Source organism: Pseudomonas sp. 2 (assembly GCF_056627435.1).
The window spans coordinates 563,432-618,181 of the sequence record NZ_JBWXNG010000001.1 but is presented as its reverse complement, the minus strand read 5'-3'; the positions used below and the strand labels follow the sequence as shown (position 1 = coordinate 618,181).

Annotated in this window: 58 protein-coding genes (2 of these 58 only partly in view); 33 read left to right on the top strand and 25 right to left on the bottom strand. The window is 61.2% G+C overall.

Annotated elements, in window-relative coordinates; all coding sequences use genetic code 11:
- The 4 genes from AC1MEK_RS02910 to AC1MEK_RS02895 form a co-directional block, all read right to left on the bottom strand.
- A protein-coding gene (locus AC1MEK_RS02910; protein ID WP_480394749.1) for a tetratricopeptide repeat protein crosses the window boundary here: on the bottom strand, window positions 1-450 show its 5' portion. It extends 237 nt beyond the left edge of the window; only the first 450 of its 687 coding nucleotides appear in the window; the start codon lies at window positions 448-450; the stop codon falls past the left edge of the window.
- Between the two features lie 14 nt (window positions 451-464).
- Entirely contained in the window at window positions 465-1,130 is a 666-nt protein-coding gene (locus AC1MEK_RS02905; RefSeq protein WP_480394748.1) for a hypothetical protein, read from the bottom strand.
- A gap of 82 nt (window positions 1,131-1,212) precedes the next feature.
- Window positions 1,213-1,626: a hypothetical protein gene (locus AC1MEK_RS02900; RefSeq protein ID WP_480394747.1), complete on the bottom strand. Its 414-nt coding sequence runs from the start codon at window positions 1,624-1,626 to the stop codon at window positions 1,213-1,215.
- A gap of 1 nt (window position 1,627) precedes the next feature.
- Window positions 1,628-2,068 carry a Panacea domain-containing protein gene (locus AC1MEK_RS02895; RefSeq protein ID WP_480394746.1) on the bottom strand — a complete coding sequence of 147 codons (441 nt, stop codon included), beginning with the start codon at window positions 2,066-2,068 and terminating at the stop codon, window positions 1,628-1,630.
- Between the two features lie 319 nt (window positions 2,069-2,387).
- Between AC1MEK_RS02895 and AC1MEK_RS02890 the strand changes: the two genes are divergently transcribed.
- The 6 genes from AC1MEK_RS02890 (at window position 2,388) to xylB (ending at window position 9,254) form a co-directional block, all read left to right on the top strand.
- Window positions 2,388-2,759, top strand: a complete 372-nt coding sequence (locus AC1MEK_RS02890; protein WP_480394745.1) for a COG4315 family predicted lipoprotein — start codon at window positions 2,388-2,390, stop codon at window positions 2,757-2,759.
- A gap of 272 nt (window positions 2,760-3,031) precedes the next feature.
- Complete coding sequence (locus AC1MEK_RS02885) at window positions 3,032-4,609, top strand: sugar ABC transporter ATP-binding protein (RefSeq protein WP_480394744.1); 1,578 nt, start codon at window positions 3,032-3,034, stop codon at window positions 4,607-4,609.
- An 18-nt stretch (window positions 4,610-4,627) separates the two neighbouring features.
- On the top strand, window positions 4,628-5,620 hold the full coding sequence (locus AC1MEK_RS02880; protein WP_480394743.1) for an ABC transporter permease subunit: 993 nt from the start codon (window positions 4,628-4,630) through the stop codon (window positions 5,618-5,620).
- 164 nt (window positions 5,621-5,784) lie between these two features.
- Window positions 5,785-6,726 carry an ABC transporter substrate-binding protein gene (locus AC1MEK_RS02875; RefSeq protein WP_480394742.1) on the top strand — a complete coding sequence of 314 codons (942 nt, stop codon included), beginning with the start codon at window positions 5,785-5,787 and terminating at the stop codon, window positions 6,724-6,726.
- 18 nt (window positions 6,727-6,744) lie between these two features.
- The gene (locus tag AC1MEK_RS02870) at window positions 6,745-7,743 is read left to right on the top strand and encodes a LacI family DNA-binding transcriptional regulator (RefSeq protein WP_480394741.1); all 999 of its coding nucleotides are present in this window, start codon (window positions 6,745-6,747) and stop codon (window positions 7,741-7,743) included.
- 29 nt (window positions 7,744-7,772) lie between these two features.
- Entirely contained in the window at window positions 7,773-9,254 is a 1,482-nt protein-coding gene (gene xylB / locus AC1MEK_RS02865) for a xylulokinase (protein WP_480394740.1), read from the top strand.
- Between the two features lie 7 nt (window positions 9,255-9,261).
- On the opposite strand, the gene AC1MEK_RS02860 is transcribed toward xylB, so the two are convergent.
- From AC1MEK_RS02860 to AC1MEK_RS02850, 3 genes are all read right to left on the bottom strand, one after another.
- Window positions 9,262-10,143, bottom strand: a complete 882-nt coding sequence (locus AC1MEK_RS02860) for a helix-turn-helix domain-containing protein (RefSeq protein WP_480394739.1) — start codon at window positions 10,141-10,143, stop codon at window positions 9,262-9,264.
- Between the two features lie 254 nt (window positions 10,144-10,397).
- The gene (locus AC1MEK_RS02855) at window positions 10,398-10,919 is read right to left on the bottom strand and encodes a YkgB family protein (protein ID WP_480394738.1); all 522 of its coding nucleotides are present in this window, start codon (window positions 10,917-10,919) and stop codon (window positions 10,398-10,400) included.
- A gap of 346 nt (window positions 10,920-11,265) precedes the next feature.
- Window positions 11,266-12,675: an aminotransferase-like domain-containing protein gene (locus AC1MEK_RS02850; protein ID WP_480394737.1), complete on the bottom strand. Its 1,410-nt coding sequence runs from the start codon at window positions 12,673-12,675 to the stop codon at window positions 11,266-11,268.
- A gap of 285 nt (window positions 12,676-12,960) precedes the next feature.
- On the opposite strand from AC1MEK_RS02850, the gene AC1MEK_RS02845 reads away from it, so the two are divergent.
- The 6 genes from AC1MEK_RS02845 (at window position 12,961) to AC1MEK_RS02820 (ending at window position 16,807) form a co-directional block, all read left to right on the top strand.
- On the top strand, window positions 12,961-13,578 hold the full coding sequence (locus AC1MEK_RS02845; protein ID WP_480394781.1) for a nitroreductase family protein: 618 nt from the start codon (window positions 12,961-12,963) through the stop codon (window positions 13,576-13,578).
- A gap of 34 nt (window positions 13,579-13,612) precedes the next feature.
- The gene (locus AC1MEK_RS02840) at window positions 13,613-14,158 is read left to right on the top strand and encodes a carboxymuconolactone decarboxylase family protein (RefSeq protein ID WP_480394736.1); all 546 of its coding nucleotides are present in this window, start codon (window positions 13,613-13,615) and stop codon (window positions 14,156-14,158) included.
- Between the two features lie 191 nt (window positions 14,159-14,349).
- Window positions 14,350-15,051 carry a glutathione S-transferase N-terminal domain-containing protein gene (locus AC1MEK_RS02835; RefSeq protein ID WP_480394735.1) on the top strand — a complete coding sequence of 234 codons (702 nt, stop codon included), beginning with the start codon at window positions 14,350-14,352 and terminating at the stop codon, window positions 15,049-15,051.
- Complete coding sequence (locus AC1MEK_RS02830; RefSeq protein ID WP_480394734.1) at window positions 15,048-15,659, top strand: FMN-dependent NADH-azoreductase; 612 nt, start codon at window positions 15,048-15,050, stop codon at window positions 15,657-15,659. The genes AC1MEK_RS02835 and AC1MEK_RS02830 overlap by 4 nt, the downstream gene beginning before the upstream one ends.
- A 49-nt stretch (window positions 15,660-15,708) precedes the next feature.
- Window positions 15,709-16,242 (top strand): carboxymuconolactone decarboxylase family protein, encoded by a 534-nt coding sequence (locus tag AC1MEK_RS02825; protein WP_480394733.1) that lies wholly within the window; start codon window positions 15,709-15,711, stop codon window positions 16,240-16,242.
- Window positions 16,243-16,333: 91 nt separating this feature from the next.
- Window positions 16,334-16,807, top strand: a complete 474-nt coding sequence (locus AC1MEK_RS02820) for a DUF3788 domain-containing protein (protein ID WP_480394732.1) — start codon at window positions 16,334-16,336, stop codon at window positions 16,805-16,807.
- A 4-nt stretch (window positions 16,808-16,811) separates the two neighbouring features.
- Here the strand turns inward: AC1MEK_RS02820 and AC1MEK_RS02815 are convergent, their stop codons facing one another.
- Window positions 16,812-17,729: a LysR family transcriptional regulator gene (locus AC1MEK_RS02815; RefSeq protein WP_480394731.1), complete on the bottom strand. Its 918-nt coding sequence runs from the start codon at window positions 17,727-17,729 to the stop codon at window positions 16,812-16,814.
- 121 nt (window positions 17,730-17,850) lie between these two features.
- Between AC1MEK_RS02815 and AC1MEK_RS02810 the strand changes: the two genes are divergently transcribed.
- Window positions 17,851-18,243 (top strand): tautomerase family protein, encoded by a 393-nt coding sequence (locus AC1MEK_RS02810; RefSeq protein WP_480394730.1) that lies wholly within the window; start codon window positions 17,851-17,853, stop codon window positions 18,241-18,243.
- A gap of 9 nt (window positions 18,244-18,252) precedes the next feature.
- Here AC1MEK_RS02810 and AC1MEK_RS02805 read toward each other — a convergent pair whose 3' ends face one another.
- Entirely contained in the window at window positions 18,253-18,753 is a 501-nt protein-coding gene (locus AC1MEK_RS02805; protein ID WP_480394729.1) for an MEKHLA domain-containing protein, read from the bottom strand.
- Window positions 18,754-18,858: 105 nt separating this feature from the next.
- A complete protein-coding gene (locus AC1MEK_RS02800; protein ID WP_480394728.1) occupies window positions 18,859-20,109 on the bottom strand; it encodes an NAD(P)/FAD-dependent oxidoreductase in 1,251 nt (416 codons plus the stop codon).
- 153 nt (window positions 20,110-20,262) lie between these two features.
- Here AC1MEK_RS02800 and AC1MEK_RS02795 point away from each other — a divergent pair, with 153 nt between their 5' ends.
- Window positions 20,263-20,835: a TetR/AcrR family transcriptional regulator gene (locus AC1MEK_RS02795; RefSeq protein ID WP_480394727.1), complete on the top strand. Its 573-nt coding sequence runs from the start codon at window positions 20,263-20,265 to the stop codon at window positions 20,833-20,835.
- A 19-nt stretch (window positions 20,836-20,854) separates the two neighbouring features.
- On the opposite strand, the gene AC1MEK_RS02790 is transcribed toward AC1MEK_RS02795, so the two are convergent.
- From AC1MEK_RS02790 to AC1MEK_RS02775, 4 genes are all read right to left on the bottom strand, one after another.
- Entirely contained in the window at window positions 20,855-21,118 is a 264-nt protein-coding gene (locus AC1MEK_RS02790; protein ID WP_480394726.1) for a hypothetical protein, read from the bottom strand.
- Window positions 21,119-21,265: 147 nt separating this feature from the next.
- Window positions 21,266-21,676: a cupin domain-containing protein gene (locus AC1MEK_RS02785; RefSeq protein WP_480394780.1), complete on the bottom strand. Its 411-nt coding sequence runs from the start codon at window positions 21,674-21,676 to the stop codon at window positions 21,266-21,268.
- A 114-nt stretch (window positions 21,677-21,790) separates the two neighbouring features.
- On the bottom strand, window positions 21,791-23,122 hold the full coding sequence (locus AC1MEK_RS02780) for an OprD family porin (RefSeq protein ID WP_480394725.1): 1,332 nt from the start codon (window positions 23,120-23,122) through the stop codon (window positions 21,791-21,793).
- Window positions 23,123-23,345: 223 nt separating this feature from the next.
- Window positions 23,346-23,660, bottom strand: a complete 315-nt coding sequence (locus AC1MEK_RS02775; RefSeq protein WP_480394724.1) for a putative quinol monooxygenase — start codon at window positions 23,658-23,660, stop codon at window positions 23,346-23,348.
- Between the two features lie 1,039 nt (window positions 23,661-24,699).
- On the opposite strand from AC1MEK_RS02775, the gene AC1MEK_RS02770 reads away from it, so the two are divergent.
- On the top strand, window positions 24,700-24,846 hold the full coding sequence (locus AC1MEK_RS02770; RefSeq protein WP_480394723.1) for a hypothetical protein: 147 nt from the start codon (window positions 24,700-24,702) through the stop codon (window positions 24,844-24,846).
- Between the two features lie 76 nt (window positions 24,847-24,922).
- Here the strand turns inward: AC1MEK_RS02770 and AC1MEK_RS02765 are convergent, their stop codons facing one another.
- Complete coding sequence (locus AC1MEK_RS02765; protein ID WP_480394722.1) at window positions 24,923-25,834, bottom strand: LysR substrate-binding domain-containing protein; 912 nt, start codon at window positions 25,832-25,834, stop codon at window positions 24,923-24,925.
- 119 nt (window positions 25,835-25,953) lie between these two features.
- Here AC1MEK_RS02765 and AC1MEK_RS02760 point away from each other — a divergent pair, with 119 nt between their 5' ends.
- The 5 genes from AC1MEK_RS02760 to AC1MEK_RS02740 all read left to right on the top strand — a co-directional run bounded on the left by AC1MEK_RS02760 (window position 25,954) and on the right by AC1MEK_RS02740 (window position 30,080).
- Window positions 25,954-27,078 (top strand): NAD(P)/FAD-dependent oxidoreductase, encoded by a 1,125-nt coding sequence (locus tag AC1MEK_RS02760; RefSeq protein WP_480394721.1) that lies wholly within the window; start codon window positions 25,954-25,956, stop codon window positions 27,076-27,078.
- Window positions 27,068-27,409, top strand: a complete 342-nt coding sequence (locus tag AC1MEK_RS02755; protein WP_480394720.1) for a (2Fe-2S)-binding protein — start codon at window positions 27,068-27,070, stop codon at window positions 27,407-27,409. Before AC1MEK_RS02760 ends, AC1MEK_RS02755 begins: the two co-directional genes overlap by 11 nt.
- Window positions 27,402-28,826 (top strand): FAD-dependent oxidoreductase, encoded by a 1,425-nt coding sequence (locus tag AC1MEK_RS02750; protein WP_480394719.1) that lies wholly within the window; start codon window positions 27,402-27,404, stop codon window positions 28,824-28,826. Before AC1MEK_RS02755 ends, AC1MEK_RS02750 begins: the two co-directional genes overlap by 8 nt.
- Window positions 28,823-29,179 carry a RidA family protein gene (locus AC1MEK_RS02745; RefSeq protein ID WP_480394718.1) on the top strand — a complete coding sequence of 119 codons (357 nt, stop codon included), beginning with the start codon at window positions 28,823-28,825 and terminating at the stop codon, window positions 29,177-29,179. The genes AC1MEK_RS02750 and AC1MEK_RS02745 overlap by 4 nt, the downstream gene beginning before the upstream one ends.
- Before the next feature lie 124 nt (window positions 29,180-29,303).
- Complete coding sequence (locus AC1MEK_RS02740; protein WP_480394717.1) at window positions 29,304-30,080, top strand: ABC transporter substrate-binding protein; 777 nt, start codon at window positions 29,304-29,306, stop codon at window positions 30,078-30,080.
- A 204-nt stretch (window positions 30,081-30,284) separates the two neighbouring features.
- On the opposite strand, the gene AC1MEK_RS02735 is transcribed toward AC1MEK_RS02740, so the two are convergent.
- Window positions 30,285-30,986: a GntR family transcriptional regulator gene (locus AC1MEK_RS02735; protein WP_480394716.1), complete on the bottom strand. Its 702-nt coding sequence runs from the start codon at window positions 30,984-30,986 to the stop codon at window positions 30,285-30,287.
- A 251-nt stretch (window positions 30,987-31,237) separates the two neighbouring features.
- On the opposite strand from AC1MEK_RS02735, the gene AC1MEK_RS02730 reads away from it, so the two are divergent.
- The 7 genes from AC1MEK_RS02730 to pstB all read left to right on the top strand — a co-directional run bounded on the left by AC1MEK_RS02730 (window position 31,238) and on the right by pstB (window position 38,689).
- Window positions 31,238-32,068: an enoyl-CoA hydratase/isomerase family protein gene (locus AC1MEK_RS02730; protein ID WP_480394715.1), complete on the top strand. Its 831-nt coding sequence runs from the start codon at window positions 31,238-31,240 to the stop codon at window positions 32,066-32,068.
- Window position 32,069: 1 nt separating this feature from the next.
- Entirely contained in the window at window positions 32,070-33,263 is a 1,194-nt protein-coding gene (locus tag AC1MEK_RS02725; RefSeq protein WP_480394714.1) for a CaiB/BaiF CoA transferase family protein, read from the top strand.
- A gap of 54 nt (window positions 33,264-33,317) precedes the next feature.
- Window positions 33,318-34,625 (top strand): MFS transporter, encoded by a 1,308-nt coding sequence (locus AC1MEK_RS02720; protein ID WP_480394713.1) that lies wholly within the window; start codon window positions 33,318-33,320, stop codon window positions 34,623-34,625.
- Window positions 34,626-34,949: 324 nt separating this feature from the next.
- Window positions 34,950-35,966 carry a phosphate ABC transporter substrate-binding protein PstS gene (pstS, locus tag AC1MEK_RS02715; RefSeq protein ID WP_480394712.1) on the top strand — a complete coding sequence of 339 codons (1,017 nt, stop codon included), beginning with the start codon at window positions 34,950-34,952 and terminating at the stop codon, window positions 35,964-35,966.
- Between the two features lie 73 nt (window positions 35,967-36,039).
- The gene (pstC, locus tag AC1MEK_RS02710; RefSeq protein ID WP_480394711.1) at window positions 36,040-37,035 is read left to right on the top strand and encodes a phosphate ABC transporter permease subunit PstC; all 996 of its coding nucleotides are present in this window, start codon (window positions 36,040-36,042) and stop codon (window positions 37,033-37,035) included.
- Window positions 37,032-37,910 carry a phosphate ABC transporter permease PstA gene (gene pstA, locus AC1MEK_RS02705; protein ID WP_480394710.1) on the top strand — a complete coding sequence of 293 codons (879 nt, stop codon included), beginning with the start codon at window positions 37,032-37,034 and terminating at the stop codon, window positions 37,908-37,910. Before pstC ends, pstA begins: the two co-directional genes overlap by 4 nt.
- Complete coding sequence (gene pstB, locus AC1MEK_RS02700) at window positions 37,910-38,689, top strand: phosphate ABC transporter ATP-binding protein PstB (RefSeq protein ID WP_480394709.1); 780 nt, start codon at window positions 37,910-37,912, stop codon at window positions 38,687-38,689. Before pstA ends, pstB begins: the two co-directional genes overlap by 1 nt.
- Window positions 38,690-38,916: 227 nt before the next feature.
- On the opposite strand, the gene AC1MEK_RS02695 is transcribed toward pstB, so the two are convergent.
- A complete protein-coding gene (locus AC1MEK_RS02695) occupies window positions 38,917-39,849 on the bottom strand; it encodes a LysR family transcriptional regulator (RefSeq protein WP_480394708.1) in 933 nt (310 codons plus the stop codon).
- A gap of 327 nt (window positions 39,850-40,176) precedes the next feature.
- Here AC1MEK_RS02695 and AC1MEK_RS02690 point away from each other — a divergent pair, with 327 nt between their 5' ends.
- The 4 genes from AC1MEK_RS02690 to AC1MEK_RS02675 all read left to right on the top strand — a co-directional run bounded on the left by AC1MEK_RS02690 (window position 40,177) and on the right by AC1MEK_RS02675 (window position 42,411).
- On the top strand, window positions 40,177-40,977 hold the full coding sequence (locus AC1MEK_RS02690) for an SDR family oxidoreductase (RefSeq protein ID WP_480394779.1): 801 nt from the start codon (window positions 40,177-40,179) through the stop codon (window positions 40,975-40,977).
- Between the two features lie 12 nt (window positions 40,978-40,989).
- Window positions 40,990-41,199 carry a hypervirulence associated TUDOR domain-containing protein gene (locus tag AC1MEK_RS02685; RefSeq protein WP_480394707.1) on the top strand — a complete coding sequence of 70 codons (210 nt, stop codon included), beginning with the start codon at window positions 40,990-40,992 and terminating at the stop codon, window positions 41,197-41,199.
- 274 nt (window positions 41,200-41,473) lie between these two features.
- A complete protein-coding gene (locus tag AC1MEK_RS02680) occupies window positions 41,474-41,968 on the top strand; it encodes a type VI secretion system amidase effector protein Tae4 (RefSeq protein ID WP_480394706.1) in 495 nt (164 codons plus the stop codon).
- Entirely contained in the window at window positions 41,965-42,411 is a 447-nt protein-coding gene (locus AC1MEK_RS02675) for a type VI secretion system amidase immunity protein Tai4 (protein ID WP_480394705.1), read from the top strand. Before AC1MEK_RS02680 ends, AC1MEK_RS02675 begins: the two co-directional genes overlap by 4 nt.
- Window positions 42,412-42,527: 116 nt before the next feature.
- Here AC1MEK_RS02675 and AC1MEK_RS02670 read toward each other — a convergent pair whose 3' ends face one another.
- The 5 genes from AC1MEK_RS02670 to AC1MEK_RS02650 are packed head-to-tail and all read right to left on the bottom strand — an operon-like array spanning window position 42,528 to window position 48,503.
- Window positions 42,528-43,955, bottom strand: a complete 1,428-nt coding sequence (locus AC1MEK_RS02670; protein WP_480394704.1) for a DUF2723 domain-containing protein — start codon at window positions 43,953-43,955, stop codon at window positions 42,528-42,530.
- Between the two features lie 40 nt (window positions 43,956-43,995).
- Entirely contained in the window at window positions 43,996-44,967 is a 972-nt protein-coding gene (locus AC1MEK_RS02665; RefSeq protein ID WP_480394703.1) for a lysylphosphatidylglycerol synthase transmembrane domain-containing protein, read from the bottom strand.
- Window positions 44,964-45,704 carry an SDR family oxidoreductase gene (locus AC1MEK_RS02660; RefSeq protein WP_480394702.1) on the bottom strand — a complete coding sequence of 247 codons (741 nt, stop codon included), beginning with the start codon at window positions 45,702-45,704 and terminating at the stop codon, window positions 44,964-44,966. Before AC1MEK_RS02660 ends, AC1MEK_RS02665 begins: the two co-directional genes overlap by 4 nt.
- A 34-nt stretch (window positions 45,705-45,738) precedes the next feature.
- Entirely contained in the window at window positions 45,739-47,055 is a 1,317-nt protein-coding gene (locus AC1MEK_RS02655) for an FAD-binding oxidoreductase (protein WP_480394701.1), read from the bottom strand.
- Complete coding sequence (locus AC1MEK_RS02650) at window positions 47,052-48,503, bottom strand: UbiA family prenyltransferase (protein WP_480394700.1); 1,452 nt, start codon at window positions 48,501-48,503, stop codon at window positions 47,052-47,054. Before AC1MEK_RS02650 ends, AC1MEK_RS02655 begins: the two co-directional genes overlap by 4 nt.
- Window positions 48,504-48,815: 312 nt before the next feature.
- Here AC1MEK_RS02650 and norR point away from each other — a divergent pair, with 312 nt between their 5' ends.
- Window positions 48,816-50,375, top strand: coding sequence for a nitric oxide reductase transcriptional regulator NorR (gene norR / locus AC1MEK_RS02645; RefSeq protein ID WP_480394699.1), 1,560 nt, complete (start codon window positions 48,816-48,818; stop codon window positions 50,373-50,375).
- 118 nt (window positions 50,376-50,493) lie between these two features.
- On the opposite strand, the gene AC1MEK_RS02640 is transcribed toward norR, so the two are convergent.
- Entirely contained in the window at window positions 50,494-51,927 is a 1,434-nt protein-coding gene (locus tag AC1MEK_RS02640) for an MFS transporter (RefSeq protein ID WP_480394698.1), read from the bottom strand.
- Between the two features lie 126 nt (window positions 51,928-52,053).
- Here AC1MEK_RS02640 and AC1MEK_RS02635 point away from each other — a divergent pair, with 126 nt between their 5' ends.
- Window positions 52,054-53,373, top strand: a complete 1,320-nt coding sequence (locus tag AC1MEK_RS02635; protein WP_480394697.1) for an Nramp family divalent metal transporter — start codon at window positions 52,054-52,056, stop codon at window positions 53,371-53,373.
- 156 nt (window positions 53,374-53,529) lie between these two features.
- Here AC1MEK_RS02635 and AC1MEK_RS02630 read toward each other — a convergent pair whose 3' ends face one another.
- Together AC1MEK_RS02630 and pbpG are read right to left on the bottom strand one after the other, a co-directional pair.
- Window positions 53,530-53,988 (bottom strand): DUF2214 family protein, encoded by a 459-nt coding sequence (locus AC1MEK_RS02630; protein ID WP_480394696.1) that lies wholly within the window; start codon window positions 53,986-53,988, stop codon window positions 53,530-53,532.
- A gap of 250 nt (window positions 53,989-54,238) precedes the next feature.
- Window positions 54,239-54,750 carry the 3' portion of a D-alanyl-D-alanine endopeptidase gene (gene pbpG / locus AC1MEK_RS02625; protein ID WP_480394695.1) on the bottom strand. Its footprint extends 424 nt past the window's final position, so only the last 512 of its 936 coding nucleotides appear in the window; its start codon lies off the right edge, out of view; the stop codon is at window positions 54,239-54,241.

Below are 54,750 nucleotides of genomic sequence, written 5' to 3'. Positions count from 1 at the left end.
GCCCAGGTGGTAGTAGGTCGGCATGTTGAAACCATTGCCCTTGCCCGCTTCGCCCAGGTTGTTGTCCAGGTTGTACTGCACCAGCGACAGTGCCTTCTTCGGGTTGCCCGCCTTGCGGTACAGGTAGCTCAGGTCGAGGTTCTCTCGTGGGGTGGGTTTGATCGACAACTGCATCGACTTTTCCTTGGCCACGATGGCTTCCGGATAACGCTTGAGGTTGCCGTAGGCGTCGGCCTGCACCAGGTAGATCAGGCTTTGCATCGCCGGCGTCAGGGTGTTTTTCTCAAGGCACTGATCGCCTTCCTGCAACACCAGCGGGTAGTTGCTGGCCTTGGAGGCCTGAAGCTGTGCGCGGCAGTGAGCCAGGTTGGGGTCGACCGGTTTCTGCAGGCCGGCGCAACCGGTCAGAAGTGCCGAGCAGGCGAGCAGGGCAGTGAAGCGAGCGTTCATGAAAAACATCCTTGTCAGTCCAGCAGGTGAGCGTTGAGGTCAGGGCGATACACCTGCAGCAGCGGCGCCGTCACAGTGCCTTGCAGCGAGCAGAACACCGTGGTGTGGCCGGCCAGCTGTGGGGTGGTGTCGCGGTCATCGACGGTCAGCACCCGGTCGACGAAACCGAATGGCGTCGCGACCCCGGGGCCGGTCAGACCTTCGGTGCGCCACTGGCTGATCGGGTCGCCAATCCGACGCATCTCGGCGCGGCTGAAGGTCTTGCCCTCTTGCGCGAAGCGGCTGTTGTCGACGATCAGCGGTTTGAGTTTCGCCGCTACCTCAGTGGCAGTGCCATCGGCTACGAAGCCCCAGAACAGGAAATTGCCGGTGTCCCTGATGGTCTGCGCCTGATTGTAATAGCCCACCACGCGCACGCCGTTGATCATCAACGGGTTCTCGAACGCCTGGTAGTTGCCGCCTTCCTGCAGCGGGTTCATCACGGTCGGCGCCTTGACCTTGCCGTAATCGCCCAGGCGAACGGTCCCCGCAGGCAAGCGCGCATCGCGCAGGCTTTCGAAGAAGCTCGCGTCGCAGCGGGAAAACTCGCTGAACAGTTGTTCGGGGGTGGTGACGGGTTGAGCGTGGGCGGTACAGGCGACGGCCAGAAGACCTGCGCCGAAAAGCAGAGGGCGGAGCATGTGAATCATCCGTGACGGGGAAAAGAAGGGTATCGGCGGGTGGGGGGAAGGCTTTAGGTCGCGGGCTGCGATTAAGTCAGGATCAATGCTGATAAAGCTTGAACTCTCTGTCGATCCAGACCACATGAAAGATCCGGCCTTGCTTGTATCCCACCATGGCCACTTTTTCGAAAGCACGGAAGGCCAATAGTCGCACGTCGTCGGTAACGAAAGAGGGGACGCCGACTTTCAGGCTTCCAGGCGCAATGGTTTCGGTACCGTAGCCGTGTTTGTGTGCCTGGCGAAGGGTTCTCCAGGGGAGTTGCCCCAGGATGCGAAGGCGATCCAGCATCTTGGACCGTTCCGCGCTTTCACAATCCTGAATGCACCAGCCACTCTGCAGATATTCGAATGAAAAGACAGGAGGTCGTGCTTCCGATGTGTCCACTTCAGTGGGCGCTTGTCTGGCTTTTATCAGGCCATTGCCAGCAGCATCCCTGCGTTTGGGCTTTGCCATTTCAATTCACCAGATGGTCTCTGAAGTACTGCGCCATTTCGTCGTTGGGAATCGGCCGGCTGTACGAGCCTTCGAGGTAGTTGTTCTTCCATGGATCTTCGCCATGGGTGAGCTGGCGAAGTTTCCACGCCGAGAACTGGCCATAGACCTCGAAGACATCATCGAGCAGTTTGCGCTGTTCCCGGTCGAGCACCGACGGGTCGTAATCGGCCGGCGCGGGAATCGCCCCCGAGCCATACCGGCTGAAACGATGGTACAGGGTGGAGACCACCGGGCCGTGCATCCAGGCTTCGACGGGCTCGTCGAACAGGGGTTGGTCTCGCAGTGCCAGGCTGAAGCCCTGAGCGTAATACACCAGTTTTTGCAGCCGCAGGTTGGAGATTTCGCCCTCGTGCCCTTCGAGCGTCAAAAAGTAATTCGCGATATCAAGGCTATTTGGCATGCACGCAACTCCCTGGAATGATGGCGCGAGTCCATTCGCATCTTCTGCTGATCAATGAGGCGCAAGTCTGATCATGTCAGCCTCAGGCGTCAAAGGGGGTCAGGCCGCCGCGATAGCCGGGAATGTGTCGCATGGATTGTCAGATTTTTCGCAAACACACCTGTTTACGGCATCGAAAAATATTTTCGGCGCACTGGAATAAACCTCCCCCCCAAACGTTCTACCTTCACTGCCAGCGTCAATCGACGCCTCGCAGCGGGAGCCTGGGCGGTTTCCGGCATTTGCTCCCCCAATCAAGAACAACACCAAGGAGTTCACCATGCTGAAGAAAATCCTCCTCACCAGCGCCGTTGCCCTGACCTGCGTGTCGAGCCTGGCGTTCGCCGCTGCGCCTGCCATGACCGGCAGTAAAGGCGTGCTGACCGATCACAAGGGCATGACCCTGTACACCTTCGACAAGGACAGCGGCGGCAAGTCGATGTGCAACGGCGACTGCGCCACCAACTGGCCGCCGCTGATGGCAGGCGCCGATGCCAAGGATGAGGGCGGCTATACCGTCGTGACCCGAGACGACGGCAGCAAGCAATGGGCGTACAAGGGCAAGCCGCTGTACACCTGGGTCAAGGACAAGGCGCCTGGCGACACCACAGGTGATGGCGTCAAGGATGTCTGGCACGTCGTCAAACCGTAACGCAAGCCTTCTGCCGAGCGCCCTGACCGCAGGAATCATGCTGCGGATCAGGGCGTTTTTCGTTGGGGCGGAAAAGCAAGCGCTTGCGTGAATCGTTTCAGCTGGTCTAGAGTGTTACAAATCAAGTCCGCAGAGCCGCCCGAACATGAGGTGGTTCGCTAAAAACAAGAACAAGAAACCTCGGAGATTTGCATGAACAGCCTGTCTGCTCTGCCGCCGCGTTTTTTTTCTGCGCGTACCGACGCTCAATCGCCATTCCAGGGTGCTCGCCCATGAGCGCCGCTCTCGCCCCTGATACCCAATCCCCCCTGCCTGTGCTGGAAATGTCCGGTATTTCCAAGACCTTCAACGGCCTGCGCGTGCTCAAGAATGTCGCGCTGAAAGTCTTTGCCGGTGAAGTCCACGCCCTGATGGGCGAAAACGGCGCGGGCAAATCGACGCTGATGAAAATCCTGTCCGGCGCCTATCAGGCCGATCCCGGCGGCCGCATTCAGATCGACGGTCAGCCGCTGACGGCGTTCGACCCGCTGAGTGCCAAAGCGCACGGCATCGCGGTGATTTATCAGGAATTGAGCCTGTGCCCGAACCTGAGCGTGGCCGAGAACATCTATCTGGGCCGTGAGCTCAAGCACGGCTTTGGCATCGACCGAAGGGCCATGGAGCGGGGCTGCGTCGAGGTGTTGGCCCGGCTGGGCGCCGATTTCAAACCCTCGACCAAGGTCAGCGTGCTGTCGATCGCCGAGCGGCAACTGGTGGAAATCGCCCGGGCGCTGCATGCCAACGCGAAGATTCTGGTGATGGACGAGCCGACCACGCCGCTGTCGTCCCGCGAGACCGACCGGCTGTTTGCGCTGATCAAGCAGCTGCGCGATCAGGGCCTGGCGATCATCTACATCAGTCATCGCATGGCGGAAATCTACGAGTTGTCGGACCGCGTCTCGGTGCTGCGCGACGGCGAATACGTGGGCATGCTGCAGCGCGAGGGGCTGTCGGCCGAAACGCTGGTGAAAATGATGGTGGGGCGCGATCTGTCCGGTTTCTACAAGAAGGAACACGCGCCCTACAACCCCGGCGATGTGGTGATGCGGGTGCGCGACATGGCCGATGGCAAGCGGGTGAAGCCCTGCAGTTTTGATCTGCACGCAGGCGAAGTGCTGGGCATCGCCGGGCTGGTGGGCGCAGGGCGCACCGAGCTGGCGCGGCTGATTTTCGCCGCCGACCCGCGCACTTCGGGCACGCTGGAAGTGGCCGGCAAAGCGCTTCGCGATCTGCGCAACCCCACCGATGCGATCAACGCAGGCGTGGTGTATCTCACCGAAGACCGCAAGGCCCAGGGCCTGTTTCTGGACATGAGCGTGCGCGACAACATCAACGTCTGCGCCTGCGTGCCCGACGCCCATGCCGGTGGCGTGCTCGATCGCGGGCGTGGCGCGCAGCGGGCTGTCGAGGCGATCCGTTCGCTGTCGATTCGCGTGGCCTCGAGCAACGTCAACGTCGGTGCGCTGTCTGGCGGCAATCAGCAGAAGGTTCTGCTGGCACGGTTGCTGGAGGTCAAACCCCATGTGCTGATCCTCGACGAGCCGACGCGCGGCGTGGACATCGGCTCGAAATCCGAGATCTACCGGATCATCAACGAACTTGCCAAGGCGGGGGTGGGGATTGTAGTGATCTCAAGCGAGCTGCCGGAAATCATCGGCACCTGTGATCGCGTGCTGGTCATGCGCGAGGGGCAGTTGGTGGCCGAGGTGGGCGGGGCGTCGGGGCAGGACATCTCCCAAGAGCGGATCATCGATCTGGCCACCGGGGGAGAGCAGGTCACGCCGCCGGATATTCACCCTGAATTTCAATAACAACAAAGGAGGCCAGCCATGAGCCTGACCCTGGAAAACTCGCCCAGCGTGGCCGCCATCAGCAAGCGCGAACGCGCCCGCGAACTGATGCGCACCTTAGGGATGCTGCCCGTTCTGCTGTTGCTGCTGGTGGGCTTTGCCCTGATGACCGACAGCTTCATGACCTGGCAGAACCTGTCGATCATCACCCAGCAGGCGTCGGTGAACGTGGTGCTCGCTGCGGGCATGACCTTCGTGATTCTCACTGCCGGTATCGATTTGTCGGTGGGTGCGATTCTGGCGGCGTCGGCGGTGGTGGCGTTGCAGGTTTCACTGTCGCCGCAGTTCGGCATGCTGGGGATGGTGGCGGGGGTCGGTTTCGGCCTGTTGTTGGGGCTGGTCAACGGCGGGCTGATCGCCTTCATGCGTCTGCCGCCGTTCATCGTCACCTTGGGTGCGCTGACCGCCATGCGCGGGCTGGCCCGTTTGTTGGCCGATGACAAAACCGTGTTCAACCCCGATCTGCCATTCGCCTTTATCGGCAACGATTCGCTGCTGGGCGTGCCCTGGCTGGTGATCATTGCGGTGGCGGTGATTGCGATTTCCTGGTTCATCCTGCGCCGCACCGTGATGGGCGTGCAGATCTATTCGGTGGGCGGCAACCCTGAAGCCGCGCGGCTGTCCGGAATCAAGGTGTGGAAGGTGCTGCTGTTCGTCTATGCGCTGTCCGGCGCGCTGGCAGGCCTGGGCGCGGTGATGAGTGCGTCACGGCTGTTCGCCGCCAACGGCCTGCAGCTGGGGCAGTCCTACGAGCTGGACGCCATCGCCGCGGTGATCCTGGGCGGCACCAGTTTCACCGGCGGCGTGGGCACCATCGGCGGCACGCTGATCGGTGCGCTGATCATCGCGGTGCTGACCAACGGCCTGGTGTTGCTGGGCGTTTCCGATATCTGGCAATACATCATCAAGGGCATCGTCATCATCGGCGCGGTGGCACTGGATCGTTATCGCCAGTCGGGCGCGCGGACGTGAGGCGGTAGGGTGCAACCCTTGAGATCGCCGTACGCAATATTGAATTTGGCCTCTGACTCGTCACGGCTTGCCGGCGGGAGCGATCTCGAGGGAGTCCCGCCAGCAAGCTGTGCGGCTACGAGTTGGACCACATGCATTTCGACAACAATCACAAGAGAGAAAACATGAACTTCAAACGCAAATTTCCTGCTGTCGTTTCCCTGTGTCTGGCCGCGTTGCTGGCCCAGGGCGTGGAGGCCCGCGAGCTGAAATCGGTGGGTATCACCCTGGGTTCGCTGGGCAATCCGTACTTCGTCACCCTGGCCGATGGCGCCAAGGCCAAGGCCCAGGAGATCAACCCCAACGTCAAGGTCACCTCGGTGTCGGCCGACTACGACCTGAGCAAGCAGTTCTCGCAGATCGACAACTTCATCGCCGCCGGTGTCGACTTGATCCTGATCAACGCCGTGGACCCCAACGCCATCGCCTCGGCCGTGATGAAAGCGCAGAAGGCCGGGATCAAGGTGGTGGCGGTCGACGTCAACGCCGCCAAGGTCGATGCCACGGTGCAGACCGACAACGTCGAGGCCGGCAAGCTGGCCTGCCAGTTCATCGTCGACAAGCTCTCGGGCAAGGGCAATGTGATCATCGAGAACGGTCCGCAAGTCACCGCCGTGACCGATCGGGTCACCGGCTGCAAAGCGGCTTTCGCCGCCGCACCCGACATCAAGATCCTGTCCGACGACCAGGACGCCAAGGGCTCGCGCGATGGCGGCCTGAACGCCATGCAGGGTTACCTGACGCGTTTCCCGAAAATCGACGGCCTGTTCGCGATCAATGACCCCCAAGCCATCGGCAGCGACCTGGCGGCCAAACAGCTCAAGCGCAGCGGCATCATCATTACCTCGGTGGACGGTGCGCCTGACATCGAGCACGCGCTCAAGTCCGACACGCAGATTCAGGCATCCGCCAGCCAGGACCCGTGGGCCATGGCCCAGCAGGCGGTGGTGATCGGCAATGACCTGCTCAACGACAAGAAACCCGCCGAGGCAATCACCCAGCTCACGCCCAAGCTGATCACCCGCGACAACGTCGGCTCGTACAGCGGCTGGTCGAGCAAGCACTAAGGGTCAGGGAGAACGTTCGTGGTCAAGATGGAGGACGTGGCGCGGCGGGCGCGGGTGTCGACGTCGACGGTGTCCCATGTGCTCAACGGCACACGCAAGGTCAGCCCGCAGACGCTGGAAGCGGTGCAGCAGGCGGTCAGGGAACTGGGGTACATCCCCAACACCCTGGCCCGCTCGCTGGCCCGTTCGCGAACCAACACCATTGGCGTGGCGATTTCGGCGCTGTCCAACCACTACTTCAGCGAGACCGTGCACGCCATCGAAACCGAGTGCGCGCGCCACGGCATCATGATGCTGTTCGTCGACACCCATGACGATCCCGCGCAGGAGTTGCGGGTGGTCGAGGCGCTGCATCATCGGCGCGTGGACGGCATTCTGCTGGCGCCGTCCAGTGATCCCCGCCAGGCGGCGTTGGCCTATCTGCAGGCCAACGCCATCCCCACGGTGCTGGTCGACCGGCTGGCGCCACAGGGTTTCGATCAGGTCGGCGTGGAGAACCGCCAGTCGACCCGCGAGCTGGTGGCGCATCTGATTGGCCACGGCCACCGACGCATCGGCATGATCGCCGGGCATCGCGGCTTGAGCACCACCGAGGAGCGCATCGAAGGCTATCGGCTGGCGTTGCAGGAGGCCGGTATCGCCTTCGATGAGGCGCTGCTGGTCAACGGCGAATCCAACAGTGAATCGGCCCGCCGTGCTGCCTCGGCTCTGCTGGCCTTGGCCACGCCGCCGAGCGCGATCATGGCGGCCAACAACCTGATGACCATCGGCGCCATGCATGCGTTGCGCGACGCCCACATTGCGGTGCCCGAGCAGATGGCGCTGGTCGGGTTCGATGATTTCGACTGGGCGGATTTCTTCCAGCCGCGCTTGAGCGTCATCGCCCAGCCGGTGCAGGCACTGGGCGAGCGAGCGGTGCAGCTGCTGTTGCAGCGCATCGATAATCCAGACGGCGTCAGGCAATCAGAACGTTTGCCGGCGAGTCTGAAGATTCGCAATTCATGCGGATGCCACTGAGCATCCGCGCAGACAGGAATGGAACGTAGATGAGTCAAGCTGTCTCGCTGGGCATCGATCTGGGCACTTCGGAGCTCAAAGCCATTCTGCTGGACGCCAGCGGCGCCTTACTCGCCCAGGCGGGTGCGCGGCTTACCGTGACACGCCGGCAGCCGGGCTGGTCGGAGCAGCATCCCGAAGACTGGTGGCAGGCCTGCCTGACCGCGCTGGCTGCTTTGCGAGAAAACGATCCGCAGGCTTGGGCGCGAATGACCTGCGTAGGGCTGTCCGGGCAGATGCACGGCGCGGTGTTGCTCGATGCCGAGAACCGCGTGCTGTACCCGGCGGTGCTGTGGGACGACTCGCGGGCGGTGGCCGAGGCCGATCGCTTGAACCAGGATTTTCCGGACTATGCCCAGGTGACTGGCAGCCTGGCGATGGCCGGGCTGACGGCGCCAAAACTGCTGTGGTTGCAGCAGCATGAGGCGGACGTGTTCGCGCGGATCGATTGCGTGCTGTCGCCCAAGGATTACCTGCGTTGGCGCATGACCGGCGAGCGGGTCAGCGACATGTCGGATGCGGCCGGAACGCTGTGGCTGGATGTCGCCCGGCGGCGGTGGTTCGAGCCGATGCTGCACGCCTGTGGACTGACCCTCAAGCAGATGCCTGCGTTGTTGGAGGCCGATCAGCTGTCGGGGCGTCTTCATGGCGAAGCATCGCAGATGCTGGGTTTGCCGAGCGGGCTTCCGGTGGCGGCGGGCGGAGGCGACAATCCGGTCTCGGCAGTCGGGATTGCTGCGGTCAAGGCAGGCGATGCGTTCGTCACGCTCGGTACCAGTGCAGCGATCGTGGCGATCACCGATCACGCGGCAGGCAACCCGCCAAGCGCCGTGCACAGCTTCTGCCACGCGTTACCGCGGCGCTGGTACACCATGGGCGCCATGCTCGCCGGGGCCAGCTGCCTGCGCTGGGCCACGCGCGTGCTGGGCCAGCCCGACGAGCAGACGCTGCTAGACCAGATTCAAGGCGAGCTGCCCATCGGGCAACCGGTGGCGCTGACCCACCCGTTGTTTTTGCCGTACCTGGCCGGCGAGCGCACGCCGCACAACGATCCGCAGCTGCGCGGCGGCTTCATGAATCTGGGGCATGACAGCACCCCTGCGCAATTGGGCTACGCGGTGCTCGAAGGCGTGGGCTTCGGCCTCTTGGACGCGATGAACGCGGCGCTGTCCGCCGGTGCCTCGGTCAATGCCTGTGCGCTGGTCGGCGGCGGGGCGCGCAGTGAATACTGGGCGCAGCTTTTGGCCAACATTCTCGATCGCGAGGTCTACACCCTGCACGGCAGCGAGTTGAGCGCCTGCATTGGTGCGGCGAAGCTGGGCTTTATGGCCATCGGACAACGTGTGGACGTACAAGCCGGATTGCTGGTCAAAGCGCGTTATCGGCCCGATGCCAGAGCTCAGCCTGCGCTGAAGCTGCGGTATGAGAAGTTTCGTGGGTTGCTGCCTGCGGCACAGGGTTTGCGCGGCTGAATGCCCATCAGCTGTGGTATTGATCACGATAGTGCCCAGGCGTGATACCGACATGTTGTTTGAAGGTCGTGGTGAAGTGCGATTGCGAACTGAATCCGCATTCCTGAGAGATGTGCGACAGACTCATGCAGCTCTCCGCGAGCAGATGTTCAGCCTTTCTCAGTCGCCTTTCCTGAATGAATACATGCGGCGACTGCCCGGTGCGGGCCTTGAATGTCCTGATGAAATGGAAGTGGCTTTGAGCAGCGGCACTGGCCAGTTCGCGGACATGAATCGCGGTCGTCAGCTTCTGCTCTACGTGCCGGGAGACTTTCAAGTAACGGGTATCGGACAGGCGCAGGCATTCGGGCTGGAACTCAAGTCTGAAGTGCCGAGGATTTTTCGTCTTCAGCATCATGGCCAGAATGAAACGGGTCATGGCAGGGCAGTGAAACCCGTTCCTTATCAGGCTGGCGCTGGTTGTCAAACCCTTGCCGATTTTATGCGCCAGGCGGGTGGCGATCGGGCCGAAGTCGGCTTCGGGTCCGTAATGGCAAAGAATATTTTCCAGGCTCTGCGGATCCAGCGCCAGCGTTTCCACTAATGAGGCGAAGAAGTAATCGTCCGTCATGATTTCCAGAAACGTATTCGCGTCGCTCCAACTGATCTGCTGTGCGCCATCGCGCCCGCGCAGAATGACGCTTGTTCCGTGTTGAATATTGATTTCTTTGGTGGAACCCGGATCGGTCAGCGCCAGACGTCCGTTTCCGCTCAGAAAAATCAACACCGTCAGGCGGCCTTCCTGAGACTGATAACGCTGGCAAGTCGCGGTCTCCAGCAGTCGAGCGCTGACCACGGCATACAGCTGACGCGAGAGCGGCAGGGAGCGAGTCGATGACGAGCGGCTCATATGAGGCTGGGGTGCTTGGGCATGTGATACGTCCGGTTGGCAGTTCAAAGACTGCGGATTGTTCTTGTAGTGGTTTGATCACGACTGCACATTGACGCGATGCTCGTGCTGCTCGCGAACGTCGCGTTAGCCTGGCTCATCTCGTAGGCGGGCCGTTTCGGAATCGTGCGGTTTTGCCCGTTTCATGACGATACGCTGCTGGCGTTCGAACAGACAGACCGCCCGAGGTCGTGGCGCAGCGGCCTGTCTTTGCTTCACCTGTTACGCGCTTGCATCGCGCTCAAAGACGTTCCGACGATCAGGATCGAAGCCGCCAGAAGGCCCAGGTCTTTGAGCAGGAACTGACCGGGAACCACGGATATGGCAGGGAAACCCAGGCTGGGCTCGAAGACCCCAGGCGTCGATAGCATGAAGGTCAACGTGGTCACGAACAAACCAGCCGAGAGCACTCCGCCGATGGCAGAGAACACTGGCGAGAATACTCTGGCGGCGATCATCACGCCGATGAACAGTTCCACCACGCCCAGAAAGTACGAAAACCCTTGGGTGCTCATGAAGTTGTACATCCATGAAAGCAATGGGCTCTCTCCCACGAAACCCTTGATGCCCGCTGCCTCGTACGCCGTGAACTTCATGCCGCCAAACCAGAAGTAAATAACGGCGAGGGCGACGTACAGGGCGTATAGGCCAAAACGGGTAATGACATCTCCCAGTGACGTGCCTGTTAGATGAAAGGGGTCCGAGTGTCTGGAATGTGAAACGGGCGTAGTGTCCATGGCAAGCCTCGATTGATAGTAATGGCACTGTAGATAAAGCGCTGCTTTATCTACAGTTGTTGGGAATAAAAAAGTGGAGCGTACAAAACCAGCAAATTACCTCCACAAAGGGATGATTAACATTCGTTGTCAGCGACGTTATTCGCCGGTGCAAATAACGGGGCAGGGGAGTGATCAACCCTTATTGCTGAAAACGACGTCGTTAATTGTCCGGTCACCGTGTAGCACTGGTTTATGGGCAAAGGTCCTTCCATGTTCCATGCAGGAACAGGCCCATGTTAGCTCGACGAAAAAGTGCCGGGTTACATGATCGTGCGTTTCTGCTGAAAGTTGCTCTGGCGCAGGTTCAACAGTGTTTATCGATGATCTCGAACAACTGTCGACAGGACGACACGATGTACGGTTCGGGTGCGGTGGCGACCCCCAGTAAAAGCCCCGATGAGCCTGACGAAGGGTTGGCAAACCAGGTCGACAGGGGCGAAGGTGCCATGCCGACGCTCAGCAGTTCCCGCGCGATTCTTGTGTCGGGTACGCCGTCCGGCAGCCTGAGCAACACCGCAAGGCCCGCCTTGGTCCATTTGGCGTCGCGCAAGCGCAGTTGTTCGCACAAGGCATCTCGCTGGGAGATATACAGGCGTTTGAGCCGTCGCACGCGCCGAACGTAATGCCCGTTGTGCATGAACTGCGCGGTGGCAAGTTGCAGCGGTGGTGCGGGAGCGGGGGAAAGTGTGGCTGCGATTTCGAAAAAGTTGCCAGCCAGTTCAGCGGGCACGACCACGAAGCCCAGGCGTAAGCCGGGGCTGATGGTTTTGCTGAACGAACCCAGATGAATTACCCGGTTTCCCGGATCCATTGACGCCAGGGCGGGTGCGGCACGGCCCTCCAGTTGCAGTTCGCTGAGGTAGTCGTCTTCCAGGATCCAGGCTTGGTTCGCCTCTGCCCAATCCAGCAATTGCCTGCGCCTGTTCAACGACAGAGGCACGCCCAGCGGCGCCTGCTGACCGGGGGTCACAACGGCAAGCGCCGCATCGGGTGCCGTTTCGATGGCGTGGTTGATATCAAGTCCTTCGGCATCGACTGGCACGGGAATGACATCCAGCCTGCTGAATTCCAGCCCCTTGCGAGTCAGAAAAAAACCCGGTTCCTCCATCCATGCCTTTTTGCCCTCCAGACCCAGCACCCGCAGCGTCAGGCCCAGGCCAGCACTGTAGCCGGAGGTGACGAACACCTGTTCCGGGAGACAGTGCAGGTTCCGGGCGATGGCGAGGTAGGCGGCGATCTCGCGGCGCAGCTGAATCTCGCCTCTGGGATCGGGATAGGCCGTCGATGAAAATGCGCCGGCCTTCAACAAGTTGGAGGAGCGTATCCGGGCGAAGATCTTTTCCGGCAGGCCGCCCGCAGCCGGAACGCCGATCTGGAAAATCGCCGGGCCGCTGTTCATACGCTGATAGGCATCCATGAACGCACTGGGCCCTGTCGGCTCGGGCCCGGCGATCACCGAACGAGGGCGAGGCGCAACACGCGTGCCTGCGGCGCCGAAGGACTCGATCATCTGTGAATCGGACAAGCGTTCGTAGGCTGTCTGAACCGTGCCGCGTGCGCATCCTAGGTGGGCCGCCAGATCCTGCCAGGACGGCAGGCGTGTTCCTGGCGTCAGCAGGCCAGCTTCGATCGCTTTGCCGATGCTGAGCCGGATCTGTTCGGACAGCGTCACTTTTGCGGTGCGGTCGAGCTGAATGTGCAGGTCTGGGTTCATGGTCTTGGTACACACGGATAAGGAAATTCTTGGTTCTTTTATTCGTACTATCGATCCAACAAGATGCAACCACCAAGCTGAACTAACGCGATCATGGACAGTGCCGAAAACTGTTAAGTATTTGAACCATTTTCATCGCCTCAGTCAATGAACAATCATTGGCAAATGCGATGATCGATTTAACGCCAATAGCGAAAGTCGATGAACGACAGTCACAGGAAATTGCTCACTTGGAGAACGCGTTTTCTTAAACATTCGTCCAACGTTTCCCCTTTAGGATCCATCATGAAGAATACTGTTATTGAGTGCATCGAAAGTCGCCGTGCCACTAAATATTATGACCCCTCTGCCGTGTTGAGCGATAACGATATTTGTGAACTCGTGCGCATCAGTACCACTGCACCGACCTCGTTTCATTTGCAGAACTGGCGTTTTATCGCCGTGCGCTCGGCAGAGGCTAAACGGAAGTTGAGCCCGATTGCCTGGAGTCAACCGCCCATTACCGAAGCGTCCGTTACCTTCATCATCTGCGGGCAACTGGCTGACTCCAGCGTCATCCCCGAGCGTCTGCAGCCGCTGGTCGACATGGGCGTGATGCCTGCCAAGACTGTTGCGGAGTGGGAAGCGCCGGCACGCGACCTGTACATGGAGCACCCGCAGCGCCAACGCGACGAGGCCGTACGCACAGCGACGTTCGGCGCGTCGGCGATGATTTACGCCGCCGGTTCCATGGGGCTGGGTTCGACTCCGATGATCGGTTTCGACGCCGAGGGCGTGATTCGCGAATTCGGTCTGGCGGATAACGAAATCCCGGTACTGCTGCTCTCCATCGGCAAGGAGCGCGATGGCAACTGGGCGCAGAAACCGCGCCGCCCGCTGAATGAAGTGCTGGACCTGATCTGATCATCCCTTATTGCAATTGATTACGGAGTCTACGATGCCTAGAAGTACCCTGCTGAAGCCTGAACAAGTACCGGCTGATTCGAAACCCACTCTCGACGCGTTTACCAGGAACATCGGGTTTACCCCGAACATGATGGCGACATTCGCCCAGAGCCCGATCGCTTTCAATGCATGGGCAACGCTGTTGGGCTCATTGAGCAAGGCGCTGGATGTCAAGACCCGCGACAGCATCGGCCTGGTCGTTTCGGAAGTTAACAGCTGCAACTATTGCCTGACCGTGCACAGCTTTACCGCTGAACACATGGCCAAACTGTCGCCGGAAGAAATCATTCTGGCGCGCAAGGGGCTGGCCAACGACCCGAAGCGTAACGCTGCCGTGCAGTTCGCCCGCAAGGTCATCGAAAGCCGTGGCCAAGTCCGCGACGCCGATATGAAGGCTGTCCGTGACGCCGGTTATACCGATGCCAACATCATGGAAATCGTGGCGCTGGTGGCGATGTACTCGCTGACCAACTTTTTCAACAACGTGTTCGATCCGGAGAAGGACTTCCCGGCGGTTTCGCCAGCGGGCTCCATTTGATACACGCCCAACCGGCATCGACTCTTGCCATGGTGAGAACGTCGATGCAGGCCTGACGAACGCGTCCGGATGCCCTCATCGAACATCAATGAGCGCGCATCCGGACGCTTCGCTTTTACGTTGCAAAAGGCGCTGGCGTGGACGACGTTTTTCGCGGCAGGTATCAGCTGACTTGATTGTGGAACAGTAACGTGACGCTCGATCATCCCATCTTTACGCGCTGGTTGGCCCGCTTTCCTGAGCGGCTGCAACTCTTTTCTCTGCCGACGCCCAACGGGGTCAAGGTGGGGATCATGCTCGAGGAAACAGGGCTGGCCTATGAGGCCCATCGGGTCGACATCATGGCGAATGAAAATCATGACCCGGCCTTTCTCGCGCTCAACCCCAACGGCAAGATTCCGGCGATCTACGATCCCCACGGCCCGTCCGGCCAGCCACTGGCGCTGTTCGAGTCGGGAGCGATCCTGCTGTATCTGGCTGACAAGACCGGACAATTCATTTCTGCCGACCCCAACATCCGCTACGAAACCATTCAGTGGCTGATGTGGCAGATGGGTGGCGTTGGGCCGATGTTTGGTCAGGTTGGCTTTTTCAACAAGTTCGCCGGCAAGGCTTACGAAGACAAGCGCCCGCGCGACCGTTACGCCACCGAGTCGGCCCGGCTGCTCGGGGTGCTGAATGACCGGCTCGCGGATCGCCTGTGGGTCATGGGCGCTGACTACAGCATCGCCGACATTTCATTGCTGGGCTGGGTACGCAATCTGATTGGTTTTTACGAGGCTTACGAGCTGGTCGGCTTTCAGCGATTCAGCCATGTTCAGGCGTGGCTGGATCGCGGCTTGGCGCGCCCTGGCGTGCAACGCGGCATTAACGTGACAGGAGTAGACGCATGAAGATCCTCCATATCGATTGCAGTCCGCGTCTGGCGTCTCACAGTCGCAGACTTTCGGCTGATATCGTCGCCGCGCTTATGCAGCGGGTGCCGGGAGCGACCATCGTTCGGCGGGATCTGGGCATGCGCCCGTTGCCGCACGCAGATTCCGATTATGCGATCGCGCTTTCGTCGCTTGCCACGCTGGCAGCGCCGCCCCAAGGCTCACTCGATCTTTCCGAAAGCCTCATCGAGGAGGTCGAGGCCGCCGATGCCATCGTCATCGGCACGCCCCTGAACAATCTGACGGTGCCCTCGACGCTCAAGGCCTGGCTCGACCAGATCATTCGTGCCGGACGCACGTTCGCATCGACGTCCACCGGAAAGGCCGGATTGCTGCGTGATCGCCCGGTGTTCATCGGCATCGCTGCTGGCGGTGTGTTTACCGGCGAACGCGCCAACCAGCCGGATTTCATGCGGCCCTATCTGACGGCAGCGCTGGGCTGCATCGGCCTGCATCGGGTGCAGTACTTCTCGGTCGAAGCCACTGCATTTCTCGATTGGGATCAGGCGGCGCAGGCAAGGGACAGGGCGTTGGTGTCCATCGACTTGACGGGCGTGAAAGAATGATCAGCGCTGCTGCTCGATGTGCAACAGCTCGCGTCAGAAGGAGTTCTTGATGTCTCGCTTTACCACCATGAATCCGGCCGACGCGAGCGGGTTACTGGCTAACACGTTCAGCGCCATCAAAAACGCGGCGGGTATGATTCCAAACGCGTATCTGGCCATCGGAACCCATAGCCCTGAAGGGCTGGATGCCGTGTTGCGAGTCGATGAAGTGGTTGCCAACAGCGACATCGAAGATGTCGATCTGGAAACCATCAGGTTGGTGATCAGCCAGTGGGCGGGGTGTGACTATTGCGTCGCTGCCCACAGTTTCAAGGCGAAGTTTCACGGGCTTTCCCGCGAGGCCATTGCAAATATCCGCGAGGGTGGAGGAACCGGCGATTCCCGTCGCGACACGCTTATCGAATTTGTGCGCCACATCATGACCCGGCGCGGAAAGGTCAGCTCGCACGATGTCGATCGGTTCAAGAGCGTAGGGTATTCCGAGCGTCAGATCATCGGCATATCGCTGACCATCGCCTCGACCCTGTTCATCAGCACGGTCAATCGCATCAACGATACGGCGATCGACTATCCGTCGTTCTGAAGGCTCGATGTTCATCGCCACGACACTGTTCAACCGTTGCGATACGCAGGCGGATGAACTTTCAACAACGTCCTGACGTGAGGAAAGCAACATGGAACATTCACCATCGGTTGGCGACCGGATCACCGACAAGGCGACGCTTCCCGATCAGCCCATGATTCGTCACTGGATCGGGCCTGAAGCATTCGAACACTGGGAGCATCTGCAGCGCTGGATCGAGGCGTCATACCCCGGCGTCTTCGCCCCGGACTGGTTGTATGGCGGCAAGAAACGCGGATGGTCCCTGCGCTACAAGCGAATCCGCGCGTTCTGTACCTTGCTGCCCAGCTACCGGCTTTTGTCGGTGATGGTGGTGCTGGGGCGGGCGGAGCGGGAGAAGTTCGAAGAGCGGCGATATTTCTGGCGGCCTCAGCTGCTCGATCTTTATGACCAGGCGCCGACCTATCCCGACGGAAAATGGCTGACCGTCCCGGTCTCCAGCGAAGACGACCGCCAGGAACTGATCGAGCTGGTGAGCATGAAACGTGCGCCGCTCACAGCCGCCGGGCACCGACTTCAGGACTGACCTTTCACGGCGTGTGCCCGGGTGCGGTGTGCGCGCCGAACCCCTCAGCCAGATGCCGCGCCAGCAGCTCGATCGCTTGCCTGAGGTTGCCCGGGTTGGCCGGCCAGGCCAGCCAGATGTCCATCTGCAGGTCCAGATCTGTCACCTCGACGATGGTCAGCTGCTCGCGCAAAGGGCTTTCCAGCAGCAGTTTTTTCGGGATCAGGCCAAGGCCCAGTCCGGCGGCGATCATGCGCATCTGCATGGTTGCGCCGTGGGTGTCGATCACCGGTTTCACCACCAGGCCACACCTGCCCAGCGCCGATTCCAGCGCCGCGCGATAACCGCAGCCCTTGGGGTTGAGGATCCACTCGTGTTGCGCCAGGCCCGGGACATCGGTGGCTGACTCGATCAACGGATGCGCAAGGCTCTGCACCACGACCACTTCGGTGCGGGTGATCCAGCGCCCATCCAATTCCGGGGGCAGGCTGCTGGGCGCGCTGAGCAACAGGGTCGCGACTTCCAGTTCGGCGTCCCCCAGCAATCGATGCAACACGCTGCTCCAGTTGGTCAGCACCTGCATTTCCAGTTCCGGGAATGCGCTTCTGATCGAAGTCACCGCATCGAGCACCACGACATCCGCCACCACCTGGGTGAAGCCCACCCTGAACGTGCCGCGAGGCGTGGCGTCTTCCTGGGGGATGCGGCGCAACTGGTCGGCCGCTGCCAGCACACCCAAAGCGCTTTCGTAGATGCGCAGGCCCATGGGCGTCGGTGCTGGCGGTCGGCAGCTGCGATCGAACAGGGTCGCGCCCAGGGATTCCTCCAGATGTTGAAGCCGGCGCGACACCGCCGACTGGGTCAGGAACAAGCGCTCGGCGGCCTTGGTCAGCGAGGCGCATTCGACCACGGCGACCAGTGCGCGTAAATCCTCGAATAGCATGCTTCTCTCTCATCAATAGTAGAAAAATAATGCGTTTGAGGAATTCTAGCAGCGGGAATAGGGTAGGCGCCTACCCGCCGACGACAGGCGGCCTACCTGAAACAGCACGAGGATTTACGTCATGCCACTCGCCAGAATCGATGTATCCGCGCAGACCAGCCCTGAGACCGTTGCCGCCATCGGCGACGTGATTTACCAGGTGATGAGGGCCGTGGCCAATGTGCCGGAGCACGACCGCTATCAGATCATCAATCGCCACGCCGCCGATGAGCTGGTGTACCCGGCGGCCGGCTATCTGGGCGTGACCTATACACCCTCGATCGTGTTCATTCAGATCACGTGGAGCGCCGGGCGCACCATCGAGGTGAAAAAGGCCTTCTACCGGGGGATTGCCGAGGGGATCCACGCGCGCACCGGCATCCGCAAGGAAGACGTGTGGATCAACCTGGTCGACGTGCAGCGTGAGGACTGGTCATTCGGCAACGGCGAGATGCATTACGCGCCCAAGGAGTGACAGCGCTGTTCAGGTCAAGCTGTCCTGAATAGTTCTTCCAGTTGGTGCCGGATGTGGCCAGAACAACGCCGCCTGTCCTCTGCGAATCTCGTGGGTGTCGAGCACTTCCCACACGATACCGTCGTGGATAGTGAACGGCTGACCATGCCGGTCCACGCGATAACCTGTATATCCGGATGCAAATCCCTTCTGTGTGACAACCGTGAGCAACGCCTGGCGCTGCTCACGGTCGATGCTCGAAGCGCTGAACCTGGAAGGCATCGCACAAAACTCGTCGCGGCTGTATTTGAAGCAACGCAGCGCGCACTCATTGGCGTAGATGAAGTGCGGATCGCCTTTGGTATCGTGGGAAACGAGGCTGTACGGGGCGTGCAAATGAATCCATTGCGCGCGGCCTTGCGGATCGCCCGACGGGCCGGGCAGGGGTTCGCCGGTCCACCGCTGATAAGCCTCGTCCAGCATCAGGATGGTGGATACCGGTATTTCTTCGTTTTTTGATGCAAAGCTCATATCACTCATTTCCCGGGGAGAATACGTTCGAACCTATCCGAGGTGGTGTCAGGGATAAATTGCCAATTGGGTGGTTTCAGGATGATCCCGTCAACGATGCCGGCGTCAGGCGCGATACTCCGGGCCGGCATCTGGCGGCTGGAGTGGTTTCAGCTCCGGTGGGCGCTGCAGGTTCAGGGCAGCGGCCTGGAGAATCTGCTCGCGCGTACCATTACGCGGCGGATAAATGCGCCGGGTGTTGATCAGTGTCTTGGTTTCCTTTGCCTGCATGCCTTGTGCAACCGGTACGCGATCACGTCCCTGCATGTAGAGGGCACCCCACGGGCCGAGGTCCACGATATTGGTGTACCAGTCGATGCTCAACGGTTCCAGTGGCTGGCCAAATAGCTGGTTGACCGCGTTGTGTCCGGCGTATCGACCCATTGGGCGGGCATGCTGGCAAGACATGACAGAGGGATGCTCGCCATCGATCAGCGCATGCGCGACATCGCCCGCAGCAAAGACATTCTGGACACCTTCGACCCGCATGAAGGCATCCACTTTCAACCGGCCTTGTGAATCGCGCTCAGCGGGGATGCACTCGGTCAGTTCGTTGGCTTTCATACCGGCGCACCAGACGACGGTTTTGCTGTCGATGCGCGTCCCGTCTGTCAGTATCACGCCCTGATCGTCCACTGCGGACAGACTGAAGTGGGGCCATAACTGGATACCCAAATCGCGGCATGCTGTTTCGATGATTGCTTGCCCGCCGCCGAGTGTACGTCCGATTGTTGCGCCACGATCGGCGAGGATGATCCTGACGCTTGCGGTGTTGCCTGCGGCGGTGGCCGCGGCGCGCAGGCGGGCGGGAAGCTCGCAGGCCAGTTCCACACCGGTTGCGCCCGAGCCGATCACGATCGCTGTCAATTGCCCTGGAGCGGCTGCTTGCGCGGGGAGGGCCTTGATGTGTTGCTGCAGGCGTTGCGCGGCGGCAAAGGTATCCACATCGAACGTGTGCTCAGCCACACCTGGAGTGGGCGGGCGAACCAGGTGGCTGCCGCTCGCGAGTATCAACGTGTCATAGGGCAGGACCTGGCGTTCGCCAGCGTGCTCCACACTGACCTGTCCTGCGACAGTGTCTATGGTCGTGGCATTTCCCAGAACCAGGTTGACACCGATCGGATCCAGCACTGATGCAAGCTCGACACGTGTAGGCTCAAGGTCGTCTTCATAGTTGCGTACCCTGATGCTGTGCCACGGCGTGGGATTGACGAGCGTGACGCGCGCACGTTCGTTCAGTGAATCAAGTTGACGGACAGCGGAGGCGGCGCTCCACAACCCGGCGAATCCTGCCCCAATGATCAGAATTTCTTTCATCGCTTCCTCTTGACCATAAAAATTTAACGCCATTGACGCTGGCAGTGGACGACGACCAGAATAAAATCCGCTTTTTGGCCCGACAACTCGCGTCTGATCATGTCTGCGTCTATCAACAATCGCCCCCGTAAAGTCCCGCGGCAAAGCCGTTCAATGGCTACGGTCGAGACGATTCTGCAAGCCAGTGCTCGCGTTCTGGTGGAAAAAGGCTTTGCTCAAATGACCACCAATGCGGTGGCAGAGCGGGCAGGTGTCAGCGTTGGCTCGCTTTACCAATACTTTCCCAACAAGGAATCGTTGATCGTGGCGTTACACGAGCGCCATGCCCGCCAGATGGTTGTGTCGCTGGATGTCATTCTCTCCAACCCTTTGAGGGCTGACCTTGGCGTGGAGGTGGCAAGACTGGTCCGTGCTGCCGTTGCTGCGCATCAAGATGATCCAGCGCTGCACCGTCTGCTTGAAGAGGAGCGGGCGTGTTTCGAGCGGTCAGGCGAGAGGGCCGCGGTGGGAAGCAGTATTCACCGGCGGACTCAGTCCCTTCTCGCCAGACATGATCTGCAGGTCTGCCACTCGGATCACGCTCTGGCGGCCTGGGTGGTGATGCGCATGACCGAATCGATGGTACATTCCGCCGTCCTTTACCCCAATGCCGTGCTGGACATTGCTCAGGTTGAGCGGACGATCGTTCGGGCGATCGTCGCGTACCTGACCCAGCCGGGAGATTAGCGGTTACCGGTACCCTGCCTCAGTGCAGCGCCCAAGAGCGCGGTGCCGGGGTGTGGCTGAACTTGGCGATGCCCTTGACCCAGTAGCGCCGGTACGGCGTCTGGTCCGGCGGCAACAGCGGTTCGCTGGACCAGCGATCCTGGCGTTTGGCTTCCTGGCGATAGGCCTTCCATTCCATGGCGTCTGCGGTTTCCTGCGCCGCGCGTTCATCGTCGAACCAGCCAAGCACGCTCACTTCGCCCTGATCGCGGCCGTGTTCCACCAGCAGAAAAATGTTGTACATGTCTGTGCCTATCGCTCATCGAGACCGGCCCGCTCTTCGGGCTCTACTGATGGCTTATCGACACTTCGGCGGAAAAATTGAATTCGCAAGTCAGCCGGGCAGACCAGCGGCGCCGCGCGCTAGAGCGGCACCGAGCGGGTCAGTGGCTCACTTGGGCAGCGGCGTGAGCACTTCGCCGTTGTCGTCCAGCAGGATGAACACCAGCAGTTTCGCAGGCTTGGTGGTGCTGGCGTTGCGCGACTCGTAGTGTTTCGAACCGGCCGGCTCGTACCAGCTCTCACCGGCCTTGTAAGTGATGGCCTTGCCATCGTTGACCCGCGACACCACTTCGCCTTCCAGCACGTAGGCCAGGGCGCTGCCGCTGTGGCTGTGGGGAATCGACACCTGGCCGGGCTGGTACTCCACCGTCAGCATCATCGCCTTCTTGCCGGGGGCGTTGAGCATCGGGTGGTTTTCCAGCACGGTGATCTTCTCGTGCTCGCCGTCGTGGGCCATGGCGGTGAGGGGCAGTGCGATGGCGAGTGTCAGCGCGGCGACACGGGCAGCCAGCCGTTTCATCGGTTTCATGATCGTTCCTGTGCAGTGGGAGTGATGACCCCACGCTAAGCTCGCGCCTGCGCAGGGCACACTCCCAATCCCTGGAAAGATCAGGGGGCCAATTGGCTTCGTCGATCAGAGCACCGAAATCGGGTAGTCCACGATCAGGCGAAACTCGTCCTGATCGCCCTCGGCCTGATCGGCATTGCCACGGTGCCACGCCTGGCGGATACGGAACGACAGGTCCTTGGCCGGGCCGCTCTGGATCACGTACTTGGCTTCCAGGTTGGTCTCGTGGTGCTTGCCGTCCGCGCCGTAGCCATAAGCCCGATAAGGGCTGTCGAGGGCCATTTTGGTCCCGTCGATATCGCGGCCATTGGCATAGCGGGCCATGAAACTCAGGCCGGGAATGCCATAGGCGCTCATTGCCAGGTCATAACGCGCCTGCCAGGATTTTTCCCCCGGCCCGTTGAAGTCCGAATATTGAATGGAGTTGGCCAGGAAGATCGAATCCCCGGTGGTGCCCGGCCCGTTATCACCAAAGGCGACATAATCGAACGGCGTGTCGCCATGCACTTTCTGATACGCAAGCGTGAAGGTATGGCCGGCCATGAAGTTATAAGCCGCGGCCAATGACCAAGTGGTGTTATCGATTTCCCCCGCTTTGGCCTGACCTTCGTCATTGGTGCGGTAAATATTGAAATCGAACGTCAGCGACTGATCGTGGGGCAGGGCCCAGGCATAGTTGGCATTGGCGTAATACTGCCGCCAGATATCTTCGAACTCCGAGCCGTACAACTGGAAGCTCAACGCATCATTGACGGCGTACTTGCCGCCGACATAGTCGACGCTGTCGGCCGTGACATTGGCATAGGTGGCGAACAGCTCGCCGCTGGGGCTGGTGTGTTGCGGACCATTACCGGCAGTGAAATGCCCGGCTTCCAGGTCCAGATCCTTGATTTCACTGCTTTGCAGGCTGAAGCCGGTGGCGGTCTGTGGAAACAGGCGCGTGCCGCCCGCCGCGAATACGGGCGCGGTGGGCTGCATGTTGCCCCACTTGAGTTCGGTCTTGGAGATGCGCATTTTGATTGCGCCGCCTGCGGTGGCGAATTCGCTTTCCGGGCTGCCACTGCTGTCGACCGGGATATTACCGGTGCCCGAATGGCCGGCGCCGCCATCAAGTTTCAATCCATACCAGCCGAAAGCATCGACACCGAAACCGACAGTGCCCGGGGTGAAACCGGAACTGAAGTTGGCCATGGCCGCCTGGGACCAGTCACGTCGATCACCGGCACCGCTCTTGCCATCTCGATTGAAGTAATAGTTGCGCAGCAAGATATCCAGTTTGGCATCTTCGACAAAGCCTTTGGCATCGGCCTGGTCACTGACGAAGGGTTCTGCTTCTACGGACTGAACATATCCCGCTGACACCGCCAGAGCGATCAGACTCAGACTTATCATTCTCATGATTGCATTACCTCTTGGGTCTTTGAGGCAAATAGCCATTATCTGGAAGGGAAATGGCGTGAACTTGCCCGCAAGACGCAAAGGATAATCGCGGTTCTGGCCTTCGCCACTGAAAGGGCGAAATCAGCCGTCCGATGGCTGATTTTCTGACGATTGGTTTAGTTAACAGCCAATTAAGGGGTGTGCTTAAAGTGGATGTTCAGCTATTTGCGCTAATTGAGGCTCAGCGGGCGCCCGGCAGGTTGCAGCGTTCCGAATCGCTCTGGAAGTCGATGTGGCGGATGAACAGGTTGTTGAGCAGGCCGTTGAGGACTTCGTTGCTGGGCTGGGAGAAGTGCTCGCCCATGGCCTGGCAGGACTCCCAGCGCACGTCGATGATCCACAGGTCGCTGTCGTCCTTGTCGCGGTTGAGGACGCTGCTTTGGCAGCCGGGCAGGTTGGGCAGGTTTTTCACGACAGTGGCCAGGTACTCGCCCAGCTCTTCGGAGCGGCCGTGGGCGGCATGAATACGAACCGTGTTGTTGGCGTGCTGGGTCATGCGGGTGTCTCCGTCGAAGTGAGATCGTCTTTCACCGGTTGCCATAGTAGTGGGGGTTGGGGCAATTGCCAGCGTCCAATGAGGTGATTGACTGGGAGACCAATTTCAGATTTTTTTGGGGGGGATCAAGATCAAGATCACGATCAAGGTCAAGGTCAAGAGCGTTCTTCCTAACGTCAGACCTGTTTCGACTTCGTCGAGTTACTTGGAAAAGCCCCAAGTAACCAAGGGCTTTTGCTCCTGGTTTGGCCTCGACTTCGTCGAGGTTCCCTCACTCCGGCGATGTTCCGTGGGCCCGGCGCGAATGGGCCATCCATGGCCCCGCGCCTCGCGCGGCATCCATGCCGCTTGGCCCACTCCACATCGCCTGCGTTCGGCCTGCACCCAAGTCGCGATTTGTGTCGTCTGCCAGGCATGTGTTTGAGAACACCATACCGCTCCGTAGCAGCACGGCTTGCCGGCGGGGCGATCTTGAGGGCGACCCGCGGGCAAGCCCGGCTGCTACGGGGACGGCGTTAGCCGGCTGGTTTTTGATTTGGCTTTTGATCTTGGTGCGCGATAGCCCAGACAACGCCAAACGCGACTTGGGTGCAGGCTGAATGGAGGTCTCGCGTAGTGGGCCAAGCGGCAGGATGCCGCGCGAGGCGCGGGGCCATGGATGGCCCATTCGCGCCGGGCTCACGGAGCGGGACCTTCGTTCAGGAAGTCTGACGAAGTCAGACCCAAACCAGGAGCAGGACCCCTTGGTTACTTGGGGGTCTTTTCCAAGTAACCCGGCGAAGCCGGAACGCTTCTGCCGTTAGGCAGAATCACCATCTCAGCTTCACCCGAGATATCAAGTAATTTCACAAAGCGGTCAGGCGACCGAAGCCGCTACTTGCTACCACTACTGGACGACCCACCAGAACTCCCACCAGCCCCGCTACTATTACCCCCATCCTGGCCACCACTGCCATTGGTCCCATTATTCCCGCCCATTCCCTTGGTCCCAGGCGTCGAAGTCTTCGGCGTCGTGGTCGAACCATCAGTATTCTGCCCCATGCTCGAACTGCTCGAACGAGGCCCGTTGGTGTTGGTATCGACCGGATCGGTCGGCCCGGTCGAGCCCGCAAACGCCGAGCCTGTCGCAACGCCCAGCAAGCCTGCCAACGTCAGCGCCGTCAATTTCCTGGTGATCATGATGTGAATCCTTTTGTGGTCATGGATACACATTGGTCCGGGCGCCGGGCCCGGACGTGCCGTGATACCGACCAACGGTCCACTCACCCCGGATATCGATAGGCCTGCGGCACATGCTCTGCGATGAACGCCTGAGTGTGCGCAAGAAACGCCGTGTGCAGCTTCGACACCGGCCCGTGGATCGGCAGCAGCATCGCGAAATCCATCTCGATGGCCGGCTCGAAGGTCTTGAACACGATACCGTTGCCCCGGTAATTCACCGCGCTCAAGGCGTCGGTCAGCGCTACGCCCAGGCCATGCTCGACGAACTCGCACATCGGCTGCGACAGCTGGGTTTCCAGGCGCAGTTCGCGCTCCACGCCGTGGGCGGCGAAGATCGTGTCGATCTGCTGGCGTGAACCGATGGAGTGCGGATAGGAAATGAACGGCTCGTCGCGCAGGTCTTCCGGCACGATCACCTCTTTCTCGCACAGCCGGTGCCCCGCGGGCAGGGCGCAGAGCATGCGGGTGGCGATCAGTTGTTCCGAGCGAGGGCTGGGGTAGGTGTTGGGCAACACGATGATGCCCAGGTCGCAGCGCTGGCCGACCATCAGTTCAATCACCTGCGAGGAGGAGTGCACCACCAGCGAGATGTGCACGCCCTCGTGTTCGGCCATGAACGAGGCGATCACCCGTGGCATGAAGATCAGGCCCATGGCCGGGGCACAGGCGATGTGCAGCGAGCCGCGCTTGAGGCTGCGGATGTCCTGGGCGGTGCGGGCGATGCGTTCGACACCCACCAGCGAACGCTGCACTTCCTGATACAGCGTCATGGCTTCGGGGGTGGGTTGCAGGCGGCCCTTGACCCGGTCGAACAACTCAAAGCCGATGTCTTCTTCAAGGCTTGCGATCAGTCGCGTCGCTGCCGGTTGCGAAATGTGCAGCATTTCCGCTGCGCGGGTGACGGTCTGGCCGAGAATCACGGCCCGAAAAGCTTCCAGCTGTCGAAGATTCATCCTGAAATCCCATAACAAAAAAACATGACAGGCGAAAAATAAAGCATTTTTCACACCATTGCCCGGCTACTAGCATCGCTTTACCGGAGTTATATGCCATGCAGGCCAAGTAGTTGATCATGGACAAGACTGATGTAATCGTCGTCGGTGGCGGGTTGGTGGGTATGTCCATTGCGTATGGACTGGTCCTGGCTGGCCGCCGCGTGACCGTGCTGGACGAAGGCGATGATGCGCTGCGCGCCGCGCGCGGCAATTTCGGTCTGCTGTGGGTGCAGGGCAAGGGCTATCGCAACAGCCCTTATGCGGCCTGGACCCGGCAATCCGTGGCGCTCTGGCCGCGCTTGAACGAACTGCTCCACGCCGACACCGGCATCGACCTGCACCTGCGCCAGCCTGGCGGCTTTCAGCTGTGCATGGACGACGCCGAGCTTGCCGAAGAAACCCGTCGCCTGAAATGGCTGAACGATGCGTTTCGCGGCGATTATCCCTTCGAAATTCTCGACCCCGCGCAATTGAAAAAGCGCCTGCCCGGTATCGGCCCGGGCGTGGTGGGCGCCTGCTATTCGCCCATGGATGGCCACGTCAATCCGCTCAAGCTTTTGCGCGCGCTGTATATGGCGTGTCGTGCGCGCGGGGTGACCATCGTCAACGGTCAGAGCGTGAATGCCATCGACCAGCACATCAACGGGTTTCAGGTGCGCAGTGCCGACTACCGTTTCGACGCCGAGTATCTGGTGCTCGCCGCCGGCCTTGGCAATCGTCCGCTGGGTGAAATGCTCGGCTTGAACGTGCCGGTGCGGCCCAACCGCGGGCAGATTCTGGTCACCGAACGCCTGCAACCGTTTCTCCATTACCCCACCACCTACGTGCGCCAGACCGACGAAGGCACGGTGCAACTGGGCGACTCGCTGGAGGCGACCGGTTTCGACGATCGCACCAGCAGCCCGGTCATGGCCGAAATCGCTGCGCGGGCAGTGAAGTGTTTTCCGCGCCTTGAGAACGTCAGGATGGTGCGCGCCTGGGGCGCCTTGCGCGTGCTCAGTTCCGATGGCTATCCGATTTATGAGGCCGCCCACGACAGCCCCGGCGCGTTCGTCGTCACCTGCCACAGCGGCGTGACCCTGGCCGCCGCCCATGCGCTGCGCATCGCGCCGTGGATTGCCGGCGAGCTGGACGAGCCAGCCATCGCGCCGTTCAACCTCGCCCGTTTCAAGGACAATCGCGAGGTGCGCTATGCCCACTGAAGCGCTCTTTCGTCATCTGCAGCACACCGGGCGCCAAGTGCGCATCGAGTTCGAAGGCCGGGCCCTTAACGTGCCGGCGGATGTTTCGCTGGCTGCCGCATTGTTGGCCCATGACATCGGCCACACCCGCGACAGCGCGGTCAACGGCAGGCCTGGGGCGCCCTATTGCATGATGGGGGTGTGCTTCGAGTGCCTGGTGGAGGTCGACGGCCAGGCCAACTGCCAGGCGTGTCTGATCCAGGTCGAGGAGGGCATGTCGGTGCGCCGCCAGCGCGGGGCCCGTGAGCTGTTGATCGATCATGAGCAGGACGAGGAGGCGACCCATGAGTGATTCGCGAGTGGACCTGATCGTCATCGGCGCGGGGCCTGCGGGCATCAGCGCAGCGCTCGAAGCCAGTGCACGCGGGCTCAAGGTGGTGCTGCTGGACGAGCAACGCCAGCCAGGCGGGCAGATCTACCGCAATGTCGCGCAGGCCGATGAACGCAGCCGCAGGATTCTGGGCGGCGATTACACCGCCGGCCTTGCACTGGTCGAGGCCCTGAAGGCCAGTGATGTGCGTTATGTCCCGAACGCTGCAGTCTGGCAGGTCACTGACGAGCACCGGGTGCACGTGCTGCTCAATGGCAATGCTCGGATTTTGCAGGGGCGCCAGGTGCTGATCGCCACCGGCGCCATGGAGCGGCCGATGCCGATTCCCGGCTGGACCTTGCCCGGGGTAATGACTGCCGGTGCCGGGCAGATTCTGCTCAAGAGCGCGGCGATGGTGCCGCAGGGCCCGGTGGTGCTGGCCGGCTGCGGGCCGTTGTTGTATTTGCTGGCGGTGCAGTACCTGCGCGCCGGGATTCACATCGAAGCGTTGGTCGATACCAGCGAGCAGCGCGAAGCCTTCAGGCATCTGGGCGAGTTGCGCGCAGCCTTGGCCGGCTGGCCTGATCTGCTCAAGGGCCTGACCCTGCTGGCAAAGCTCAAGTGGGCCGGTGTGCGCCATTACCGCGCCGCGCGCAACCTGCGCGTAGAGGGCGAGCGGCGCGCCGAGGCGCTGAGCTTTGACAGCCAAGGGCAGTCGCACAAGGTCTGGGCCTCGCTGATCCTGTTGCATCAGGGTGTGGTACCCAACACTCAGATCAGCCAGTCGCTGCGCGCCGAGCACCAGTGGGACGAACAGCAACTGTGCTGGGCTGCCCGCCGCGACAGCTGGGGCGAAACCAGCGTGGCGGGCATTTTCATCGCCGGTGACGGTGGCGCCATCGGCGGCGCCAAAGCGGCAGCCAGCCAGGGGCGTCTGGCCGCGCTGGCGATCGCCCATCGCTTGCACAAGCTTAATGACGGCCAGCTACAGTCACTCGCCAAGCCCTGGCAACAGCGGCTGCGCAAGCAGACTGCCGCGCGCCCGCTGATCGACGCGCTGTATCGCCCGCAACCGGCCAACCGCATCCCCGGGGACGACACCATCGTCTGCCGCTGCGAGGAAGTCAGCGCCGGGGCGATTCGCGGTTATGTCGATATGGGCTGTCTGGGCCCCAATCAGGCCAAGGCCTTCGGCCGCTGCGGCATGGGCCCGTGTCAGGGCCGCCAGTGCGGGCTGAGCGTCACCGAAATCATCGCCGAGCATCGCAACGTCGCTGCCAGCGAAGTGGGTTACTACCGCATTCGTCCGCCTCTCAAACCTATTACGTTGGGCCAGATGGCGGGGGAGCGTGAGTTCGATTTGTCTGTTTTTTCACCCTTGAAAAGGATTCCGTCATGAGCACCCCGATTCATCGCATCGAGAGCAACCCACGCCTGAGCCGCAGCGTGGTGCACAACGGTGTGGCCTATCTGGCCGGCATCGTCGCCGCGGACTGCAGCCAGGACATCCGTGGCCAGACCCGCCAGGTGCTGGCCCGCGTCGACGAGTTGCTGGCCGCATCCGGCAGTGACAAGAGCCGCCTGCTCAGCGTGCAGATCTGGCTCAAGGACATGACCGCCGATTTCGCCGGCATGAACGAGACCTGGAGCGCCTGGGTCGATGCCGCGCAGACCCCGGCACGGGCGACCTGCCAGGTGCAGTTCGACGACCCTGAGATTCTGGTGGAGATCATCGTCACCGCAGCGGTTTAACCGTTGCAGGGCAGGGCGCCGTTTATAGAGCGCTCGCCCACTGCGTTCACATTGCTGCTGCCATAACGGGTGTTTTCCTCATGGAGAGGACGCCCGACCTGAACAACAACGTTTGGAGCTTTGCATGAACATCAAGACCCTCATCGGCACCCTGAGCCTGGCTTCTGTGTTTGCCTTCAATGCCCACGCCGCCGACGCCCCGATCAAATTGGGCATCGAGGCCGCGTATCCGCCATTCGCTTCCAAGACCGCTGACAACCAGATCGTCGGGTTCGACTACGACATCGGCCAAGCCCTGTGCGCCGAGATGAAAGTCAAATGCGAGTGGAAGGAAAACGACTTCGACGGCCTGATTCCCGCGCTCAAGGTGAAAAAGGTCGATGCGATCATCTCGTCGATGTCGATCACCCCGGAACGCATGAAGTCGGTGGACTTCACCAACCGCTACTACCGCATCCCGGCGCGGCTGGTGGTGCGCAAGAGCAGCGGTATTACCGAGGTCCCGGCCCAGCTCAAGGGCCTGCGCATCGGCGTGCAGCGCGCCACCAACTTCGAGCGCTACGTGACCGACAAATTCGTCCCGGCCGGTGCCACCATCGTCAGCTACGCGTCGCAGAACGAAGTCTTCCTCGACCTGCTGGGCGGGCGCATCGACGCCACCGTCGCAAGCTCGGTGGTGATTGACGAATCGCTGCTGAAAAAGCCTGAAGGCAAGGACTACACCTTCGCCGGCCCCGCGTTCACCGAAGAACAGTACTTCGGCACCGGCATCGGCGTGGCCGTGCGCAAGGGCGACCCGCTGCAGGAGCGCTTCAACCAAGCCCTGGCCACCATCCGCGCCAATGGCACCTACGCGAAGATCGAGAAGAAGTACTTCGATTTCGATATTTATGGGGAGTGAGGTTGCGATAGCAGTACGGCTTGCGGGCTGTGGCGCTTGTAAGATCGCCCCGCGGGCAAGCCCGGCTGCTACGTGACTTGGTGGTGTTCACACAACCTGTGTTCGCCACATGACCCGTAGCAGCACGGCTTGCCGGCGGGGCGGTCTCGAGAACGCTGTCGCCGGCAAGCCGGACTGCTACGAGGAGCTGGTGTATGCGCAGGCTTATCCCGCCCGCTGCACACTCACTATCCCGTGCTCCAGCATCGTCGCCAGGAACACGTCGATCTTGTTGCGCAGGTGATCTTCCATCAACGCTCTCAACTTCTTGCTCTCGCCCTTTTTCAGGTAGGTGAGCATCTGTTCGTGTTCGTTGATTGCCTGCTGCCAGCGCCCCGGCGTGGGGTTGAGGCGGCGGCGGACGTGGCGCAGGCGGGCGTTGAGGTTGTTGAACATCTCCGACAGCACCTGATTGTCCGCCACCCGCAGAATCTTCAGGTGAATCTGCTGGTTCAGCTCGAAGTAGCTGGCCAGATCATTCTGCTCGTGGGAGAGGCGCATGGCGGCCTGCAGGGCTTCCAGTTCGGCGATGTCAGCCGCTGAAATCTTCTGACAGGCCTGTTCGCCCGACAGCCCCTCCAGCGCGGCGAGCAGGGTCAGCATGTTGGCCGCTTCTTCCAGGCTCACGCTGGCGACCTTCGCCCGGCGCGTCGCGGAAATCTCCACCAGACCTTCCCGCGCGAGCACCTTGATCGCTTCGCGCAGCGGCGTGCGGGACACTTCCAGCTGCTCGCACAGCGCGCGCTCGGACAGCGGAGCGCCGGGCATCAGTTCACCGCTGATGATGCGTCCGCGCAGGGCCGCATAGGCGATCTCGTTGATATTGCCGCCTTCGCTGGTGTGGCCCACTTTGTTGTTCTCGGACATCAGTCCATCTCCATCGGTATCCCGTAATGGTCCGTTCAGGCTGGAAGGGATTATCTGGGTGATCGGGAAAAATTTCCACGTAAAACCTAGGTTTGAAGGCGCTATTCCCGTTTTTAAAGGGTTTAGACAGCGATTGCTGTTCGTCGGCAGCGTCATTTTTCTGCAAAAAAGCCTTGCGCTGAAAAAATCGAAGCCTATATTTGGGATGCCAAAACATAAAAATGGTATCCCAAAAATAAAAAGGTGCTCCTATGACTGCTCCCGTTTCCGCCTCATCCGCACCGCCTGAATCCTGCGTTCAGGATGCCCCGGAAATTCTCTTGCAACGCGACGGCGGCATTGCCACGGTCGTGCTCAATCGTCCGCACAAACTCAACGCCACCACCTTGTCGATGTGGAAGCTGTTGGACGACACCATCACCGCGCTGGACGCCGACGACAGCGTGCGCTGCATCGTCATTCGTGGCGCAGGCACCAAGGCGTTCGGCCCCGGCAATGACATCAGCGAATTCGAAACCCATCGCGGCAACCAGGCGCTGGCCCGCCGATACGGCCCGGTGATGCACAGCGCGCTGCGCGCCATCGCCAACTGCCGACATCCGCTGGTGGCGATGATTCATGGCATCTGCGTCGGCGGCGGGCTGGGGATCGCTTCGCTGTGCAATATCCGCATCTGTGGCGAATCCAGCCGCTTCGGCGTGCCGGTCAACAAGCTGGGGCTGGCAATGTCCCACGACGAAATGAGCGGCCTGATGCGCATCGCCGGCCCCGACGTGACCCTGGAAATGCTCCTCGAAGGCCGCGTGTTCGGCGCCGCCGAAGCACTGCACAAACGGATCGTCAGCCGCGTGGTGGCCGATGCCGAGGTCGAGGAACAGGCGTTGCTCAGCGCCCGTCGCATCGCCGATGGCGCTCCGCTGGTGGCGCGCTGGCACAAGCAGTTCGTGCAGCGCTCGCTCGACCCCACGCCGCTGAGCGCCGAGGAGTACGACGAGGCGTTCGACTGCTTCGCCACCGAGGATTTCCAGATCGGTTATCAGGCCTTCCTGGCCAAACGCACACCTGTATTCGGAGGTAAATGAGATGGCCGGTCCATTGCAAGGCATGAAAGTCATCGAGCTGTCGCACATCATGTCCGGCCCGATTTGCGGGATGATGCTGGCCGACATGGGCGCCGACGTGATCAAGGTCGAGAAAATGGACGGTGACGACTGCCGCCGTTTTGCGCCGATTCTGGAGCATGGCGAGTCGGCCTCATTCATGATCCTCAACCGCAACAAGCGCGACATCGCCCTGAACTTGAAAACCGAAGGCGGCAAGGAAGTGCTGCGGCGCATGCTGGCCGATGCCGATGTGGTCACCGAGAACTACCGCAAGGGCACCATGGAAAAACTGGGGCTGGGTTACGAGACCCTCAAGCAGCTCAATCCGGGCCTGATTTATTGCTCCGTATCGGGGTATGGCCGCACCGGGCCTTACGCTGACAAGGGCGGCTTCGACCTGATCGCCCAGGGCCTGTCGGGCCTGATGAGTTCCACCGGTGAGCCGGGCCAGGCGCCGATCAAGGCCGGCTCGCCCATTGCCGACATCAATGCGGGTATTCTCGCCGCGCTGGGCATTGCTGCCGCCTACGCCCATAAACAGAAAACCGGCGTGGGGCAGGTGGTCGATACCTCGCTGCTGGAGGCCGGTTTCCAGCAGATGTACTGGCCGGCGGCGAACTACTTCTCTGAAGGCGTGATCCTGCCGAAGATGGGCTCTGCCAACTCCACCAGCACGCCGTACCAGGCGTTTCAGACCAGAGACGGCTGGATCAACATCGGCGCTGCCAACCAGGGCAACTACGAGCGGCTGTTGCAGGTGCTCGATGCGCCGCACATCAGCGACGACCCGCGTTTTGCCACTAACGTGCTGCGCATGAACAACCGCGAGGCGCTGGTGGCGCTGATCACCGAATGCCTGTCCCACGACACCACCGATAGCTGGGTCAAGCGACTTGACGCCGCGGGCCTGCCCGTGGGCGCGGTGCTGGACATCTCCCAGGCGGTGGAACATCCGCAGATCCTCGAACGCGAGATGATCGTCGAAACCCATCACCCGGTGACAGGCGCGGCGCGCAGCATCGCCTTGCCGATCCACTTTTCCGAAACCCCGAAACAGGTCAACCGGCCTTCGCCGCTGTTGGGCGAGCACACCCTGGAAATTCTGGCCGAGTACGGCTTCGATGCCGGGCAGATCGAGGAGCTGCGCCTGCAAGGGGCGATTCTCGAACGTTGAGCCCTGATCCACCCCAAGTGAACAACTACAAGAAAGACACTGAGGATCGCAAACATGAACAGGCTAAAGATCAAGGCCACCACCGTCGTCATGATGATGCTGTGCCTGATGTACTTCATCACCTACGTCGACCGGGTCAACGTCAGCACGGCGGCCGGGCAGTTCAGCGCAGAACTTGGGCTGAGCAACACGCAATTGGGCTTTATCTTCTCGGCCTTCGCCTACCCGTACATGGTGTTTCAGTTTATTGGCGGCTGGGTCAGCGATCGATACGGCGCCAAGCGCACGTTGATCGTCTGTGCCTTTATATGGGCAGGCGCCACGGTGCTGACCGGCATGGCGGGCGGTTTCCTGAGCCTGGTCGCCGCGCGCATGTTGCTGGGGCTGGGGGAGGGCGCAACCTTCCCGGCATCGACCAGCGCCATGGCCGCGTGGGTCAGCCCTGACAAACGCGGCTTCGCCCAAGGCATCACCCACGCGGCCGCCCGTTTGGGCAATGCCTGTGCGCCACTGATCGTGGCGGCCCTGATGACGGCCTATGACTGGCGTTTCTCGTTCTACCTGCTGGGCGCCTTGAGTTTCGGCTGGGTGGTGCTGTGGTACGTGACCTACACCGAAAAACCGGCCGATCATCCGCGCATCACGCCGCAGGAGCTGGCTGTGCTGCCTGCGCCCAAGCCGCGTCGGGTGGACGCCCCTGGGACTTACGGGCGCCTGTTCAAGCGCATGCTGCCGGTCTCCAGCGTGTACTTCTGCTACAACTGGATTCTCTGGCTGATGCTCAGCTGGATTCCGATGTACTTCATGCACAACTACCAGATGAACATCAAAAACGCCGTGCTGTTCACCTCTGGGGTGTTCTTCGCGGGCGTGGTGGGCGACCTGTTGGGCGGGATGATCAGCGACAGGTTGCTGCGCAAGACCGGCAACGTGAAGCTGGCCCGCAGTTATCTGGTGGCGGTGTGCATGGCTTGTACCGGGCTGTCGCTGATTCCGGTGCTGCTGTTCCAGGAGCCGATGTATTCGCTGATCTTCCTGGCCATGGCGCTGTTCTTCAATGAAATGACCGTGGGCCCGATGTGGGCCGTGCCGATGGACATTGCCTCGGACCGCGCCGGTACCGCCAGCGGCATCATGAACGGCACCGCTGCCACCGCGACGATCATCAGCCCTGTGCTGGCGGGCTATCTGATTGACCAGACCGGCAACTGGGCGCTGCCGTTCCTGATTTCCATCGGCGTGCTGGCGTTCGGTGTGTTGATGACCTTCACCATGAAGCCGCAGAACGCTTTCGTGGCAGATCAGGGCGCTGCGCCGCAAAACTTCGACACACTTCAGGCGCGAGATGCGGTCGTCAAATGACGGGGATTTTTCGGCAACCCGCGTACGGCGCGGCTTTTGCGACATATAACTGTCATAAAAGCCCTGAAAACAGGCTTTGAAACCACCCGCCAATGGCCAGAAGTGGCGCATTGATATTAATTTTCAAAAAACTAGACAACCCCCGGTTTCCCCCGTGAAACCGGGGGTTTCGCTTTTACAGGCTGTAGGAAATCGGCTACGGAAATGTCCCTGATTTGGCCGCTGTCCCCGGACTGTCATCAAACAGAAATGTTTGAGGTTTTAAATCTGCATCGGGTCTTCAACTGCGACCACAAACACACACTCTCTTGTTGAGGTATTGCCGTGAATCTGCTGACAAAAACACGCCTGTCGCTCCTGCTGGCTTCGATGTGCCTGACTGGAATGGCACACGCTACGGACGTCACTGGTGCTGGTTCGAGCTTCGTGTTCCCCGTCATCTCCAAATGGGCCACCGAGTACAGCGCAAAATCCGGCAACAAGGTTAACTACCAGTCGATCGGTTCGGGCGGTGGTATCGCTCAGATCAAGGCAGCCACCGTTGACTTCGGTGCTTCCGACGCCCCTCTGAAAGCCGAAGATCTGCAAGCCAGCGGCCTGGGCCAGTTCCCAAGCGTGATCGGCGGTATCGTACCGGTCATCAACGTCGAAGGCGTTGAAGGCGGCAAGCTGGAGCTGGACGGCAAGACGCTGGCCGACATCTTCCAGGGCAAGATCACCAAGTGGAACGATCCTGCGATCGCCAAGCTGAACTCGGGCCTGAAACTGCCTGAAACCAACATCACCGTCGTTCACCGTTCGGACGGTTCGGGTACTTCGTTCAACTTCACCAACTACCTGAGCAAAGTCAGCCCAGAGTGGAAATCGGCTGTCGGCGAAGGTTCTGCCGTTCAGTGGCCAGTGGGTGTAGGTGGCAAGGGTAACGAGGGTGTGGCTGCCTACGTCAAGCAGATCAAAGGTTCGATCGGCTACGTGGAATTCGCCTACGCCAAGACCAACAACATCGCTTACGCCAAGCTGCAGAACTCGGCTGGCAAAGTGGTTGAGCCTAGCGCCAAGACCTTCGCCGCCGCTGCTGCGACCGCCGACTGGGCCAGCGCCAAGGACTTCAACCTGATCATGACCAACGCCCCGGGCGCTGAAGCATGGCCAATCACTGCGACCACCTGGATCATCATGTACAAGCAGCCGAAGAAGGCTGACGAAAGCAAGGCTGCTTTCGACTTCTTCAAGTGGTCCCTGGAAAACGGCCAGGCTCACGCCGAGTCGCTGGACTACGTACCACTGCCTAAAGAGCTGGTTGCCAAGATCGAAACCTACTGGAAAGCCGAGTTCAAGTAAAAACTCGACGTCATCCGGCTTACCCCTGTCATCGAGCGCTCGGTGACAGGGTTTCTTTTCGAGTGGACCCAACATGACTGAGAACACCCAATATATGTCCGCTGCTATTCCGGATGTCGAATCCGAGAGCGAAAAACGAGCGGCCCGCGATCACAAGCACGACGCCTGGTTCAGGCGCATCATGCTGGGCGCGGCTTTGTTGGTTCTGCTGTTGCTGGCGAGCATCGCCGGCTCGACGCTGTGGGGCGGGGCCCTGGCGTTCAAGACCTTTGGTTTCGAATTTCTTACCAGTACCGAATGGGATGCGGTCAACGGCCATTTCGGTGCATTGGTTCCGATCTACGGCACGCTGGTCACCTCCTTTCTCGCGCTGCTGATCGCCGTACCGGTGAGTTTCGGCATCGCGATTTTTCTGACTGAAGTGGCGCCGCCATGGCTGCGTACACCGATCGCTTCGGCCGTCGAACTCTTGGCGGGCATTCCTTCGATCATCTACGGCATGTGGGGCCTGTTCGTGTTCGGCCCGTTCATGGCCGCGCACCTGGCACCGTGGATCAACGATAACCTCGGCGCTCTGCCGCTGATCGGCCCGATCTTCCAGGGCCCGCCGCTGGGTATCGGCATGCTGACCGCCGGTATCGTGCTGGCGATCATGATCATTCCGTTCATTACCTCGGTCATGACCGAAGTGTTCCGCACCGTGCCGGTGGCCCTGAAAGAATCGGCTTACGCACTGGGCGGCACCACCTGGGAAGTGGTCTGGGACATCGTCCTGCCTTACACCCGTACTGCGGTGGTCGGCGGTGTGTTCCTGGGTCTGGGTCGCGCACTGGGTGAAACCATGGCGGTGACCTTCGTACTGGGTAACGCCCATCAGTTCTCCGCATCGCTGATGATGCCGAGCAGCTCGATTGCCTCGGTGATCGCCAACGAGTTCAGTGAGGCCTACACCGACCTGCACCGTTCCTCGCTGATCGCCCTGGGCTTCCTGCTGTTCGTCGTCACCTTCATCGTACTGGCCATCGCCCGTCTGATGCTGTCTCGTCTGTCGCGCAAGGAGGGTGTATGAGCAAGGTAGACAACGAAAACCTGTACCGCATGCGGGCACTGAAAAACAACATCGCGATGTTGCTCAGCTGCGGCGCTACCCTGTTCGGCCTGCTGTGGCTGGTGTGGATTCTGATCACCACCATCGTCAACGGCTTCGAAGCGCTGAACCTGCGCCTGTTCACCGAGATGACCCCGCCGCCGGGCGCGTCGGGCGGTCTGGCCAACGCCTTCTACGGCAGCATTCTGATGTCCGGCCTGGGCCTGATCATCGGTACGCCGATCGGCCTGATGGCCGGTATCTGGCTGGCCGAGTTCGCCCGCCACACCAAACTGGGCAACGCGGTGCGCTTCATCAACGACATCCTGCTGTCGGCGCCTTCGATCGTGCTCGGCCTGTTCGTCTACACCGCCGTGATCCTGCCGATCAGCGCGATGACCGATCACCGCGTCGGCTTCTCCGCCTTTGCCGGTGCGATCGCCCTGGCGCTGCTGGTGATTCCGGTCGTGGTGCGTACTACCGATGAAATGATGCAGCTGCAACCAGCCACCATGCGCGAAGCCGCGCTGGCCCTGGGTGTGCCGCAGTGGAAGCTGACCCTGCAGATCGTCCTGCGTGCCGCCCGTGCCGGTGTGGTCACCGGTATCCTGCTGGCGCTGGCGCGCATCACCGGCGAAACCGCGCCGCTGCTGTTCACCGCCTTCGGTAACCAATTCTGGAGCGGCGATATCCTCAAACCGATCGCCAGCATTCCGGTCGTGATCTTCCAGTACGCCATGAGCCCGTTCGACGACTGGCACTCTCTGGCCTGGGCCGGCGCCCTGATCATGACACTGTTCGTACTGGTGCTGAGCCTCAGCTCCCGTCTCCTTCTTCTGCGCAATAAGGCGTCCTGATGAACAATCTTTCTCTTGCCGACGAAAAAACCAAGATCCAGGTACGCAACCTCGACTTCTTCTACAACGGCCACCAGTCGTTGAAGAACATCAACATGACCATCCCCGAGAAGCGCATCACCGCGATCATCGGGCCGTCGGGTTGCGGCAAGTCGACCATGTTGCGCGTGTTCAACCGCATCTACTCGATGTACCCGAAACTGGAAGCCAAGGGCGAAGTGCTGCTCAACGGTGAAAACATCCTGGCCCCTGGCTACTCGATGAACCGTCTGCGCAGCCACGTCGGCATGGTGTTCCAGAAGCCGGTGCCGTTCCCGATGACCATCAAGGACAACATCTCCTACGCGGTCAAACACCACGAGAAGCTCAACCGTCGCGAGATGGAAGAGCGCGTCGAGGAAGCCCTGCGTGGCGCGGCGCTGTGGGATGAAGTGAAGGACAAGCTGGACAAGAACGCCCAGGGCCTGTCCGGTGGTCAGCAGCAGCGTCTGTGCATCGCCCGCACCATTGCCCTGCGTCCGCAGGTCCTGCTGCTGGACGAACCGACCTCGGCACTGGACCCGATCTCCACCGGGCGTATCGAGCAGCTGATCACTGAACTGAAAGAACAGTTCACCGTGGTCATCGTGACCCACAACATGCAACAGGCCGCGCGCTGCTCGGACTACACCGCGTTCATGTTCCTGGGCGAACTGATCGAACACGGCGACACCGACACCATCTTCACCAAGCCGACCAAGACCCAGACCGAAGACTACATCACCGGTCGTTTCGGTTAAGTCGCAATCGCTCGATCCCACCCGTAGCAGTCCGGCTTGCCGGCGACAGCGTTCTCAAGGACGCTCCCGCCGGCAAGCCGGACTGCTACGGGTTTTTACATTCTGCACGATCTGCCTCTGGCCGAAGGCCGTGGGAGCCGGCTTGCTGGCGAATGCGATTGATCGGCACTCTCTTCGGCGATCGACACATTGCTTTCGCCAGCAAGCCGGCTCCCACAGGGTGCTGTTCAGCCAATCGGCGCAGGCGGCACCGCGCTGTGATCGCCCATGAACTGCTCCAGCCGCTTGCGCAGCCAGCGCTCGGCCGGGTCGGTGTCCATCACGCTCAGCCAGACCATCGACAATTCCAGATTCGGCGTAATGAACGGCAACGGCTCGCCGCGCAACATGCCGGTCTTGTTCATCGCCAGGGTCAGGTGATCGGGCAGGTTGCACAACAGATCCGTCCCCGCCATCAACGCAGGCAGCGTGCTGTATTGCGGCACCGACAACACGGCCGTGCGCTTGCGTCCGATCGCCGCCAGCCACTCATCGGCGAAGCTGGAAATGTTCGCCACGTGAGACACCACCACATGGGGTCGCGAGCAGTATTCATCCAGGGTCAGCGGCTCGCGCGCATCATCGGCGCGCACCACCATCGGCTGCACCGTGCGCAGCAACTTGCGCTTGGCGTTGGCGGGCAGCTCGCGGGTCAGGCACACGGCCACGGTGATCTCCCCGGACATCAGCAGTTCCGAGACATTCCAGTAGTTGACCTGCTTGATCACGATCACGATGCCCGGCGCCTCCTCGCGGATGGCCCGCAGCAAGGGCGGCATCAGGCTGTATTCGACGTCGTCGGACAGGCCGATGCGAAAGGTCATGTCACTGCTGGCCGGGTCGAAATCCCGGGTCAGGCTCAGTGCCACCGACATCGCATCCAGGGCAGGGGAAAGGTGATTGATGATCTCGTTGGCCCGCGCCGTCGGCTCCATGCGGTGGCCGACGCGGATGAACAGTGGATCATTGAACAGCGCCCGCAGACGGTTTAGCGCGGCACTGATGGTCGGCTGGCCCAGAAACAGCTTCTCGGCGGCACGGGTCACGTTGCGCTCCTGCATCAAGGTTTCGAACACCACCATCAGGTTGATATCGGCCTTGCGCAGTTCGTTGCGGTTCATGAAGCGTCCTCGTTGCCAGCCGGGTTTTCAGGCAAACCGGCGAAATGATGGGCGACAGTTTATGAAGGGCGGTTGCTTCGCGTCCAGTGTAAGGGGATGTTTCATCGCCCAGTCGAATTCACCGCCACCCTTCTTGCCGGACGCGATCTCCCTGTAGGAGCGAATTCATTCGCGAATGGCCGGGGCAGGCGACGCAGCTGTTTCGCCTGTTAGATCATTCGCGAATGAATTCGCTCCTACAGAGGATTTTCACCGTGGCGCATGCTTACTGAACTTCCCGCCAACCTCACCAGTCAGCACTTGAACGCTCACCCTGAGGTAGCAGCCATGCAGATTTCCCTGAAAGGCCAGGTCGCACTGGTCACCGGCGCCAGCTCCGGCCTCGGCGCGAGCGCCGCCAAGGCCCTGGCTGACAGCGGTGCGGCAGTGGTGCTCAACTACCACTCCGAAGCTGAACCTGCGCAAAAGCTCGCCGAGCAGATCATCGCCGCAGGCGGCCAGGCCATCGCCGTTGGCGCCGACGTGTCGAAAGAGGCTGACGTCGAAACCCTGTTCGCCGAAACCCTCAAGTCGTTCGGCCGGCTGGACATCCTGGTCGCCAACTCCGGCCTGCAAAAGGACGCCGCGATCACCGAGATGACCCTCGATCAATGGAACACCGTGCTCAACGTCAACCTCACCGGCCAGTTCCTCTGCGCCCGCGCGGCCTTGCGCCAGTTCGCCAGGCAGCAGATTCGCCCCGACATTTCCCGCGCCCTGGGCAAGATCATCCACATGAGTTCGGTGCATCAGGTCATTCCTTGGGCCGGACACGTCAACTACGCAGCGTCCAAGGGCGGCGTCGATTTGCTGATGCGCAGCATCGCCCAGGAAGTCGGCGAACAGCGCATCCGCGTCAACAGCATCGCCCCGGGCGCTATCCGCACGCCGATCAACACCCAGGCCACCACCGGCGACGCCGAAAAGAGCCTGCTCAAACTCATCCCCTACGGCCGCGTCGGCGAACCCGAAGATGTCGCCAACGCCGTGGTCTGGCTGGCCTCGGATGCCTCCGATTATGTACATGGCACCACGCTGTTCATCGATGGCGGAATGAGTCTGTACCCCGGTTTTCGCGATAACGGATGAAGGAGATGCGACATGAGCCATGCATTCAAGAAAGGTGATCACGTGCGCTGGAATTCCGACGTGGGGCATGTGGTCGGCGTCGTCACCAAGGTCGTGACCCATGACGTGGAGTTCATGGGACGCACCCGTCATGCCTCGAAAGATGAGCCACAGTACGAGGTGAAAAGCGACAAGACCGGGCATCTGGCGATGCATAAAGAGGAGGCGCTCCAAAAGATTTGATTCGCGCACAGACCTCCATAGCAGTACGGCTTGTCTGAGGAAACGGTATGCCAGGCACGACAGTTTTGACTGACACACCGCGACCGTCGGCAAGCCGCGCTGCTACGGTACTCGCGTGGCCATTGGTTCAGGCAGGGATGCCATGGACAGGCGTCCGTAGGAAAATTCACTGCCACCCTGTAGTCCCGCTCCTGATTTTCTACCGCCTCTTTTTAGAGACCGGATCCTTGAGTAGGTTGTCGGCTTTATTTTGCAGTATCAAGGATGCTAGGCAATGCGACCGATTTTCAGTTTTGCATGGGCTGCAGCGCAGCGAATCTATGATCCCGCTAACTCAAGTGCAAAAGTCGCTCAAATGATAGGCGGGAACGTAGCAGTAAATATCAACAGTCCGGATCCCAAGGTGCGCTGGGAAAATACTTGCGCTGTCCGCATGAGTTATATCTTGAATGAATCAGGGATGCTTATACCGCAAATACCAAAAGAAACCGTTTCTGGAGCCGACAAGCGACAATATTTCTACCGGGTAAGAGATCTCATCACATTTCTTGGATTTCGCTGGGGAAAGCCTGATGTCATCAAATTCCCTACCTCACCAGACATCATGGCAGGCAGAAAAGGGCTGATTCTTTTTGAGGTGTCCGGGTGGTCAGATGCGCAGGGGCACGCGACTTTGTTTGATGGTCGAAATTGCTATGATCAGTGTTACTTCAATCAACCAGAGGCGTTGTACCGCACGGATAAAGCGAATTTTTGGAGCTTGAAATGACCACAAGTCGGACTGCTCTGTATACCGCTTTGATGATCAGTACCTTCCTGTCTATCTGTCAGGCTCAGGAACAAAATCGCAATTCTCCACAAGCCGGTGCCCGCACCTATTCGATCAATTACAAGGACATGGTCCTGGCCACTTGTATTGCCACTGCTTACAAAAAAGACCCTGGCGCAGCCAAGGACGCGGGCAGTAGCATCAGTGCACTACGGGACTGGACTTACTTTGACCTTGATCAGGCGACCAATCCCATTCATGACCTGGTCAATGACTACCTGTCCCGGGACTATCACAATCCCCTCGTCGAGTCAGAGGTGAAGGGCGTTCGATTCGATTTGCTGAAGTGTTTGGACCTCTACCACAGCGACGCCTTGGAGGCGCAAGTCAAACGCTGGGTCTCCAAGCCGGACAGAACTTATCGGCAAGACGATCTCCGTTGAGGCCCACACAAATCCCCTGTAGGAGCGAATTTATTCGCGAATGGCCAAGTCAGGCGATGCACCTGTTTCGCCTGTTCGATCATTCGCGAATGAATTCGCTCCTACAGGTCCAGATCCTACTTCGCCCGCAACTCAAACCCCACCGCCATCGCCTGCAAATCAAACCGCTCCGCCACCCCACCGCAATAACTGGTCCGGGCCAGATACGCGCCCGGACCTTTTAAGAAGGCATCGATATCCTCCACTTCCTCACACAACTCAAACGTCCGGTTTTTTAAAAGCCCGCTGGCCTGCGCCGAGCGCAGTGCGCCGTTGGGGGTCCAGTCGGCGATGATCAGCGCGCCTTGCGGGGCCGAGGTTTCGTAGGTGCGCACGAAATCTTCGGCGGAGCGGTCGCGCAGGTAGGGCGCCATGAAGTAGTGGATGTCGTCGCGAAACGGCAGCGATTCCTTGTGCACCGGCAGTTGAATGGCGCCGCTGGCGTACACCGCGAACACCGTGAGGATCGCTGCCGGGGCGCTGAAAGGAGCCGCGTTCAATAAGGGCGTCATGCGGCGGGGCAACAGTGCGTGCAGTTGCATCACGCCGATGATGCTGAGCAGCACCGCGCCGGGCAGAAAGAAGGTGAAGCGGTCGGTGACGTTGTAGGACACCGCGAAGATGAAGTTCATCATCGCCGCCACCCACAGCAGGCGCAGTTTTGGATTGCGTGGAACCAGCACCAACCCCAGGAGCTGCGGGCCGAGCAGGGACAGCAGCAACAGGCCGACGGAGTTTTTCTCGTGCCACATGTCGTCGAAGCGAAACAGCGAGCCCTGCCAGCTCTGCTCGGCGGTTCGGTTGGGGATGCCTATCAGGTAGCGGTGGCCGATGTCGATCAGGCCCAGGCCGTTCTGCAGTTCGTGATAGATGCCGGGGAAGGCCACGCTGAAACCGGCGGCGAAGCCGGGCAGGGTGATCAGCGTCTGCCAGCGGTGTTGCCACAGCAGTTGCACATAGAGCGGCAATAGCACGATGAACGTCAGTTGATGGATCGCCCCGGCAAGGCCGGTAAGCAGGCCGATCAGGAAAAGTTTGGGCAGCGCGTCCAGACGCAGCTTTTCATCGAAGTGCAGCATGTAGGCCAGGGTCACCAGCAGCGTGTGCAGCAGGTAGACCTCGGCCTTGGTCGAGACCCAGAACACGCAATGGCAGAGGATCGCCGCGGCCGCCGAGAGCAGCGCCATCTGTGCGCTGGCGCCGCAGCTGCGGGCCAGTCGATAGATGGCCCAGGCCAGCGGGATCAGCAGCAGCGAGTTCATGAAGCTGAGCAGCAGCGGGCCGAAAGCGGCAAACAGCGCGGTGCTGACGAACAGGTACAGCGGATGATCCAACGGGCCCAAGGTCTGGCTGAAGTAGTTGCCCAGGGAGGCATCGGCCAGGAACATGCCGTTGTCCATCCACTGGATCGGCCCGCTTGAGGCAAGAAAGCTCGCGAGAATCGCGCCGATCAGCACCAGCAGGGCAATGGCCACCTGCGTCTGCATCCGTACCCCTTTGACCATGGAAAACACTCCTGTCCCTGTTTAAGCGTTGTCATGAAAATTACTGAACGGCCTGCGCGGTCGGCGCGGTTTCGTCCTTCACGCGCAGCAGCATCAGCGCGCCGATGGCCACGGCGAACCACAGTGTGGCCAGGCGGATCAGTACGGTGGCCGCTACCGCATCGGCGCTGTTCATGCCTTTGAACACCAAAAGCCCGACCATCACGGCCTCGGCGCCCCCCAGCCCGCCCGGCATGAAGCTGACAGCGCCTGCCAGCATCGCCAACGCGTAGACGAACACCGCGAAAGTCAGTTCGATGTCGGCGCCCATCCACTGCAGAATCCAGTGGAAGGCCACGGCCTCGGCGCTCCAGGCCACCACGCTGAGCAGCGTCAGGCCCAGCATCAAATGCAGCCGATGGCATTGCTGGGCGTGCTCGAGCACGTGCAGCCCATGGCGCAGCAGGCCGGATATTCTGCCGCCCTCGAAGGGCACCGCGAGGCTCAGGCGCGCCAGCAACCGACGCTGGGACAGCACCACCAGGCCGACCGCCACCAGCACGACGCCCAGCACAATCATCGGCATCGCTTGCGGATACAGCGACAGGCCGAACAGCGTCAGCAGCACCACGGCGAGCAGGTCCGACAGCCGCTCGCTGAAAAACGCCGCGAAGCTCTGCGGCCACGGCACACCCCAACGCTTGAGCAGCACACCGCGCAAGGCTTCACCGGCCTTGCCGGGCGTGGTGGTCAGGGCGAAGCCAGCCAGATAAATGTTCAGGCTCGGGCGCCACGGCACGGGATGGCCCAATACGCGCAGGTAGCACTGCCAACGCATAAAGCGCAGGCCGTAATTCACGGCGGACATGAATAAAGCGATTGTGATGCCGAGCAGCCCGACTTGCGCCACGGCCATGCCTACTGCATGCCAGCCGCCCCACAGCGAGAAACCCAGATAGCCCAGCGCCGACGCCACCACCGACAGGATCACCGCACGGTAACGCCAGCCCGACAACTGCGACTCGGTGTTCACAGGTTCAGCCTCTTGAACACCGGCTGCGGAATCGAGCGGATGACCAGCATGATCAAGCCCCAGAAGCCCGGCGCGTAGAGGGTCGGCACCTGATTGGCAATGCCCTTGACGATGCGCTGGGCGACCTGCGCCGGTTGCGCCAGTAGCGCGGCGGGCAGAGACAGGCCTTGGGTCATGGGCGTGTCGACGAAGCCGGGCTTGATGGTGGTCACGTGCACGCCAATCTTGAACAGCCGCGCCTGCAGGCCCTCGCAATAGGTCGACACCGCCGCCTTGGCGCTGCCGTACAGGTAATTCGAAGGCCGACCGCGATCCGCCGCCACCGAGGAAATGATCGCCAGGCTGCCGCAACGCTGGGTCTCGAACTGGGTGGCGAGGATTGTCAGCAGCGCGATCACCGAGGTGCCGTTGTTGGCGAACTCGCGCAGGGCCAGGTCCACGTCGCGCTCGCAGGCTTTCTGGTCGGGCAGGGTGCCGTGGGCGATCAGCGCAATGTCGATCTGGCCCAGCGCGGTGAGACAGCGGCCGAGCATCAGCGGATGGGCCTCGGTGTCGGTGGCGTCCATCTCGTGCAGGGTGACGCTCTTCGCGCCGCGGGATTTGAGGTCGGCGGCGGTCTGCTGCAACTTGTCGATGTTGCGCGCCACCAGAAAGAAATCGCTGCCTTCGCTGGCCCACAAGCGAGCGCAGGCACTGGCGATGGCCGAGGTGGCACCGATGATCAGGACTTTTTTCATGGTCAATCCGTTCGCTCCTTCATGGACAGCTCCTTCAAGCCAGCACGCGGCGCCAGAAGCGCGACATCAATGCCGGGTCACGCAGCGCTTCGAGCTGCTCCCACTCGGGGTAGGCCTGGCGAAAATCCCTGCCGCTCATGTGCGCGTCCTTGGCCGGATACAACCGGCCGCCCGCCGCCCGGACGATGTCGTCCAGCCGCGGGAAAACCACGCTCTGCAAGTGTTCGCTCTGGGGGAAATCCAGCGCCAGTGAGGTGCCTGGCATCGGAAACGACAGCAGCCCCGGCGAACGCACATCGCCGCAGCGCTTGAGTACGGCCAGGAACGAGCCAATGCCGGCGTCGGCGACGGCCCGCAGCAGTTCACCCATCGCCGCTTCGGCATTGCTGCCGGGGATCACGCACTGATACTGCTGAAAGCCCTGGCGGCCATAGATGCGGTTCCAGTGCAGGATGCGATCCAGCGGGTAGAAAAACGCCTCATAGGCGCTGCGGCCCAAGGTGCGCTGGCTGGGATGCAGGCGCCAATAGAGGGTGTTGAACGCGCCCAACGACAGCTTGTTGATCAACGACACCGGCGGTGTGACCGGCATGCTGAATCGGGCGCGCTGGCCGGTTTCCAGCGAGCCATAGCGGGCGTGGTCGCCGACGATGAACACGCCGCGCCCGGTGTCTGCGCCCTTGGCCAGACAGTCGATCCAGGCCACGCTGTACTCGTGTTTCTCATCGAGTTCCTGTGACAGCGCGAAGAATTCGCCGAGGTTGGCGAAGCGCACGGTGGTGGTGTCGATCTGGCTGGCCTGAATCGGCATCAGCTGAATCTGCGCCCAATGCACGATCCCGGTCAGGCCCAGCCCGCCAATGGTGGCGGTGAACAGCGAGGTGTTGCTGCCGGGGGAACAGGTCATCTCCGGCTGGCCGTGGCGCAACAGGCCGAAGCTGCGCACGTGCCGGCCAAAGGTGCCGCGCACATGATGGTTCTTGCCATGGACATCGTTGGCGATCGCGCCGCCCACCGTGGCGAATTGCGTGCCCGGCGTGACCGGCAGAAACCAGCCGCGGGGAATGGCCACTTTCAAGACCTCGGCCAAGGTGATGCCGGCCTCGACCTTGAGCAGGCCGGTTTGCCAGTCGGCCTCGATCAGCCGGTCCAGCGCGCGCATGTCCAGCACCTCGCCGCTGGCCGCCAGGCAACTGTCGCCGTAACTGCGGCCGTTGCCGTAGGGCAGGCTGCTGGCGTGATCGTCCACGACGCGGTTCAGGTGGGCGGGCAATTCGTCCAGCCACAGGCAGCGATGGCCGTGCTGCGGCGCGCGGGGGAAGCGCCCCCAGGAATACAGGTCGGTGCTCATGCGGCGATCCAGAACATCAACAGGAACACCGCGCCGATCAACTGGCTGGTGCGGTCACGGATGGCGAACACCACCGGGTCTTCGTTCATTTCTCCGCGATGGGTGAGCATCCATACGCGGGTCACCCAGAACAGCAGCAATGGGCAGGCCAGCCAGATGACGTGGGGCGTGACGTACAGCTCGGTGGTTTTCACGTCCTGGATGTACAGCGCCAGCACCATCACCGCCAGGTAGCCCGACGAGGCGCCGAGGGAAGCGATCATGTCCAGATCGCCCGGGTAATAGCCGCGCCCCCGGGCCAGGGTGGTGACTTCACGCACCCGCGCATCGCGCAGTTCGGCGTAGCGCTTGACCATGGCCAGGCTGAGGAAAATGAACATCGAGAAGGCCAGGATCCAGAACGTCAGCGTCAGGTTGAACGCGGCGACACCGGCAATGATCCGCGCGGTGTAGAGCATAGCCAGCACGATCACATCCACCGCCATCAGCCGCTTGAGCTTGAGCGAGTAGGCCAGGGTCACGCCGTAGTAGGCGGCCATCACCGCCGAGAACTGCCAGGGCAAGAGCAGCAGCGCTGCACTGAAGGCCAGGATCAGCAGTGTCGGCACCGCGATCAGCCCGGCCTTGATCGACAATCGTCCGCAGGCGAAGGGCCGATTGCATTTGCTTTTGTGGTGGCGGTCGTCGCCCAGGTCCAGCAGGTCGTTGAGGATGTAGACGCTGGAGGCGCACAGGCCGAAACAGAAGAAGGCGAGCACGCCGTCGCGCATCAGCTCGAACTGGGTGAAGCGATGGGAGGCCAGCAGGGGCACGAAGATCAGCGCGTTTTTCAGCCATTGGTGCAGACGCAGCGCCTTGCGCCAGTCGCGCAGTTTCACCGGGTTGCTGCGCAGGGTTGGCTGGACTTCGTGCAGGGCGGTAACGCGGGACTCGACGCCTCGGTCGGGATTGACCACATGGGCGTCGCGCGACACTTTCCAGATCGGCAGGTCGTCTTTCGAGTTACCGACGTAATCGAATCCACCTTCGCCGAAGTGGGCAACTAACAGGTCGCGCTTAGTGTGGCCGGACAAGTTACGGTTGGCATTGGAGGCCAGCACTAAATCAAAGAGTTGCAAATGTTCGGCAATGCGTTCAGCCAGGCTGACATGGCTGGCGGTGGCCAACACGATCATCCGGCCATTGGCCTGTTCAGCCTTGATCATCTCGATCACTTGAGGGTCGTACGGCAGCACCGAGACGTCGATCCAGGTCTCCAGCGCCAGGCCTTCCTTGAGCGCAGCCTTGCCCCGGAGCAGCCAGCCCAGCAGCTTGAAGACCTTGAGTGGCTGGCTTCTGAGGAACGCCATGGCGGTTTCCAGCAGAAGGTCCGAACGCAATAGCGTGCCGTCCAGATCCACGACAAGGGGTGGGAAGTTCTCCAGAACTCGTCCTTGAATTCTTGCCATATCGAGTGCTCCGTTCGAGTACTTCTCGAATATAAACAAAATATGTTCCGTGCCGATTTAATTAAATCAAAGTGCTGTTGGATCGGTGGCGTCAACTTGGCGTCAGAATAATCAGTTGAACTAAGTGGGCACTTTCAGCGTTTCGGACTTGGGGCGTAAGCGGCGGCGCGTCGGTTAGTTGACGACCGATGGCTGGCGCGGTTTTTTCACATATGTGCGGATAAGTGGCGTGATCAATGGTCTTGGCCGGATTGTGTAGTCATAATGACCGCACTTTTGTCACCGACCCGACTCGATCCGCTCGGAGTGTTCATGACCAACCCCCTATTGCTGGCGCTTGTGCCACTGGTGGCCGACCTGTCCCGGGATCTGCCGGACGACGAGCGCTACCGCCGTCTGCTGCGCGCGCTGCGGCATTTGCTGCCGTGCGATGCGGTGGCGCTGCTCAAGCTGGAAGACGATGTTCTGGTGCCGTTGTCCGTCGAAGGCTTGAGCCCGGACACCATGGGCCGGCGTTTCCGCCTGGGCGAGCATCCTCGGCTGGACATCATCGTGCAGAACCGCGAACCGACGCGTTTCTCCGCCGACTGCGAGCTGCCTGATCCCTATGACGGCCTGGTGGACGGCGTGCATGGCCACCTGGAGGTCCACGATTGCCTGGGTTGCCCGCTGTACGTGCAGGACACGCTGTGGGGGCTGATCACCCTCGATTCGCTGAACCCGGCCAGTTTCGGCAGCATCGATCTGGACAACCTGCAAGCCTTCGCCAGCCTGGCGGCGGCGACGGTCATGGCCAGCGAGCGGATCAGCCAGCTGGCGCGCAATTTCGAAGACCAGCGCCAGTTGGCCGAGGTCTACAAGCGTGCAGCGGGTGGGCGAGGGCCGCGCGAGCTGATCGGGCAGAGCGCGGTGCATCGGCGTTTGCAGCAGGAAATCCAGCTGGTGGGCAACAGCCCGTTAACGGTGTTGATCACTGGCGAAACCGGGGTCGGCAAGGAGCTGGTGGCCGAAGCCATTCACCTGAGTTCACCCCGGGCGCAGAAACCGCTGATCAGCCTCAACTGCGCGGCGCTGCCGGAATTGCTGGTGGAGAGCGAGCTGTTCGGTCATGTCAAAGGCGCGTTTTCCGGCGCCGTGAGCGGGCGCAGCGGCAAGTTCGAACTGGCCGATGGCGGCTCGATCTTTCTCGACGAAGTGGGCGAGCTGCCATTGCCGGTGCAGTCCAAACTGCTGCGGGTGCTGCAGAGCGGGCAGTTGCAGCGGGTCGGTTCCGACCAGGAGCATCGGGTGGACGTGCGGATCATCGCGGCGACCAACCGCGACCTGGCCGAAGAAGTACGCGCCGGGCGCTTTCGTGCCGACCTCTATCATCGCCTGAGCGTGTACCCGCTGGTGGTGCCGCCGCTGCGCGAGCGCGGCCGCGACGTGTTGCTGCTGGCGGGTTACTTCCTCGAAGAAAACCGCGCACGCATGGGGCTGCGCAGCCTGCGCATGAGCCATGAGGCGCAGAAGATCCTGGTGGCCTATCCCTGGCCCGGGAACGTGCGCGAGCTGGAGCACCTGATCAGCCGGGCGGTGCTCAAGGCCTTGTCGGCGCACCCCGAACGGCCGCGCATCCTGACGGTCGAGGCGCCGATGCTGGGGCTCGATGAAGAGCTGCACATCGAAGCCTCGGCGGTGCCTGATCCGGGTATGACTGCGCCGCTGGTCAAGCCGGGGGAGGGCTTGAAGGAGGCCGTCGATGGCTTTCAGCGAGCGCTGATCGAAGGCGCCCTGACCCGCCATCAGGGCAAATGGGCCGACGTGGCCCGCGAGCTCAACGTCGACCGCGCCAACCTCAGCCGGTTGGCCAAAAGGTTGGGGGTTCGTTGAGCGGCCAAATCGGCACAAATCTGTATCCCCGTAGCAGCACGGCTTGCCGGCGGGAGCGATCTTGAAAATGCCTCCGCCGGCAAGCCATGCTGCTACGCGAGCAAGCTATTACCTGGCATCAATGCGCGATATCTTCCAGTGCCAGATTCCGTGTCTTCGGCCCGAACGCGCCGATGGTGATGATCACGATCAGCATGCTGACGACGATGAAGGTCAATACGCCCGGCGTGCCGAAATGGTCGAGGAACAGGCCGATCAACAGGCTGCTGAACACCGTCGACAGGCGGCTGAACGAATAGCAGAAACCCACCGCCCGGGCGCGGATGTTGGTGGGGAACAGCTCGCTCTGGTACGAGTGGTAGCTGAAGCTCAGCCAGGCGTTGCAGAAGGTGATCATCACCCCACAGAAGATCAGTCCCGCCGCCGTGCTCTGCTGCGCGAACAGGGTGCCGAAGATCATCGCGCCCAGCGCCGAGCCGACGATCTGCCACTTGTTCTCGAAGCGGTTGGCGAACTTGACGAACAACAGCGGCCCCAGCGGGTAGGCCAGGGTAATGATGAAGGCGTACGCCAGGCTGTGGGTCACGCTCACGCCTTGCCCGGAGAGCAGCGCCGGCAGCCAGTTGCCGAAACCGAAGAAGCCGATGGCCTGGAACACATGGAACACGATCAGCATCAGCGCGCGGCGGCGGTAGGGCGGCTGCCAGATGTCGGCGAAACGGCCCTTGCCTTCGACGGCGACGTTGTGGGTTTCAGGCTCGTCCAGCGGCTTGCCGTGATCCTTCACGCAGCGGGCTTCCAGAGCGTCCATGATCTTTTCCGCCTCAGTGAAGCGCCCATGCTGGGCCAGCCAGCGCGGTGATTCGGGCAGGCGTGAACGCAGCCACCAGATGAACAGCGCGAACACGGCGCTGGCGATCACCACGAAGCGCCAGCCGCTGTAACCGAACGGGTCCTGCGGCACCAGCCACCAGGACATCAGCGCCACCGCCGGCACCGACAGGAACTGCACGAAAAACGCAAAGGCGAATGCCGAGCTGCGCATGCGCTTGGGCACCAGTTCCGAGAGGTAGGCGTCGATGGTCACCAGCTCGATGCCCAGGCCGATGCCCACCAGAAAGCGCATGCAGATAATGCCCAGGGCTGAGGTCTGCAGGCCCATCAGCACGGTGGCGAGGGTGTACCAGACCAGCGCGAAGGTGAAAATCGCCCGGCGGCCGAAGCGGTCGGCAATCGGGCTGAGCAGGCTGGCGCCCAGGAACAGCCCGAGAAAGGTCGCCGAGGCGAAGGCGGCCTGGTCGGAGAAACCGAACACGCCGTCGGCGCCAGTGGCGAACAGCCCGGCGCGAATCAGGCCGGGGCTGATGTAGGCGGTCTGGAACAGGTCGTAGAGTTCGAAGAAGCCGCCGATGGACAGCAGCGCCACCAGTTTCCACAAGGTGGCCACCGCAGGCAGGCGGTCGATGCGGGCACTGATGTGCGCGGCGCGGACCGGGTCCAGGCCGTCACCGGGAGAGTGGGCGTGATCAGAAGTGGGGGAAAGCGCAGACATTATTGTTATCCGAATTTTTCCGAAAGCGTGGGACCCCGCATGTTAGAGCTTTTAGATAGATTCAAGACAAAATATTTCCGTGCGATGTAAGCTTCATGGCTGATCGCAATCACTCCCTGGACTTCCGTGAAATACAGACTTCCCACCACGGCCACGGCGCCGTTCTGCCCTTCGGCGGTGACCGACAGCGTCGCCATTCCGGCTAATGCCTCGTTCCTGCGCAAGATGATGCTGTTCGTGGGGCCGGGCCTTTTGGTCTCCATCGGTTACATGGACCCGGGCAACTGGGCGACGGCCATCGAGGCCGGTTCGCGCTTCGGTTATGCGCTGCTGTTTGTGGTGGTGCTGGCGAGTCTCTCGGGCATGGTGCTGCAGAATCTGTGTTCGCGGCTGGGCATCGCCACCGGGCGCGATCTGGCGCAGTTGTCGGCCGAGCGCTACAGCCATCGTGTGGGCATGGGCCAGTGGATTCTGGCGGAGCTGTCGATCCTGGCCACCGACCTTGCCGAAGTCCTCGGTGCGGCGCTGGCCTTTCATTTGTTGCTCGGCGTGTCGATCACCACCGGCGTGGCACTGACTGCCTTCGACACGGTGATCGTGCTGGCCTTGCAGGGCGCCAACTTCCGGCGCCTGGAAGCCATCGTGCTGGGGCTGATCGCGACCATCGCCGCCTGTTTTTTCGTCGAGCTGGTGCTGATCAAGCCGTTCTGGCCGGACGTCGCCGCCGGCCTGAAGCCTTCATGGGACGTGCTGAGCAACCAGGAGCCGCTGTACATCGCCATCGGCATTCTTGGTGCGACGGTGATGCCGCATAACCTGTACCTGCATTCCTCGGTGGTGCAGACCCGGGTCAACGGCACCTCGGTCGAGAGCAAGGCCAGCGCGATTCGTTACGCGCGTGTTGACACCATCGCCTCCTTGAGCATGGCGCTGGTGATCAACGCGGCGATTCTGATCCTGGCGGCTGCTGCCTTTCATGGCACAGGGCACGCCGATGTGGTGGAGATTCAGGACGCCTATCACCTGCTTGATCCGCTGGTGGGCGGGGCCGTGGCCAGCGTGCTGTTCGGCGTGGCGCTGCTGGCGGCGGGGCAGAGCTCGACGTTCACCGGCACCATTGCTGGCCAGGTCGTGCTCGAAGGCTTTCTCAAGGCGAAGATCCCGTGCTGGCAGCGCCGCCTGATCACCCGCGCGCTGGCGCTGATTCCGGCGCTGGTGGGGGTGATCTGGTTCGGTGACGGTGCGGTGGGCAAGATGCTGGTGCTGAGCCAGGTGGTGCTGAGCCTGCAACTGCCGTTCGCCCTGTGGCCGTTGATTCGCTTTACCAGCGACCGGCAGCTGATGGGGCCGTTTGCCAATAATGCCCTGACGAAGGTGCTGGCCTGGGGGCTGTTCGGGTTGATCTCGGCGGCGAACCTGGCGTTGCTGTTTTTCTGGGTGAATTGAAGATTTCGCTGGCAATACGCCGGACTTGCGTTGAACACATAACCCGTAGCAGCACGGCTTGCCGGCGGGAGCGGCCTTGAGATCGCCCCGCCGGCAAGCCGTGCTGCTACGGGGCGAGCGACAAGTCAAATCCCCGTATGCGGGGCTGAATCGGTTTTAGCTGATCAGAATGCCCCGCGCCATCCCCGTCGCGGCGATCACGATGATCACCATCAATGCTGCTTCCATATGGCTGATCCGCGCAAAGCGGCGAGAGCGGCTGGTGTCGATGGGCTGGTTTTTCTTGAATGCGATGCGCCAGCCGATCAGGGCGAACATTGGCACCACTTCCAGCGCCAGGATCGCCACGAACGCCGTCATCTTCAGGTGAAACAGCGGTTGGTGCAGGTAATAGAAGGAGCCTTTTTCCAGGCCACCGAACGCGCGAAAGGCGCCGGTGATCAGCAGGATTCCCGCCGAGACGCCCCAGATGTTGTCGACCACGAACACATCGCGAAATGAGCGCGGGTCATCGGTGCGCAGCCTGCGCAACGCCCGCCCCCGCGCCAGTACCGCCGCCAACGCAAAACCGAAAGCCAACAAGTGCAGCGCAGCCAGTACCCATTTGATGAGCATGGTTCAACTCCCCCGAGCGATATGCGAAGCAGGCATCAACCTGTTCAGCGTAGTCGGGAAAGGCAGGATTGTTCGATCAGCGGACAGGTTTCATGAAAATTTGAATCCTGACCTGAACCCCGCTCCGTAGCAGCACGGCTTGCCGGCGGGAGCGGTGTGTCAGTGACAGATATATCGACTGACACACCGCCCCCGCCGACAATCCGTGCGGCTACGGGGCGAGGATCGGTGCCACGTCAAAAAGGTGTGATCATTCGGAAGCCTGAAGCCCCTTCTGCTTCATGATCAGGTTCTTGTCCTTCTTGTACTGCAGCGCCACGGCGGGCGCCGGGCCGCTCTTGCCGGTTTCCATCCACAGGCGCATGCGGCTGGCGTCGGCGAAGTGGGTGTACTTGCCGAACGCATCGAGAATCACCACCGAGACCTGACGGTTGGCCATACTGGTCAGCAGCACCAGGCAGTGCCCGGCCTGGTTGGTGAAGCCGGTCTTGGTCAGCTTGATGTCCCAGTTGGATTTGCGCACCAGATGGTCAGTGTTGCTGAAACCCAGGGTGTAGGTGGGTTTGCGGAAGGTCACAGTCTTCTCCGGGGTGGTGCTCAACTCACGCAGCATCGGGTAGTTGCGCGCCGCCAGCGCCAGCTTGGTCAGGTCGCGCGCGGTGGAAACGTTGAACACCGAAAGCCCCGTCGGCTCCATGTACACGGTGTGGCTCATGCCCAGCGCCTTGGCCTTGGCGTTCATCGCCTTGATAAAGGCCGGGT

Coding starts and splice junctions, on each gene's coding strand:
- AC1MEK_RS02905 (WP_480394748.1), bottom strand. CDS start 1,130: ATGCTCCGCCCTCTGCTTTTCGGCGCAGGTCTTCTGGCCGTCGCCTGT.
- AC1MEK_RS02900 (WP_480394747.1), bottom strand. CDS start 1,626: ATGGCAAAGCCCAAACGCAGGGATGCTGCTGGCAATGGCCTGATAAAA.
- AC1MEK_RS02895 (WP_480394746.1), bottom strand. CDS start 2,068: ATGCCAAATAGCCTTGATATCGCGAATTACTTTTTGACGCTCGAAGGG.
- AC1MEK_RS02890 (WP_480394745.1), top strand. CDS start 2,388: ATGCTGAAGAAAATCCTCCTCACCAGCGCCGTTGCCCTGACCTGCGTG.
- AC1MEK_RS02885 (WP_480394744.1), top strand. CDS start 3,032: ATGAGCGCCGCTCTCGCCCCTGATACCCAATCCCCCCTGCCTGTGCTG.
- AC1MEK_RS02880 (WP_480394743.1), top strand. CDS start 4,628: ATGAGCCTGACCCTGGAAAACTCGCCCAGCGTGGCCGCCATCAGCAAG.
- AC1MEK_RS02875 (WP_480394742.1), top strand. CDS start 5,785: ATGAACTTCAAACGCAAATTTCCTGCTGTCGTTTCCCTGTGTCTGGCC.
- xylB (WP_480394740.1), top strand. CDS start 7,773: ATGAGTCAAGCTGTCTCGCTGGGCATCGATCTGGGCACTTCGGAGCTC.
- AC1MEK_RS02860 (WP_480394739.1), bottom strand. CDS start 10,143: ATGAGCCGCTCGTCATCGACTCGCTCCCTGCCGCTCTCGCGTCAGCTG.
- AC1MEK_RS02855 (WP_480394738.1), bottom strand. CDS start 10,919: ATGGACACTACGCCCGTTTCACATTCCAGACACTCGGACCCCTTTCAT.
- AC1MEK_RS02850 (WP_480394737.1), bottom strand. CDS start 12,675: ATGAACCCAGACCTGCACATTCAGCTCGACCGCACCGCAAAAGTGACG.
- AC1MEK_RS02845 (WP_480394781.1), top strand. CDS start 12,961: ATGAAGAATACTGTTATTGAGTGCATCGAAAGTCGCCGTGCCACTAAA.
- AC1MEK_RS02840 (WP_480394736.1), top strand. CDS start 13,613: ATGCCTAGAAGTACCCTGCTGAAGCCTGAACAAGTACCGGCTGATTCG.
- AC1MEK_RS02830 (WP_480394734.1), top strand. CDS start 15,048: ATGAAGATCCTCCATATCGATTGCAGTCCGCGTCTGGCGTCTCACAGT.
- AC1MEK_RS02825 (WP_480394733.1), top strand. CDS start 15,709: ATGTCTCGCTTTACCACCATGAATCCGGCCGACGCGAGCGGGTTACTG.
- AC1MEK_RS02820 (WP_480394732.1), top strand. CDS start 16,334: ATGGAACATTCACCATCGGTTGGCGACCGGATCACCGACAAGGCGACG.
- AC1MEK_RS02815 (WP_480394731.1), bottom strand. CDS start 17,729: ATGCTATTCGAGGATTTACGCGCACTGGTCGCCGTGGTCGAATGCGCC.
- AC1MEK_RS02810 (WP_480394730.1), top strand. CDS start 17,851: ATGCCACTCGCCAGAATCGATGTATCCGCGCAGACCAGCCCTGAGACC.
- AC1MEK_RS02805 (WP_480394729.1), bottom strand. CDS start 18,753: ATGAGCTTTGCATCAAAAAACGAAGAAATACCGGTATCCACCATCCTG.
- AC1MEK_RS02800 (WP_480394728.1), bottom strand. CDS start 20,109: ATGAAAGAAATTCTGATCATTGGGGCAGGATTCGCCGGGTTGTGGAGC.
- AC1MEK_RS02795 (WP_480394727.1), top strand. CDS start 20,263: ATGGCTACGGTCGAGACGATTCTGCAAGCCAGTGCTCGCGTTCTGGTG.
- AC1MEK_RS02790 (WP_480394726.1), bottom strand. CDS start 21,118: ATGTACAACATTTTTCTGCTGGTGGAACACGGCCGCGATCAGGGCGAA.
- AC1MEK_RS02785 (WP_480394780.1), bottom strand. CDS start 21,676: ATGAAACGGCTGGCTGCCCGTGTCGCCGCGCTGACACTCGCCATCGCA.
- AC1MEK_RS02780 (WP_480394725.1), bottom strand. CDS start 23,122: ATGAGAATGATAAGTCTGAGTCTGATCGCTCTGGCGGTGTCAGCGGGA.
- AC1MEK_RS02775 (WP_480394724.1), bottom strand. CDS start 23,660: ATGACCCAGCACGCCAACAACACGGTTCGTATTCATGCCGCCCACGGC.
- AC1MEK_RS02770 (WP_480394723.1), top strand. CDS start 24,700: ATGCTCGAACTGCTCGAACGAGGCCCGTTGGTGTTGGTATCGACCGGA.
- AC1MEK_RS02765 (WP_480394722.1), bottom strand. CDS start 25,834: ATGAATCTTCGACAGCTGGAAGCTTTTCGGGCCGTGATTCTCGGCCAG.
- AC1MEK_RS02760 (WP_480394721.1), top strand. CDS start 25,954: ATGGACAAGACTGATGTAATCGTCGTCGGTGGCGGGTTGGTGGGTATG.
- AC1MEK_RS02755 (WP_480394720.1), top strand. CDS start 27,068: ATGCCCACTGAAGCGCTCTTTCGTCATCTGCAGCACACCGGGCGCCAA.
- AC1MEK_RS02750 (WP_480394719.1), top strand. CDS start 27,402: ATGAGTGATTCGCGAGTGGACCTGATCGTCATCGGCGCGGGGCCTGCG.
- AC1MEK_RS02745 (WP_480394718.1), top strand. CDS start 28,823: ATGAGCACCCCGATTCATCGCATCGAGAGCAACCCACGCCTGAGCCGC.
- AC1MEK_RS02740 (WP_480394717.1), top strand. CDS start 29,304: ATGAACATCAAGACCCTCATCGGCACCCTGAGCCTGGCTTCTGTGTTT.
- AC1MEK_RS02735 (WP_480394716.1), bottom strand. CDS start 30,986: ATGTCCGAGAACAACAAAGTGGGCCACACCAGCGAAGGCGGCAATATC.
- AC1MEK_RS02730 (WP_480394715.1), top strand. CDS start 31,238: ATGACTGCTCCCGTTTCCGCCTCATCCGCACCGCCTGAATCCTGCGTT.
- AC1MEK_RS02725 (WP_480394714.1), top strand. CDS start 32,070: ATGGCCGGTCCATTGCAAGGCATGAAAGTCATCGAGCTGTCGCACATC.
- AC1MEK_RS02720 (WP_480394713.1), top strand. CDS start 33,318: ATGAACAGGCTAAAGATCAAGGCCACCACCGTCGTCATGATGATGCTG.
- pstC (WP_480394711.1), top strand. CDS start 36,040: ATGACTGAGAACACCCAATATATGTCCGCTGCTATTCCGGATGTCGAA.
- pstA (WP_480394710.1), top strand. CDS start 37,032: ATGAGCAAGGTAGACAACGAAAACCTGTACCGCATGCGGGCACTGAAA.
- pstB (WP_480394709.1), top strand. CDS start 37,910: ATGAACAATCTTTCTCTTGCCGACGAAAAAACCAAGATCCAGGTACGC.
- AC1MEK_RS02695 (WP_480394708.1), bottom strand. CDS start 39,849: ATGAACCGCAACGAACTGCGCAAGGCCGATATCAACCTGATGGTGGTG.
- AC1MEK_RS02690 (WP_480394779.1), top strand. CDS start 40,177: ATGCAGATTTCCCTGAAAGGCCAGGTCGCACTGGTCACCGGCGCCAGC.
- AC1MEK_RS02685 (WP_480394707.1), top strand. CDS start 40,990: ATGAGCCATGCATTCAAGAAAGGTGATCACGTGCGCTGGAATTCCGAC.
- AC1MEK_RS02680 (WP_480394706.1), top strand. CDS start 41,474: ATGCGACCGATTTTCAGTTTTGCATGGGCTGCAGCGCAGCGAATCTAT.
- AC1MEK_RS02675 (WP_480394705.1), top strand. CDS start 41,965: ATGACCACAAGTCGGACTGCTCTGTATACCGCTTTGATGATCAGTACC.
- AC1MEK_RS02670 (WP_480394704.1), bottom strand. CDS start 43,955: ATGGTCAAAGGGGTACGGATGCAGACGCAGGTGGCCATTGCCCTGCTG.
- AC1MEK_RS02660 (WP_480394702.1), bottom strand. CDS start 45,704: ATGAAAAAAGTCCTGATCATCGGTGCCACCTCGGCCATCGCCAGTGCC.
- AC1MEK_RS02655 (WP_480394701.1), bottom strand. CDS start 47,055: ATGAGCACCGACCTGTATTCCTGGGGGCGCTTCCCCCGCGCGCCGCAG.
- AC1MEK_RS02650 (WP_480394700.1), bottom strand. CDS start 48,503: ATGGCAAGAATTCAAGGACGAGTTCTGGAGAACTTCCCACCCCTTGTC.
- norR (WP_480394699.1), top strand. CDS start 48,816: ATGACCAACCCCCTATTGCTGGCGCTTGTGCCACTGGTGGCCGACCTG.
- AC1MEK_RS02640 (WP_480394698.1), bottom strand. CDS start 51,927: ATGTCTGCGCTTTCCCCCACTTCTGATCACGCCCACTCTCCCGGTGAC.
- AC1MEK_RS02630 (WP_480394696.1), bottom strand. CDS start 53,988: ATGCTCATCAAATGGGTACTGGCTGCGCTGCACTTGTTGGCTTTCGGT.